This window comes from Caballeronia humi (assembly GCF_001544475.1).
Taxonomy (GTDB): Bacteria; Pseudomonadota; Gammaproteobacteria; order Burkholderiales; family Burkholderiaceae; genus Caballeronia; species Caballeronia humi.
On record NZ_FCNW02000029.1, the window covers coordinates 1 to 57,671 of the forward strand.

At 64.2% G+C, this 57,671-nt stretch carries 47 protein-coding genes (1 of these 47 running past the window's edge); 27 read left to right on the top strand and 20 right to left on the bottom strand.

The features are described 5' to 3' along the window. The first annotated feature begins 359 nt into the window (after window positions 1-359). Entirely contained in the window at window positions 360-1,112 is a 753-nt protein-coding gene (locus AWB65_RS22480; protein WP_025527925.1) for an IclR family transcriptional regulator, read from the top strand. A gap of 123 nt (window positions 1,113-1,235) precedes the next feature. On the opposite strand, the gene AWB65_RS22485 is transcribed toward AWB65_RS22480, so the two are convergent. Further along, window positions 1,236-2,057 (bottom strand): IclR family transcriptional regulator, encoded by an 822-nt coding sequence (locus AWB65_RS22485; protein WP_087669236.1) that lies wholly within the window; start codon window positions 2,055-2,057, stop codon window positions 1,236-1,238. A gap of 319 nt (window positions 2,058-2,376) precedes the next feature. Here AWB65_RS22485 and AWB65_RS22490 point away from each other — a divergent pair, with 319 nt between their 5' ends. Beyond that, complete coding sequence (locus tag AWB65_RS22490) at window positions 2,377-4,008, top strand: GMC family oxidoreductase (protein ID WP_087669237.1); 1,632 nt, start codon at window positions 2,377-2,379, stop codon at window positions 4,006-4,008. 45 nt (window positions 4,009-4,053) lie between these two features. Beyond that, on the top strand, window positions 4,054-5,376 hold the full coding sequence (locus AWB65_RS22495) for an MFS transporter (protein ID WP_087669238.1): 1,323 nt from the start codon (window positions 4,054-4,056) through the stop codon (window positions 5,374-5,376). Between the two features lie 30 nt (window positions 5,377-5,406). Here AWB65_RS22495 and AWB65_RS22500 read toward each other — a convergent pair whose 3' ends face one another. The 3 genes from AWB65_RS22500 to sauS are packed head-to-tail and all read right to left on the bottom strand — an operon-like array spanning window position 5,407 to window position 9,833. Continuing rightward, complete coding sequence (locus AWB65_RS22500; RefSeq protein WP_087669239.1) at window positions 5,407-6,789, bottom strand: MFS transporter; 1,383 nt, start codon at window positions 6,787-6,789, stop codon at window positions 5,407-5,409. A 60-nt stretch (window positions 6,790-6,849) separates the two neighbouring features. Then, window positions 6,850-8,403 (bottom strand): AMP-binding protein, encoded by a 1,554-nt coding sequence (locus AWB65_RS22505; protein ID WP_087669240.1) that lies wholly within the window; start codon window positions 8,401-8,403, stop codon window positions 6,850-6,852. Continuing rightward, on the bottom strand, window positions 8,400-9,833 hold the full coding sequence (gene sauS / locus AWB65_RS22510) for an acylating sulfoacetaldehyde dehydrogenase (protein ID WP_087669241.1): 1,434 nt from the start codon (window positions 9,831-9,833) through the stop codon (window positions 8,400-8,402). Before sauS ends, AWB65_RS22505 begins: the two co-directional genes overlap by 4 nt. A 212-nt stretch (window positions 9,834-10,045) precedes the next feature. On the opposite strand from sauS, the gene AWB65_RS22515 reads away from it, so the two are divergent. After that, window positions 10,046-10,810, top strand: coding sequence for an IclR family transcriptional regulator (locus AWB65_RS22515; protein ID WP_087669242.1), 765 nt, complete (start codon window positions 10,046-10,048; stop codon window positions 10,808-10,810). A 68-nt stretch (window positions 10,811-10,878) separates the two neighbouring features. Here AWB65_RS22515 and AWB65_RS22520 read toward each other — a convergent pair whose 3' ends face one another. The 4 genes from AWB65_RS22520 to pdxR form a co-directional block, all read right to left on the bottom strand. Then, entirely contained in the window at window positions 10,879-12,312 is a 1,434-nt protein-coding gene (locus AWB65_RS22520; protein ID WP_087669243.1) for an amino acid permease, read from the bottom strand. A gap of 164 nt (window positions 12,313-12,476) precedes the next feature. Continuing rightward, a complete protein-coding gene (locus AWB65_RS22525) occupies window positions 12,477-13,895 on the bottom strand; it encodes an NAD(P)/FAD-dependent oxidoreductase (protein ID WP_087669244.1) in 1,419 nt (472 codons plus the stop codon). A 17-nt stretch (window positions 13,896-13,912) separates the two neighbouring features. Continuing rightward, complete coding sequence (locus tag AWB65_RS22530) at window positions 13,913-14,317, bottom strand: nuclear transport factor 2 family protein (protein ID WP_087669245.1); 405 nt, start codon at window positions 14,315-14,317, stop codon at window positions 13,913-13,915. A 153-nt stretch (window positions 14,318-14,470) separates the two neighbouring features. Then, window positions 14,471-15,985, bottom strand: a complete 1,515-nt coding sequence (pdxR, locus tag AWB65_RS22535) for a MocR-like pyridoxine biosynthesis transcription factor PdxR (protein ID WP_087669246.1) — start codon at window positions 15,983-15,985, stop codon at window positions 14,471-14,473. A gap of 280 nt (window positions 15,986-16,265) precedes the next feature. Between pdxR and tauA the strand changes: the two genes are divergently transcribed. The 7 genes from tauA (at window position 16,266) to AWB65_RS22570 (ending at window position 21,931) form a co-directional block, all read left to right on the top strand. After that, a complete protein-coding gene (gene tauA, locus AWB65_RS22540) occupies window positions 16,266-17,267 on the top strand; it encodes a taurine ABC transporter substrate-binding protein (protein ID WP_087669294.1) in 1,002 nt (333 codons plus the stop codon). A 28-nt stretch (window positions 17,268-17,295) separates the two neighbouring features. Then, complete coding sequence (locus AWB65_RS22545; protein WP_087669247.1) at window positions 17,296-18,111, top strand: taurine ABC transporter ATP-binding protein; 816 nt, start codon at window positions 17,296-17,298, stop codon at window positions 18,109-18,111. Continuing rightward, complete coding sequence (locus tag AWB65_RS22550) at window positions 18,104-19,021, top strand: ABC transporter permease subunit (protein WP_087669248.1); 918 nt, start codon at window positions 18,104-18,106, stop codon at window positions 19,019-19,021. Before AWB65_RS22545 ends, AWB65_RS22550 begins: the two co-directional genes overlap by 8 nt. A gap of 85 nt (window positions 19,022-19,106) precedes the next feature. After that, window positions 19,107-19,454 (top strand): hypothetical protein, encoded by a 348-nt coding sequence (locus tag AWB65_RS22555; RefSeq protein WP_087669249.1) that lies wholly within the window; start codon window positions 19,107-19,109, stop codon window positions 19,452-19,454. Between the two features lie 56 nt (window positions 19,455-19,510). After that, complete coding sequence (locus AWB65_RS22560) at window positions 19,511-19,915, top strand: hypothetical protein (protein WP_087669250.1); 405 nt, start codon at window positions 19,511-19,513, stop codon at window positions 19,913-19,915. A gap of 66 nt (window positions 19,916-19,981) precedes the next feature. Then, the gene (locus tag AWB65_RS22565; RefSeq protein WP_087669251.1) at window positions 19,982-20,596 is read left to right on the top strand and encodes a TetR/AcrR family transcriptional regulator; all 615 of its coding nucleotides are present in this window, start codon (window positions 19,982-19,984) and stop codon (window positions 20,594-20,596) included. Window positions 20,597-20,704: 108 nt separating this feature from the next. Beyond that, a complete protein-coding gene (locus AWB65_RS22570) occupies window positions 20,705-21,931 on the top strand; it encodes a YbfB/YjiJ family MFS transporter (protein ID WP_087669252.1) in 1,227 nt (408 codons plus the stop codon). Between the two features lie 8 nt (window positions 21,932-21,939). Here the strand turns inward: AWB65_RS22570 and AWB65_RS22575 are convergent, their stop codons facing one another. Beyond that, on the bottom strand, window positions 21,940-22,359 hold the full coding sequence (locus tag AWB65_RS22575) for a cupin domain-containing protein (RefSeq protein WP_087669253.1): 420 nt from the start codon (window positions 22,357-22,359) through the stop codon (window positions 21,940-21,942). 32 nt (window positions 22,360-22,391) lie between these two features. Next, window positions 22,392-23,057, bottom strand: a complete 666-nt coding sequence (locus tag AWB65_RS22580; RefSeq protein ID WP_087669254.1) for an FMN-dependent NADH-azoreductase — start codon at window positions 23,055-23,057, stop codon at window positions 22,392-22,394. A gap of 178 nt (window positions 23,058-23,235) precedes the next feature. On the opposite strand from AWB65_RS22580, the gene AWB65_RS22585 reads away from it, so the two are divergent. The 5 genes from AWB65_RS22585 (at window position 23,236) to AWB65_RS35735 (ending at window position 28,396) form a co-directional block, all read left to right on the top strand. Then, window positions 23,236-23,673: a MarR family winged helix-turn-helix transcriptional regulator gene (locus AWB65_RS22585; RefSeq protein WP_087669255.1), complete on the top strand. Its 438-nt coding sequence runs from the start codon at window positions 23,236-23,238 to the stop codon at window positions 23,671-23,673. A gap of 57 nt (window positions 23,674-23,730) precedes the next feature. Continuing rightward, a complete protein-coding gene (locus tag AWB65_RS22590) occupies window positions 23,731-25,218 on the top strand; it encodes an efflux transporter outer membrane subunit (protein WP_087669295.1) in 1,488 nt (495 codons plus the stop codon). Window positions 25,219-25,244: 26 nt separating this feature from the next. Then, window positions 25,245-26,477: an HlyD family secretion protein gene (locus tag AWB65_RS22595; RefSeq protein WP_087669256.1), complete on the top strand. Its 1,233-nt coding sequence runs from the start codon at window positions 25,245-25,247 to the stop codon at window positions 26,475-26,477. Window positions 26,478-26,531: 54 nt separating this feature from the next. After that, window positions 26,532-28,085, top strand: a complete 1,554-nt coding sequence (locus tag AWB65_RS22600; protein WP_087669257.1) for a DHA2 family efflux MFS transporter permease subunit — start codon at window positions 26,532-26,534, stop codon at window positions 28,083-28,085. A gap of 92 nt (window positions 28,086-28,177) precedes the next feature. Then, window positions 28,178-28,396 carry a hypothetical protein gene (locus AWB65_RS35735; RefSeq protein ID WP_125474172.1) on the top strand — a complete coding sequence of 73 codons (219 nt, stop codon included), beginning with the start codon at window positions 28,178-28,180 and terminating at the stop codon, window positions 28,394-28,396. Window positions 28,397-28,601: 205 nt separating this feature from the next. Here AWB65_RS35735 and AWB65_RS22605 read toward each other — a convergent pair whose 3' ends face one another. The 3 genes from AWB65_RS22605 to AWB65_RS22615 form a co-directional block, all read right to left on the bottom strand. Next, complete coding sequence (locus AWB65_RS22605) at window positions 28,602-30,011, bottom strand: tyrosinase family protein (RefSeq protein WP_159907744.1); 1,410 nt, start codon at window positions 30,009-30,011, stop codon at window positions 28,602-28,604. Window positions 30,012-30,947: 936 nt separating this feature from the next. Continuing rightward, window positions 30,948-33,206 carry a two-partner secretion domain-containing protein gene (locus AWB65_RS22610; protein ID WP_087669258.1) on the bottom strand — a complete coding sequence of 753 codons (2,259 nt, stop codon included), beginning with the start codon at window positions 33,204-33,206 and terminating at the stop codon, window positions 30,948-30,950. Window positions 33,207-33,581: 375 nt separating this feature from the next. After that, window positions 33,582-35,798, bottom strand: coding sequence for a two-partner secretion domain-containing protein (locus AWB65_RS22615; RefSeq protein WP_327358733.1), 2,217 nt, complete (start codon window positions 35,796-35,798; stop codon window positions 33,582-33,584). Window positions 35,799-36,312: 514 nt separating this feature from the next. Here AWB65_RS22615 and AWB65_RS22620 point away from each other — a divergent pair. Further along, window positions 36,313-37,722 (top strand): aminotransferase-like domain-containing protein, encoded by a 1,410-nt coding sequence (locus AWB65_RS22620; RefSeq protein ID WP_087669260.1) that lies wholly within the window; start codon window positions 36,313-36,315, stop codon window positions 37,720-37,722. Window positions 37,723-37,731: 9 nt separating this feature from the next. Here AWB65_RS22620 and AWB65_RS22625 read toward each other — a convergent pair whose 3' ends face one another. Beyond that, entirely contained in the window at window positions 37,732-37,920 is a 189-nt protein-coding gene (locus tag AWB65_RS22625; RefSeq protein ID WP_025527841.1) for a DUF2970 domain-containing protein, read from the bottom strand. A 181-nt stretch (window positions 37,921-38,101) separates the two neighbouring features. Here AWB65_RS22625 and AWB65_RS22630 point away from each other — a divergent pair, with 181 nt between their 5' ends. Together AWB65_RS22630 and AWB65_RS22635 are read left to right on the top strand one after the other, a co-directional pair. Further along, window positions 38,102-39,880: a nitrite/sulfite reductase gene (locus tag AWB65_RS22630; RefSeq protein WP_087669261.1), complete on the top strand. Its 1,779-nt coding sequence runs from the start codon at window positions 38,102-38,104 to the stop codon at window positions 39,878-39,880. Beyond that, a complete protein-coding gene (locus AWB65_RS22635; protein ID WP_087669262.1) occupies window positions 39,877-40,257 on the top strand; it encodes a DUF934 domain-containing protein in 381 nt (126 codons plus the stop codon). The genes AWB65_RS22630 and AWB65_RS22635 overlap by 4 nt, the downstream gene beginning before the upstream one ends. Before the next feature lie 311 nt (window positions 40,258-40,568). Here AWB65_RS22635 and AWB65_RS22640 read toward each other — a convergent pair whose 3' ends face one another. The 4 genes from AWB65_RS22640 to AWB65_RS22655 all read right to left on the bottom strand — a co-directional run bounded on the left by AWB65_RS22640 (window position 40,569) and on the right by AWB65_RS22655 (window position 46,199). Next, window positions 40,569-41,363 (bottom strand): alpha/beta hydrolase, encoded by a 795-nt coding sequence (locus AWB65_RS22640; protein ID WP_087669297.1) that lies wholly within the window; start codon window positions 41,361-41,363, stop codon window positions 40,569-40,571. A gap of 47 nt (window positions 41,364-41,410) precedes the next feature. Next, window positions 41,411-42,799, bottom strand: a complete 1,389-nt coding sequence (locus tag AWB65_RS22645) for an FAD-binding oxidoreductase (protein ID WP_087669263.1) — start codon at window positions 42,797-42,799, stop codon at window positions 41,411-41,413. 80 nt (window positions 42,800-42,879) lie between these two features. Next, window positions 42,880-45,783 (bottom strand): M14 family zinc carboxypeptidase, encoded by a 2,904-nt coding sequence (locus AWB65_RS22650; protein WP_087669264.1) that lies wholly within the window; start codon window positions 45,781-45,783, stop codon window positions 42,880-42,882. Then, window positions 45,780-46,199 (bottom strand): hypothetical protein, encoded by a 420-nt coding sequence (locus AWB65_RS22655; protein ID WP_087669265.1) that lies wholly within the window; start codon window positions 46,197-46,199, stop codon window positions 45,780-45,782. Before AWB65_RS22655 ends, AWB65_RS22650 begins: the two co-directional genes overlap by 4 nt. 423 nt (window positions 46,200-46,622) lie before the next feature. On the opposite strand from AWB65_RS22655, the gene AWB65_RS22660 reads away from it, so the two are divergent. Next, entirely contained in the window at window positions 46,623-48,803 is a 2,181-nt protein-coding gene (locus AWB65_RS22660; protein WP_235007720.1) for a zinc metalloprotease, read from the top strand. Next, entirely contained in the window at window positions 48,793-49,167 is a 375-nt protein-coding gene (locus AWB65_RS22665) for a hypothetical protein (RefSeq protein ID WP_087669266.1), read from the top strand. The genes AWB65_RS22660 and AWB65_RS22665 overlap by 11 nt, the downstream gene beginning before the upstream one ends. 7 nt (window positions 49,168-49,174) lie before the next feature. On the opposite strand, the gene AWB65_RS22670 is transcribed toward AWB65_RS22665, so the two are convergent. Further along, window positions 49,175-50,092 carry a LysR family transcriptional regulator gene (locus tag AWB65_RS22670; protein WP_087669267.1) on the bottom strand — a complete coding sequence of 306 codons (918 nt, stop codon included), beginning with the start codon at window positions 50,090-50,092 and terminating at the stop codon, window positions 49,175-49,177. Between the two features lie 155 nt (window positions 50,093-50,247). Here AWB65_RS22670 and gbd point away from each other — a divergent pair, with 155 nt between their 5' ends. The 5 genes from gbd to AWB65_RS22695 all read left to right on the top strand — a co-directional run bounded on the left by gbd (window position 50,248) and on the right by AWB65_RS22695 (window position 56,269). Further along, window positions 50,248-51,387, top strand: coding sequence for a 4-hydroxybutyrate dehydrogenase (gene gbd / locus AWB65_RS22675; RefSeq protein ID WP_087669268.1), 1,140 nt, complete (start codon window positions 50,248-50,250; stop codon window positions 51,385-51,387). Between the two features lie 63 nt (window positions 51,388-51,450). Continuing rightward, on the top strand, window positions 51,451-52,770 hold the full coding sequence (locus AWB65_RS22680) for an MFS transporter (protein WP_087669269.1): 1,320 nt from the start codon (window positions 51,451-51,453) through the stop codon (window positions 52,768-52,770). A 3-nt stretch (window positions 52,771-52,773) separates the two neighbouring features. Next, on the top strand, window positions 52,774-53,934 hold the full coding sequence (locus AWB65_RS22685) for an alpha-hydroxy acid oxidase (RefSeq protein ID WP_087669270.1): 1,161 nt from the start codon (window positions 52,774-52,776) through the stop codon (window positions 53,932-53,934). Next, window positions 53,931-54,719, top strand: a complete 789-nt coding sequence (locus tag AWB65_RS22690) for an SDR family oxidoreductase (RefSeq protein WP_087669271.1) — start codon at window positions 53,931-53,933, stop codon at window positions 54,717-54,719. The genes AWB65_RS22685 and AWB65_RS22690 overlap by 4 nt, the downstream gene beginning before the upstream one ends. A 104-nt stretch (window positions 54,720-54,823) precedes the next feature. Continuing rightward, window positions 54,824-56,269, top strand: coding sequence for an NAD-dependent succinate-semialdehyde dehydrogenase (locus tag AWB65_RS22695; RefSeq protein ID WP_087669272.1), 1,446 nt, complete (start codon window positions 54,824-54,826; stop codon window positions 56,267-56,269). 65 nt (window positions 56,270-56,334) lie between these two features. Here the strand turns inward: AWB65_RS22695 and AWB65_RS22700 are convergent, their stop codons facing one another. After that, window positions 56,335-57,378 (bottom strand): phytoene/squalene synthase family protein, encoded by a 1,044-nt coding sequence (locus AWB65_RS22700; RefSeq protein ID WP_087669299.1) that lies wholly within the window; start codon window positions 57,376-57,378, stop codon window positions 56,335-56,337. A 186-nt stretch (window positions 57,379-57,564) separates the two neighbouring features. Between AWB65_RS22700 and AWB65_RS22705 the strand changes: the two genes are divergently transcribed. Continuing rightward, window positions 57,565-57,671 carry the start of an HdeD family acid-resistance protein gene (locus AWB65_RS22705; protein WP_087669273.1) on the top strand. The gene runs 1,288 nt beyond the window's last position, so 107 of the gene's 1,395 nt are visible here — the first part of the coding sequence; the start codon lies at window positions 57,565-57,567; its stop codon lies beyond the right edge, outside the window.

Sequence of the window (57,671 nt, forward strand, 5' to 3'; positions counted from 1 at the left end):
GCGTTGAAGCGCGCGATCGATCTGCAGATGAACCACGGCAAGACGACGATCATCGAGATCATGTGCACACGCGAACTCGGCGATCCGTTCCGCCGCGATGCACTCGCCAAGCCCGTACGCATGCTCGACAAGTACAAGGACTACGTCTAATCGCTGAATCGGGCCGGAGGCCAACAGTTTCCGGCGTGTTTCGTTCCATATTCGCATGATGTAACCAAAGGCCCGCCATGAACCTCGAATCCGGCTTTCCGTTTTCCGCCGATCCCGTGGACGTCGCGGACACGTCCGAAATCGCGTCGAAACCTAGCCACAGCCCCTTTGAGTACAATGCTACCGATCCATTTTCCGGAACGGCAGACATGAAAAAAGCGGACACCCCGACCCTGCGTGCGTTCGCGCTGCTCGAACATCTCGTCGCCGCCGATGGTCCCGTGTCGCTCGCGGACATCGCCCACGAGATCGATGCGCCCAAGGCGTCGCTGCACCGCATGCTCGCATCGCTCGAAGCGGGCGGTCTCGTGATCCGCGAGCCCGGCCAGAAGAACGCATACGTGATCGGGCCGCGTCTCGCGCAGCTCGGCCTCGGCGTGATGATGCATTCCGGCGCGCGGCGTCTGCGACACGCGATCCTGACGCGCCTCGTCTCCGATCTCGGCGAGACCTGCAACCTCACGATGCTGCACGAGACGGAAGTGCTTTATCTCGATCGCGTCGAGGCGCCGTGGCCGCTGCGGCTGGACCTCAAGCCCGGCTCGCATGTGCCCGCGTATTGCAGCGCGAGCGGCAAGCTGCTGCTCGCGATGCTGCCCGCCAGCGAGCGCGCGGTGCTCGTGCGTGCGCTGCAGTTGAAGCGCTTCACACCCAATACGCTCACCGATCCCGAACTGCTCGAAGCCGAACTCGATCGCGCTGCGCACAAGGGCATCGCGGTGGACAACGAGGAATTCGTCGTCGGCATCGTGTGCGTGGCGGCGCCCGTCGTCGATGCGCAAAATCAGTGCGTTGCCGCGATCGCCGTGCATGCGCCCGTGTCGCGCGCGCCGCTCTCGCGGGCTTTGGAATTCGTGCCGCGCTTGCAGGAAGCGGCCCGCGAGCTGGCTTCCACGTTCTGATCGTTCAGCCCACGCCGCTAGCTGGTTACGATGGCGCTCATGGTGTGGTTTGTTCAACGGCGTTTGATGCGCTCCATCGAAGCACAAGCGCATCAAACGATGTAAACACGACCTGACCGTGACCTAGCCTGCCCCGTCCGCCTTATGCAGGAGCGGTGCGAACCGCAGCGACGCCTCCTTCAGCTTCGGCACGGCCTTCAGTAGATCTTCGAGACTCGAGCGCGCCGTCGGCGCATGCACGGCGAGCGACGCCAGTACGTGCTTGCCCTCCTCGTCGCGCACCGGCACGGCGACCGCCACCATGCCCCGCACGAACTCCTCGTTATCGATGCCCACGCCGCGCGCGGACAGCCGGTCGAGCTCCGCTTCGAGCAGGCTCGCATCTGTGAGCGTCCGATAGGTCATCCGCGTGAGCGGCAGGCGCGCGAGCACCGCGCTGCGCTCGGCGCGCGTCATCTGCGAGAGAAACAGCTTGCCGCTTGCGGTGCAGTGCAGCGGCACGCGCATGCCCGGCTGCATGTGCAGTCGCAGCGGCTCGTTCGTCTCGACCCGTTCGATGTAGAGCACGGTATCGCCATCGAGCGCGGTCAGGTTGCAGGTCTCGCCGAGCGTCTCCACCAGCCCGCGCAGCAGCGACCGGCACGCACGCGTGAAGCTGCTGCTGCCGAGCGTCGCGAGCGCGAGTTGCGCCGCGCGCGGACCCAGCGTGATGCCGCGATCCGTGCCACGCGAATCCGGCAGGTGCATGACGTAGCCTTGCACTTCGAGCGATTCGATGAGGCGCGTGAGCGTCGCCTTCGGAATATGCAGCCGCGCCGAGAGTTGCGACAACGTGAAAGGCTGCCCGGCGACCGCGAGCTGATCGAGGATCGACAGCGCTCGCAGGACGCGGCTGTCTTCATTCGACTGGTGGTTTTTGCCGGGGGAAAGCGAGGTCTCGTTCATCGGGCGCGGGGCTCCTTGCCGTGACCGGCCACGTCGACCGGGTTTGATTAAACCAGAACAAAATATATCATTTTTTAATTGGCTGGCGACGCCGAAAATCGTGGCGCCCGGCCTCGTGCCACATGAGCGCAGCCAAGGCTCACCTTAAATTCTGAAACGAATTCATCAAATTCCGTTCCACTTTTCGCGGCCGAAGCGTTTTCCACTTGGCATCGCGAGCCGATTCCACGACATTGAAAGCTAACAAAACGGAACAACCCGTTCCAAAGGGTTGAAGAAAAGACCAGCGATAACGCCAGGTCGAAAGGAGACAGGAATCATGTCGTTCGAAGTGGACTACATCGTGGTCGGCGCGGGCTCTGCTGGCTGCGTTCTCGCCAACCGCCTGAGCGAAGACCCGGACGTCCGGGTGCTGCTGCTCGAAGCGGGCGGCCCGGACAACAATCCGTGGATTCACATCCCGGTCGGCTACTTCAAGACGATGCACGATCCCGAGTACGACTGGTGCTATCGCACGGAGCCGGATGCGGGCATCGCCGGGCGGCAACTCGACTGGCCGCGCGGCAAGGTGCTGGGCGGATCGAGTTCGCTCAACGGCCTGCTCTACGTGCGCGGACAGCGCGAGGACTACGACCACTGGGCCGCACTCGGCAACCGCGGCTGGAGTTATGCCGACGTGCTGCCCTACTTCAAAAAATCCGAGGATCAGGAACGCGGCGCGAGCGAATATCACGGCGTGGGCGGCCCGCTGAAGGTATCGGATCTGCGGCTGCGTCGGCCGATCGCGGAGCATTTCATCGCGGCGGCGCAGGATATCGGCATTCCGTTCAACGATGACTACAACGGCGCCACGCAGGAAGGCGTCGCCTATTTTCAGCAGACGGCCTACAAGGGCTTTCGCTGGAGCACTGCAAAAGGCTTTCTCAAGCCCGCGAAGGACCGCGCGAATCTCGTCGTCGAAACGCGCGCGCAGACGACGCGTGTGCTGTTCGAAGGCGCGCAGGCGGTCGGTGTCGAATACATGCGCGACGGCGAAGTGCGCACAGCCCGCGCGCGCGCCGAAGTGATCCTCGCGGCCGGTGCGATCGGTTCGCCGCAGATTCTGCAGAACTCGGGCGTCGGTCCCGCCGACGTGCTGCGCCGCGCCGGCGTGCGCGTGCGTCACGAACTCGCGGGCGTCGGACAAAATCTGAAGGACCACCTGCAGGTGCGGCTCGTCTTCAAGACGCGCGAGCGCACGCTCAACGACGAGGTGAACAACCCGCTGCGCAAGGCGTGGATCGGCCTGCAATACGCGCTGTGGCGCACCGGCCCGCTTACGCTCGCGGCGAGCCAGGTCGCGATCTTCACGCGCTCGCGGCCTGACGTCGAGCGGCCCGACATCCAGTTCCACATGCAGCCGCTCAGCGCCGACAAACCCGGCGAAGGCGCGCACCGCTTCTCGGCGTTCACGGCATCCGTGTGTCAGTTGCGGCCGCACAGCAGCGGCAGCGTCGAGATCCGCTCGACGCATCCGCTCCAGTATCCGGCGATCCATCCCAACTATCTGTCCGACGAACGCGATCACGCGGTCGTCGTCGGCGGAATCAAGGTGGCGCGGCGCATTGCCGAGGCGCCGTCGCTCGCGCCTCATATCGTTTCGGAGTTCGTGCCGGGCGCGCAGTACCAGACCGACGCCGAACTGCTCGACGCCGCGCGCCGCCACAGCCAGTCGATCTATCACCCGGCGTGCACCTGCCGCATGGGCCGCGACGCGCTCGCCGTCGTCGACGATCGTCTGCGCGTGCACGGGCTGGGAAGGCTACGCGTCGTCGATGCGTCCGTGATGCCGGAACTTGTGTCGGGCAATACGAACGCGCCCGTGATCATGATCGCGGAGAAGGCGGCGGACATGATCCGCGCCGACCGGAAGCAGCCGGTCGCGCAATCTGTGCTCGAAGAAGTGCTTTGACACCGACGTGGAAAACCACGCGGCAACCCTATAAGGAGACGCAACATGGAGCAGACGAAGCGCAACGAAGCGAAGCAGATCAGGCGGGTCGTGACGGCGAGCCTGATCGGCGCGACGATCGAGTGGTACGACTTTTTCCTGTACGGCGTGGTGGCCGGCATCGTGTTCAACAAGCTGTATTTCCCGAGCGACGATCCGCTCGTCTCGACGATGCTCGCCTACGGCACCTTCGCCGTGGGCTTCCTGAGCCGGCCGCTCGGCGGCGTGATCTTCGGCCACTTCGGCGACAAGCTCGGCCGCAAGAGCATGCTCGTGATGACGCTGATGATCATGGGCGTCGCGACCGTGCTGATCGGGCTCGTGCCGACCTACGACCAGATCGGGCTATGGGCGCCGGCGCTGCTGCTTCTTTTGCGCGTCGCGCAGGGGATCGGGCTCGGAGGCGAATGGGGCGGCGCCGTGCTGATGTCGTTCGAGTACGCGCCGAAGGACAAGCGCGGCTTCTACGCGAGCATCCCGCAGATCGGGCTCGCGCTCGGGCTGTGCGTCGCCTCGGGCGTCGTGGCGGCACTGTCGTCGTTCCTGACCAACGAGCAGTTTCTCTCGTGGGGCTGGCGGCTGGCGTTCGTGCTGTCGATCGTGCTGGTTGCGATCGGCATGTACATTCGCCTGAACGTGATGGAAACGCCCGAGTTCGCGAAGGTCAAGCAAAAGGGCGAGCAGATCAAGCTGCCGATCGGCGAAGTGCTCAGCAAGTATCCGGGCAACGTGCTCGCCGGCATGGGCGCGCGTTTCATCGACGGCGTGTTCTTCAACGTGTTCGGCGTGTTTTCGATCGTCTATCTGACGCAGACGCTCAAGGTCGGTCGCACCGATGCCTTGCTCGGCGTAATGGCGGCGGCCGTCGTGATGATGTTCACGATCCCGTTCTTCGGGCATCTCTCGGATCGCGTCGGCCGCACGCGCATCTACTTCTGGGGATCGCTCGTCACCGGCCTCTCCGCGTTCGGCGGCTTCTGGCTGATGAAGCACGGCAGCGACCACACGCTTCTGATCTGGCTCGCGATCGTCATTCCGTTCGGCGTGTTCTATGCATCGGTGTACGGTCCGGAAGCGGCGCTCTTCGCCGAACTGTTCGACGCCAAGGTCCGCTATTCGGGCATCTCGTTCGTCTATCAGTTCTCGGGCATCTTCGCGAGCGGCATCACGCCGATCGTCGCGACCTTCCTGCTGCGCAAGGGCGATGGCGAACCGTGGCTCATCTGCATCTACGTGCTCTTCTCGGCGCTCGTGAGCGCATTGTCGGCAGCGTGGATCGGCAACCGGGGACGCGCGGCGGTGCGGCGTGTCGAATGGGAAACGCGGTAAGCGCACGGCAAACCGCGCGTCCCAGACCGATTACTTCTTCCAGCGCAACGGCCGCCGCAGATGATGCCGCTCCATCCGCACACCCTGCCCCGCGTGCACGAACGCGGGCTCGCCGCCGAGCGAGAGGCCCTCGCGTTCCTCGCGCTCTTCGTCCGCCTCGACGGTCTTCGACGTATCGATGAAGAGCGCGGCGACGAGGCCCACCGCGAGCAGGCAGGCGGAGATCGTGAACGGCACGTTGTAGCTGCCGGTCTCCTGGATCATGTAGCCAAACACCACCGGCGAGATCATGCCCGCCACGCCGAAGCCCGTGTTCATCATGCCGCCCGCGGTGCCCGCGTACTTGCCCGCGATATCGAGCGGCAGGGTCCAGAGCACGGGATTCGTGATCTCCAGGAAGAAGAACGACGCCGACAGGAACAGCACGGCAGTGACCGGATCGGCGGCGGACACCACCGGCACGAGGAACGCGAGCGAGCCGCCCATGCCGACGACGAGCACCGAGCAACGCGCGAACCGCAGCCGTCCGGTCGCCTTGTAGAGCTTGTCGGAGATCACGCCGCCGAGCGTATCGCCGATCACGCCCGCGAGGAGCGGCAACGCGGTGAAGAGCGCGAGTTGCTTCAGGTCGAAGCCGCGCGATTCCTTGAGGTAAGACGGCATCCACGTCAGGTAGACCCACAGCAGCCAGCCATAGCAAAAATCGACGACGGTCACGAGCCACATGCGGCGCACCAGCTTGCGCCACGGCGTGGCGGCGTGCTTCGCGCGGTCGCAGTCGCCCTTGCGATAGCCGATCTCCGCCGTCTCCTCGGGCGTGATGCGGCGATGCTGCTCCGGCGAATTCGTGAAGAAGCACATGTAGAGCACGGTCCACGCGAGGCTCGCGACGCCGAGCATCAAAAACGCGTCGCGCCATCCGCCGAACGCGACGACGGCGAGCACGAGCGGCGGCGTCACCGCGCCGCCCAAGCGCGCGAAGCTGTGCGTGATGCCTTGCGCGAAACCACGCTCGGCGACGGGCATCCAGTACGTGAAGGCACGCGTCGCGGTCGGGAACGCGCCGCCCTCGCCGATGCCGAGCAGAAAGCGCAGCCCGACCAGCATCGCGACGCTGCCGGCGAAACCAGTGGCGAGCGTGGCGACGCCCCAGATCAGCGAGAGGATGGTGAGCACGCGCTTCGGGCCGTACTTGTCCGCGAGCCAGCCGCCGACGATCTGCATCACCGCATACGGATACGCGAACGCCGAGAACACGAGGCCGAGCTGGCCGGAGGTCAGGCCCATCTCCTGCCGGATGATCGGCCCGGCGACCGCGATGTTCACGCGATCGATGTACGAGATGAAATACATCAGGCACATCACCGCGAGGATGATATGGCGCGTTTTAACGCGCCTGGTGTGCTTTTCCATGCTGTCTCCTGTCTCTTTATATATGACGGTCGTGGTCCTGCGCCAAGTTGGCGGATGCGTCTACGTCTGCAACAGCTTCAGCCGCTGGACCTTGCCCGACGGGCCGCGCGGCAGTTCGGTCACGAGGCGAAATTCTTTCGGTGTCTTGTAGCGGCCGAGTTCGCGCAGGCAGTGATCGCGCAGCGTGGCGGCATCGAGCGGATTCGCCCCGCCGGCCTCGCGCGCGACGACGAACGCGACGATCTCCTGTCCGTAGGCCGCATCCGGCACGCCGACCGCCGCCGCCTCCAGCACGCCGGGGTGCCGCAGCAACGCCTCGTCGATCTCGCGCGGCGCGATGTTCTCGCCGCCCTTGATGATCAGTTCCTTCGCGCGGCCGTTGATGTAGTAGTAGCCGTCGGCATCGCGGAAGCCGAGGTCGCCGGTGCGGAGCCACCCGTCGGCGGTGAAGGCCGCGCGCGTCTCCTCGGGCCGCTTGTAGTAGCCGCGCGTCACCTGCTCGCCGCGCAGCACGATCTCGCCGCATTCGTCGGGCGCGCAGTCGCGGCCTTCCACATCGATCACGCGGGCCTCGCCGCCCGACGGCAACCCGATGCTGCCGATGCGGCGCCGCGTCGCGTCGTAGGGATTGCTGAAGGCGGGCGCGGCGGTTTCCGTCATGCCCATCGTCTCGATCACGCCGACGTGAAAGCGCGCCTCGAACGCGCGGTGATGCTCGGCCGGCAGCGCCGCCGACGCGCTGCGGCAAAACCTGAGCGCAGCGAGATCGAAGGCGTCTTGCGGGTCGCGTTCGTCGCGATCGAGCAAATACGCGACGATCGTCGGCACGACGTTGATCCAGGTGCAGCGATGGCGCGCGACGTCGCGCCAGAATGTGCGCGCGGAAAAACGCTCCGCCATCACGACCGAGCCGCCATGAAAAAGCGGCGCGATGAGCGTCACGACGAGGCCGTTGATGTGATAAAGCGGCAGCGACGCGAGCACGCGATCGTCGCCACCCAGCCGATGCTCGGCGGTGATGTTGCGCGCGTTCGCGAGCAGGTTCCGATGCGTGAGCAGCACGCCCTTCGGCGCGCCGGTCGTGCCGGACGTATACATGAGCAGCGCGACGTCGCTTGGTTCGATCGGGGGCTGCTCGGTTTCTACGCTCTCGCCGGCGAAGGCGGGTTGCGCGACTTTGTTCGTTTGCGTTTCGATCACGAGGAGTTCGCGTTCGAACCCTTGCGTGCGCAACTCGGCGAGAGCCGCATCGATCGATTCCCCCGATTCGCGCGACACGAAGATCGCGCGCGTATCCGAGTGCTCGACGATATAGCGCACCTGCGACGGCTGGCACAGCAGGTTCACCGGATTCGCCACGTAGCCGCCGTACATCGCGGCGAGCAGGAGCGTTGCGGTCTGGAGGCCGTTGCCCATGTAGACAGAGATCACGTCGCCGGGGTTGAGCCCCGCATCGGCGAAACTCGTCGCGAGCGTGTCGCATGCGTCGCGCAACTGGCCGAACGTGAGAACCTCGGTGCTGCCGTCTTCCGCCGGGCCGAGCAGAAAGGGCTTGTCGGGGAACTGCCGTGCGCGCTCATCGATCAGCGCGCGGAGGGTTGTCGGCGTGTTCATCGGCCGTACCTCGCGAAAAAGTCGCCGAGCAGGTCGTCGAGTTCGGGCACGCGCTCTTCGACCGGAAACGCGACACGCGTCGTATTCATGTACTGGCGAAAGCCGAGATTCGACGAGAAGTTGTTGCGTCCCCAGGTGCCGCAGCCCATCGAGAGCGAGAACGGCAGACCGTTGTCGAAGTTGCCGCCGGTAGCCAGGCAATGCGCCTGGTTCGCGATCACCCGCGCGACCGGCAAGGTCGTGCCGAGTTGCACGGCCTGCCCCGGATCGCCCGAATGGAGGCCGACCGAATGCCCCGCGCCCATATACGCGTAGATTTGCTGGACGACGCGCGCGGCATCGTCGAAATCGTGCGCGCGGTAGACCGCGAGCACCGGCGCGAGCTTCTCGCCAGAGAACGGATGCTCCGCGCCAAAGCCGCTCTCCTCCACCATCAGGAAGGCCGGCTGACCCGCGGCGATGTCATCGAGCCCGGCGAGCCGCGCGATCTGCGCTGCCGACTTCGCGGTGCACTCGGCGGCGAGCTTGCCGTCGTGCCACATCGCGGCTTGCAGGCGCGCCTTCTGCGCGGCGTCAAGCAGCACGCCGCCGTTCGACGCAAGCGCTTCGAGCATGCGCGCGTAGACAGTCTCCTCGATCACGACGCTGTTTTCCGACGAGCAGCTTGTCGCGTTGTCGAAGGTTTTGGAGCGCGTGATCTTGCGCGCGGCGTCGTCAAGATCAGCCGATGCCGCGACGATCGACGCGACGTTTCCCGCGCCGACGCCGAACGCCGGCGTGCCGCTCGCGTAGGCCATGCGGACGTTCGCCTGCGAGCCGGTCGCGACGACGAGGTCGCACTGGCGCAGCAATTCGGCGGTCGCGGCCTTGCTGATCGGCGGCGGGAGTACTTGCACGAGATCGGCGGCGAGCCCCGCCTTCGCGAGCTGCTCGTGAATGAAGCCGACGAGCAGCGCGCACGACGTGTACCCCTTCGGCGACGGCGCCACGATCACCGCGTTGCCGCACTTCAGCGCGTTGACGATCTTGTTCGCGGGCGTGGCGGCGGGGTTGGTCGAAGGCGTGATCGCCGCGACGACACCAACCGCCCGCGCGATCTCGACAATGCCGGCGGCGTCGTCGCGCGCGATGACGCCGCAGGTCTTCTGTCCGTGCAGGTCGCGCAGCAAGCCGAGCGTCTTGCGATAGTTCTTGCGAAACTTGTCGTCGGCGTTGCCGAGGCTGGTGTCGGCGACGGCGAGTTCCGCCAGACGACGATTGCGCGACGGTTCCATGATGGCCCAGGCGGCGGCGTTCGCGGCGGCATCGAGGGCGTCCTGCCCGGCGAACTGGAAGTCGCGCTGCGCGTGCCGGGCGCGCGCCACGAGTTCGCCGACGACCCGTCCGACGTCGCGCTGCATGGTTTCCGCGGTGGTGGCTTTTACGTTCATACGGTTCGCTCCGTCGCTTGAGAGTTGAAAGTGACTTCAATCTAGCGAGCGGCGCGCGGCGCGCGGTCCCGTTTTCCTGACAATCCCTCACTGCTCGCGCGGGAGTCACGGAATCAGCGAAATTCGGGACTTTCACCGGTCCCGAAAAACGCTAAAGTCGATGCAAACAAAGTCGCAGGAACAAGCGGCGCACACGATGTTCAGGAGACGGAATGTCGGCATCCAATCAATCGAACGCCGCTGCGGTGCGGGCGTTTCGCGTACTCGAGACGCTCGCGGAAGCGGGGCGTCCGCTGTCCATGACAGAACTCGTCGATGCGCTCGGCCTGCCGAAGCAGACGGTGCATCGCATCCTCGTGCAACTGATGGACGCGTACCTCGTGATGCGCGGCGCGGGCGACCGGCTTTATGAATGCTCGCCGCGCGTGCGCTCGCTCGCCGTGAACGTGCTGATGCACGCGGGACCGGCGGCGGCGCGGCATGCGCTGCTGGAGCAGCTCGTCGCGAAGGTCGGCGAGACGTGCAATTTGACGATGCTCGCCGGCAACGACGTGGTGTACGTGGATCGCGTGGAGACGGAGTGGCCGCTGCGCATGCATCTGCAGGCGGGGTCGCACGTGCCGCTGCATTGTTCGGCGAGCGGCAAGCTGCTGCTCAGTTTCCTGCCAAAGGAACGGCGTGAACGCATAATCGATACGCTGCCGCTACGGCCGTATTCGGAACGCACGATCACGGATCGCGAGGTGCTGCGCCGCGAGCTTGCAGCGACACGCCGGCGGCTGCTCGCGATCAACGATCAGGAGCACTTGCAGGGACTGATCGCGATCGCGGTGCCGGTGATGCTCGACCGCAACCGCGCGTGCGCGGCGATCGCGGTACAGGCGCCAGTCGGGCGGGTGTCGATGGACGATCTGCTCGCGTTCGTGCCGGAACTGAGGCAGGTGGCGGCAGAGACGGCGCGGACGTTTCAGATGTGAGCAGGGCCGCTTTTCTTCGAAAGCGGCCCCAGATGGATGCACGGTCTGCGCCGTTACAGCGCGCCCCTTCACCGCCTGACCGGCCGCGCCTCTACTCGCCCCACTCCGAACTCCCCATCTCCTTTCCTCCACCGATTCCTCTGCCAGAACACCACGAGCAGCACCGCCACGCTCGCCACGCCGAACCACAGCGGCTTTCTCTGATCCGGAATGAACGCCATCGCCACGATGATGCTGATCATCCCTGCGATCGCGACCCACGTGAGATACGGAAAGCACCACATCTTCACGCGCAGCTTGCCCGGCGCATCGCGTTCGAGGCGCGCGCGCAGTTTGAGTTGCGACAGCGCGATCAGCAGGTACACGAAAATCGCCACCGTCCCGTACGAGTTGACGAGAAACGCGAACACCGTATCCGGCGAGATATACGACATCACCACCGACACATACCCGAACAGTGTCCCCATCAAAATCGCGCGCACCGGCACGCCGCGCTTGTTCACCTTCGCGAGCGCACGCGGCGCATCGCCACGACGCGTGAGCGCGAACATCATCCGCGACGCCGCGTACAGCCCGGAATTCAACGCCGACAGCACCGCCGTCAGGATGATCGCGTTCATCAGATGTGCGGCGCCCGGAATGCGCATTGCCTCGAGCGCGCTGACGTAGGGCGTCGCCATGCCCGGCGAATTCCACGGCACGATCGCGACGACGAGCAGGATCGAGCCCGCATAGAACACGAGTACGCGCGTGATCACTGAGTTCGTCGCCTTCGCGACTGCGCGCTCCGGCTCGTGCGCCTCGGCGGCCGCGATCGTCACGATCTCCGCGCCGAAATAGAAGCCCGTCGCCGCGACCGCGCCGGAGAGCACCGGCCCGATGCCGTTCGGCATGAAGCCGCCGTTCGCGCTGATCGACGCAAGAGGCAGCGCGGCCTGCCCCGCGCCCGGCCACATGCCGAGCACGAAGAGCGTGCCGACGAACAGGAACACGATGATCGCCGCGACCTTCACCGACGCGAACCAGAACTCGAACTCGCCGTAACTGCCGACGGAGACGAGATTGGTCAGCGTGAGCGTGACAAGCAGCACGAGGCCGATGACCCACGCGGGCACGTCCGGCAGCCAGAACTGGACGAGATGCGCGCCCGCCACGGTCTCCACCGCGACGACGATCACCCAGAAGTACCAGTACATCCAGCCGGTGAGAAACCCGGCCAGCTCGCCCGACTTGCGCCGCTCGCCGAATGCGAGACGCGCGTATTCATAGAACGATCCGACGGCGGGCATCGCCGACGCCATCTCACCCAGCATCCGCATGACGAGAACCACGAGCCCGCCCGTCAGCAGGAACGAGATGATCGCAGCCGGTCCCGCCTGCCTGATCACCACGCCGCTGCCGACGAAGAGCCCTGCCCCGATCACGCCTCCCAGCGCGATCATCGTCATGTGCCGCTGTTTGAGTCCGCACTTCAGTTCGCTTCCGTTGACTGGTTCTTGCATGTGTCGCCTCCATATCCTGATCGGGGCGGCGTCCCGCGTGCGTCGTGAAAAGCCTCGCGACGGGCGCCGCCCATGAGCGCGTGAGTGGCCGGGCGCCGGTGATCGCTCACCGCGTCCGCACCCCGCTTCGTTTTTATAGGGAAGAAGATTCCGGCTGCGCGTGCCTATTTCTTTTCGTCGCGCCTGTAATACAGGTGATAGAGCATCCGCTGCCCGATACGCCTGAACGGCGCGAACATGTGCCCCGGCAGCGGCGACGTGAAGATCGGCAGCGTCTGGTGCGCGCCTCTTCCTGCGATGCGCTCCGCGAGCCGCCGCCCCGCCTGTGACGAATACGATACGCCGTTGCCGCCATAGCCGAGCGCGTAGTACACCGTCTCCTTCGGATCGGGCTGAAAGACGCGCGGCATCATGTCGTGACTGACGTCGACCCAGCCCCACCACGAGTAATCGATCTGGATGCCCTTGAGCGCCGGGAACTTCCGGTGCAGCCCGTTCACGAGCAATTCGAAGTGGCGCTCGTTCGGGGCATCGGCGCCGGTGATCGCGCTGCGGCTGCCGATCTGCACGCGGTTGTCCGGCAGCAGGCGATAGTAGAAACGCAGCGTGCGCGTATCGGTGAGCACCTGTGTCGTGCGGAAATTGCAGGCTTCGAGTTCCGCGGGCGTGAGCGGGCGCGTCACCATCGAATTCGAGAGGATCGGCATGATGCGGCTCTTCAGCGACTCGTGCAGGCCGGGCGCGGTATAGGCGCCCGTCGCGATACCGACGGCCTTCGCGCGCACGATGCCGCCCGGCGTGCGCAGATGATGCACGCCCTTGACCGTCTGCCAGCCGATGACCGGGCTGCCGGGATGAACCTTCGCTCCGCGCTCCCGCGCCATGCGCTGATAGCCGTAGGCGAGCTTGAGCGGATGCACGCCGATTCCTTCCGGTTCGTGCAGCGCGCCCGCCGATTCGGAATCGTTGACGAATTCGCGGCGAAACGTCTCCGCACTGAGCAGTTCGGACGGGTAGCCGAATACGTCTTTCCACAACTTCGACTCGGCGGCGAGCCCCTGCATGATGCGCGGCCGGTGCGCGACGAGAAAATGCCCGCCCGTCTGCGGATCGCAATCGATCTGCGCGACGAGCGACTTGAAGGTGTCAAAGCCTTCGTAGATCTCGTGATGCATTTTGAGCGCGACGTCCTTGCCCCAGCGTTCGATCCACTGCGAGCGCGACAGGCGCCCCGACGCGTTCTGTCCCTGTCCGCCGTTGCGGCTCGTGCAGCCCCAGCTCACCTTGTTCGCTTCGAGCACGACGGCCTTGATGCCGTGCTCGCGCGCGAGAAAGAGCGCGGTGGCCAGCCCCGTGAACCCGCCGCCGATGATCGCGACATCGACGTCCATGTCCTGCGTGACGGGGCCGTCGTCCGGCGGCGGTGTGCCGGCCGTCGCGGCCCAGTAGGTCGGCGCGTACTGCTTGCCTTGGCCGGGGCCCGGCGAGACGAGCGGATCGTAGGTCGGGTCGTAGCGGGTATCGACGCCTGCCTCGCGGGCGAACGGCCCCGACGCGTCCAGATGAATCGCACCGTTTTTCATGGCGAATCTCCCAGGGTTCAGGCGGCTTGCTTCGGACGTTCCTTGCGAAACGCGCGCTTGACCGCGATCAGGCCGTCGCGGAATTCGAACAGGTCGCAGCCTTCGGCCTCGATGCGCCAGCCTTCCGCGTGCGTGCCCGTGAACACCCATTCGGAGACGCCGCGTCCGCCCGCGACGTAGTGCCGGCCGTGGCCCCAGTGCGCATCGGGGAAAGTACGGAAGACGGCTTCGAACGCCGCCTTCACCGCCGCGCGGCCCGTAAAGCGCGCGCCGTGGATCTCGCTGCCGCCGGCGGCATCGAAGATGCAGTCTTCGGTCATGAAGCGCATCAGCGCGTCGGCGTCGTGGCGGTTGAATGCGTCGGAAAAGGCGGCGAGCGTGTCGGCGGTAACGGCGGGCGCCTTCGTGAGCGTTTCGGTCATGCTGTCTCCTGTCAGATGAATCGTGGGCCGCATTCGGTTGCGCATGCGGCCATCTTCATCGACACGTTATCCAGCACTCCCTTCCCTTGGTAGCTCCAGATGCCGGCATTCGCTTGGGCCAGCTTCTCCGACACGGCGCAAAGCCTTGCCGGATCAGGCTTGCGGGCGTTGCGCCCTGACGAGTTCGGCGAGTATCCGCACGCCTTCATCGATCTTTTCCAGCTTGATCGACGAGAAGCCCATGCGAAAGCAGTTGCGCGATTCGCGGCCGGTCATGAAGAACACGTCGCCGAGTTCGATCAGGATGCCGCGCGCTTCCGCTTCCGTCGCGAGACGCCGCGCATCGAGCCACGGCGGCCCTTCCACCCAGCACGACGCGCCGCCCGTGATCGGGACGTGGCGCGCTTCGGGCAAATGCGTATCGAGCGCGGTCATCAGCGCCTGCGCGCGCTCCTTGTACGCGTAAGCGAGACGCCGCAGCAGCGCGTCGTGATGGCCGAGCGACAGAAACGTCGCGAACGCGCGCTGGATATAAGCCGCCGGGTGCCGCACCATCAACCGGCGCAGCGCGCGCAACTCGCGAATCAGCTCGCGCGGCGCCACCACGTAGCCGAGCCGGAGCCCCGGCGCGAAGCTCTTCGAGAGACTGCCGACGTAGATTACGCGATCGGCGGTATCGAGGCTTTTGAGCGCCGGATGCGGCGCGCCGGAAAAGTTGTTCTCGCTCTCGTAATCGTCCTCGATCACGACGAAATCGTGCTCCTGCGCCATGTTCAGCAGCGCGTGGCGGCGTTCGAGCGGCATCGTCGCGGTGGTCGGGCACTGATGGCTCGGCGTCACGTAGACGTAGTCGCATTGCGCGAGCAGCGCGCGGTCTTCCAGCGGCCGCACGCCGCCGCCGTCGACGGGCAGCGGCAACAGCGGCGCATCGCAGTTCTCGAAGATGTTGCGCGCGTCCGGATAGCCGGGATTTTCGAAGCCGATCGTCGTGCGCTCGTTCGCGAGCAAATCGCCGATCAGATACAGCGCCTGCTGCGCGCCAATCGTGATCACGATCTCGTCGGGCATCGCGAACACGCCGCGCCGCGGCAGCACGCGCGTGCGGATCTGCTGGACGAGCGTGTCGTCGTCGCGTTCGATCAGGTCCGGCGCCCAGTTGCGGATTTCCATCACCGAAAGCGCCTTCATGCAGCACTCGCGCCAGTCGCTCGTCGGAAAGAGCGCCTGATCGAACTGGCCGTAGATGAATGGAAACTCGTGTTTCTGCCAGTTCGCGGGCTTCACGATGTTGCGCTGCGCGGACGGCGCGCGACGCATGCGCGCGCCCCAGTCGGGCCGCGCGAGCGCTCCGGCCTCCGACACCTCCGACGGCATGAAGCCATGCTGCCCTTCGAGCATCGCCGGGTTGACGAAATGCCCGCTGCGCTCGCGCGAAATCAGATAGCCCTCTTCCACGAGCTGCTGATACGCGAGCACCACCGTATTGCGGGCCACGCTCAACTGGTCGGCCAGTTCGCGGCTCGACGGCAAGGCGGCATCGGCGGGAATCTGGCCGTCGAGGATCGCGGCGACCAGCATCTGGCGGATCTGCGCCTGCAGGCTGATGGTCGACTCATTCGGGCGCTGGAACCGCTGTGTCCACATTGCCGAAGACATCCGGCTTGCCATGCTTCCTCCTTGGTTGACTCAAAACATCGCGCGGCACATTGTGCAACGCGCAACGACGCGTGCGTGAGACCAGCCGAATGTGGACTCAACGATCGGGCGCGTCTGGTACTAACTGGCCCAATTTTTAGATGACGATACTCGAATCGACACTGCATCGGCGATCGGGGCAAGCCCGGCCGGTCTCCGAGAAGCCCGCGTGTCCGCCACGTGAAGCCCGTCCTGGAGACCCGACATGCAAGACCTTAAGCGACCAAAATTGCCTTTGCGGCTCGTCCGCGCGATGCAACGCATCATCGTTTCGTGCGCCGCCGCGCTCGTGCTCAACCCCGCGCACGCCGCCGACAAGGAAGTGACGATCGCGTACCAGCAGATCGTCGATCCGTGGATCGTCGCGATCGCCAACGGGTCGATCGAGAAGGCGACGGGCTACAAGATCAACTGGCGCCAGTTCGAATCCGGCGCGAAGGTAGCCACCGCGATGGCCTCGGGCGACGTGAAGGTCGGCGTGATCGGGTCGAGCCCGCTCGCCGCCGCCGTGAGCCAGGGGCTCGACCTGCAACTCGTCTGGATCCTCGACAACATCAACCAGGCCGAGGCGATGGTCGTGCGCAACGGCGCCAACGTGTCGAAGGCCGCCGACCTGAAGGGCAAGACGATCGGCGTGCCGTTCGTGTCCACGACCCACTATCACACGATGTTCGCGCTGCAGCACTGGGGCGTCGATCCGTCGCAGGTGAAGATTCTCAACATGCAGCCGAACCAGATCGTGGCGGCGTGGGAGCGCGGCGACATCGACGCCGCCTACGTGTGGAATCCCGCGCTCGCCGAACTGAAGAAGAGCGGCAAGGTGCTCGTCACGTCGGGCGATCTGTCGAAGCTGGGCAAGCCGACGTTCGACGGCATCGCGGTCGATCGTCAATGGGGCGAGGACAACAAGGAGTTCATGGCGAAGTTCGTGAAGGCGATCGCCGATGCCGACGAGCAGTATCGACGCAATCCAGCGCAATGGAGCGCGAGTTCGCCGCAGGCCGCGGCGATCGCGAAGATGATCGGCGGCACGCCCGCCGACGTGCCCGATTCGCTCTCGCTCTACGCGTACCCGACGCTCGCCGACCAGGCTTCGCCGCAGTGGCTCGGCGGCGGCGCGACGAGCCGCGCGGCGCTCGCGCTGAAGGACACGTCGGGCTTCCTCAAGGAGCAGAAGCGTATTGGCACGATCGCACCCGACTACGCGAAGTTCGTGACGCCCGCTTACGCGGACGCCGCCCTCAAACTCAAGTAAGCGTCGGCCGGCCAAATCAGGAGGATGCATGGAAAGCATGAAAGTGAAGGACGTGAGCGTCGTGTTCCCCGGCCGCCGGGCGGGCGAGCGAGTCCACGCGCTCGACAACATCAACCTGACGATCGATTCGGGCGACTTCGTCGTCGCGCTCGGCGCCTCGGGTTGCGGCAAGACCACGCTGCTCTCGTTGATGGCGGGTTTCATCGCGCCGAGTTCGGGCGAACTGCTGCTCGGCGGCGAGCCGGTGGCGGGACCGGGCGCGGATCGCGGCGTCGTGTTCCAGAAGCACGCGCTGCTGCCGTGGCTCAACGTGATCGACAACGCTGAGTTCGGCCTCAAGTTGCAGGGCGTCCCGAAGGCGAAGCGGCAGGAGATCGCGGCGCGCAATCTCGCGCTCGTCGGCCTGCAGGATTTTCACAGGCACATGATCTACCAGCTCTCGGGTGGCATGCAGCAGCGCGTGGGCATCGCTCGCGCGCTCACCTGCGACCCGGCGATGCTGCTGATGGACGAGCCGATGGCCGCGCTCGACGCTCTCACGCGCGAAACCATTCAGGAACTCCTGCTCGACGTGTGGACAAAGACCAACAAGATGTTTTTCTTCATCACGCATAGCGTCGAGGAGGCGCTTTTTCTGGCGAGCCGGCTGATCGTCATGTCGCCGCGTCCCGGGCGCATCACGCATACCTACGAACTCGATTTCAACCGGCGCTTTCTCGCGACACGCGATGCGCGTGCCGTCAAGTCGAGCCCCGATTTCATCGAGATGCGCGAGCGCGTGCTCGGCATCATCTACGGCGACGAGAAGTCGCAGGCCACACGCGAAGAGGTCTCGCATGTCTGATTCCAAAGCGATTCACGCGCCCTTTCACGCCCGCGAACCCGTGTCCTCCGATAGCGCCGCCCCGCCGCCGCGCACGCCGCGCCGCCGCTCGCGCATCCTCGCAAAGAAGCCCGTCAAGCCTGGCGATGCGTTCGGCGTGCCGGGTCACGGCAGCAGTCTGATGACAAGCTTCGTCACGATCGTCGCGATGATCGGAATCTGGTTCGCGGTGACGAACCTGCATCTGATCAAGCCGCTCTTCCTGCCTTCGCCGCAGGCGGTGTACGCGAAGTTCCTCGTCGTCGCCACCGATGGCTTCGCCAACTCGACCCTCGCACAGCACACCGGCGTAAGCCTGTTGCGCGTGTTCGGCGCGTTCGCGCTCGCCTGCCTCACGGCGATTCCGGTCGGCGTGATGATGGGCGTGTCGAGGATCGCGCGCGGCGCATTCGATCCGCCGATCGAGTTCTATCGACCGCTGCCGCCGCTCGCTTACTTGCCGCTCATCATTATCTGGTTTGGTATCGGTGAGTTCTCGAAAGTGCTGCTGATCTACCTCGCGATCTTCGCGCCGCTCGCAATCGCCGCGCGCGCCGGCGTGCGGTCCGTGTCGATCGAGCAGATTCACGCGGCGTATTCGATGGGCGCATCGCGCACGCAGGTGGTCTTTCACGTCATCATGAAGTCGGCGCTGCCGGAGATCTTCACGGGGATGCGGATCGGCATCGGCGTCGGCTGGACGACGCTCGTCGCGGCGGAGATGGTCGCGTCGTCGAGCGGGCTCGGCTTCATGGTGCTCAACGCGGCCGAATTCCTCGCGAGCGACGTCGTGATCATGGGCATCATCGTGATCGGCTTCTTTGCGCTCTGTTTCGATGCGCTGATGCGTTATGTCGAACGCGTGCTCGTGCCTTGGAAGGGCCACGTATGACGCGACCACGAAGGTCCGATGCCGCTCGCGGTCCCGCTGTGCCACAATCGGACCCTTCCTGAATCACGACACAGCGGGGGCACCCATGAGTGCGAAAACGACTTATCTGGTCAGCATCTTCATCGGTGCCCCAACAGAGCAGCACAGAAAAATCAAGGACATCGCCGCGCACGTTTCCGGCGGCGATTACGAATTCCTGCATCTGCATCAAATGGGCGCGTTCCTTGTGCTCAACACCGACAAGGGCGCGAAGGACCTGTCGAAAGCGTTTGCGCCTGCCACGGCATCGGACGACCGGTTATTCATCTGCGAAATCGGCCAGGACTGGCAGGCGCTCGGCTTGAACAAGGCGAGCTTCTGGCTGCAGAACCATCTGGCGACGAAGACACAGACGCCCGCCGCGAGAAAAGGCAATCCATTCGGTGACGATTGATGCCGCAGGAACCTATAGTTAAGTCTGTCCTCACCAGGATCGACGGGGCGACTACGATGTCGAGCGACTGGAAGCTTCGCGTCAGACTGTTTGTCCAGCGGTTCTGGCAGCCGACCAGCGCCTGCATGACGTGCATGCCGGGCAGTTGGGGCAACATCCTGAGCCTCGCCCACTGGACGACCGCCGTTCAGACGGGCCTTCTCACCGGCATCCTCGCCGTTCTTCTGACGTTCACGCCGGCGGCACGGCTCTACTCCAATCGATACGGCAATGCGCTCCTCGTCGGCCTCCTGACGATGCTCGGCGACGCCTTTTCGCACGTAAATCACTACGGCTTTCCGTTCGCCGAGGCCATTGTGACGGGCATGATTTCCGCACTCATCACGCTGGTCGCCTCCTGGCTCTTCGAAGACCGCGCCCGACGGCTCCGCGCCGCGTGGACACGCATGTCCGGCCATTGACTTGCATTCTGTATCGATTGATATAGAATGCGTTCTGTATCGACCGATACAGAACTGGAGCAGGGTATGGCCCGACCCCGAAATTTCGACGAAGACCAAGTACTCGAAGCAGCCGGCGACGCGTTCTGGGCGAACGGCTACGAAGGCACGTCCACGCGCGATCTCGTGACGTGCACCGGGCTTTCACAGCCGAGCCTGTACAACGCGTTCGGCGACAAGCGCGGGCTCTTTCGACGCGCGCTCGAGCACTATCTCGACCGCACGCTGCGCGAGCGCATCGCGCGGCTGGAGTCGAGGCTCCCGCCCGGTCAGGCGATCGCGGCGTTTTTCGGCGAGATCATCGACCGGTCTGTCGCGGACAAGCATCAGCGCGGCTGCATGCTGGTGAACGCCGCGCTCGAATCCACACCGCAAGACGACGAGTTCCGCCAGGCGATCGCGGCCGAACTCTACGTCCTGCGCGCTTTCTTCGAGCGATGCGCCGCAGCCGGCCAGCAAAACGGCGACATCGAACCGATTCAACCGCCCGGCGCCGCTGCCACGCATCTGCTGGCCCTTCTGCTCGGCGTGCGCGTGCTCGCGCGCGTCGATCCGAAGCGCGAGCTGTTGAGCGGCGCCGTCGCCCCGGCGCTCGCGATGCTCGGCCTGCCCGCGCTGCCGCCCGAGGGCAGCATCCACTGAGATTCGCCGGTTAAGCCGGCAGCAAGCCCGCCGTCCAGATCACGGCGTGGCTCGACTCGTCCATTCGACTCGTGCGCGACAGGCGCGCAGGTTCAAAAGGAGCACAGCATGTCCGACGACGCATCCGCCCTCCCTATCAACCCCGCATCGCTCGACGTTCGCTCGCTCTACGCGATGTTCGCGGGCCTGTGCGCGAGCCTCGTCGCGATCGGGCTCGCGCGCTTCGCCTACACGCCGCTGATTCCGCCGCTGATTCAGGCGCACTGGTTCACGTCGTCGCAAGCGGTGACGCTCGGCGCCGCGAACTTCGCCGGCTATCTCGCGGGCGCGCTGCTCGGCCGGCCGATCGCGTCGGCGTTGTCGAACCGCGTCGCGCTGCGGCTCCTCATGCTGATGGCGACCGCCGCGTTCTTCGCGTGCGCGTTTCCGCTTTCGGTGTCGTGGTTCTTCGCGTGGCGATTCGCGTCCGGGCTTTCGGGCGGCGCGATCATGGTCCTCGTCGCCACCACCGTCCTGCCGCACATTCCGCCCGCGCGCCGTGGATTCGCGAGCGGCATGATCTTCCTCGGCCTGGGGCTTGGCATTGCGGCATCGGGGACCATCATCCCGAAGCTGCTCCAGTTCGGGTTGCAGGACACATGGATCGGTCTCGGCGTGCTGTCGCTCGTGCTTTCGGTGGCGAGCTGGTTCGGCTGGCCAGCCGCCACGCCGTCGGCGCCCTTGGCAAAGGCAGCGCCGCACGCGGTTCGCCCCAACGGCGTTGCGCTGCGCGTGCTCTACGCACAATACGCGGCCAACGCGCTCGGCCTCGTGCCGGCGATGATCCTGCTTGTCGACTATGTCGCGCGCGGTTTGGGACGCGGCGCCGGAGTCGGCGCGGGCTACTGGGTGCTGTACGGGATCGCCGCGATCTTCGGGCCGGTCATCCTTGGCAATGTCGCGGACCGCATCGGTTTCGGCGCGGCGTATCGGTTCGGACTCGCGTTGCAGGCGGTCGCCGTCGCGATGCTCGCGCTGTCCGGCAATCCGGTAACGCTCGGAATCGCGACGGTGATACTCGGCATCTTCACGCCGGGAATCGTGCCGCTCGTGCTCGGGCGCATCCATGAACTCGTGCCGCACGATCACGTCGAGCAGCGCGCGGCGTGGAGCCGGGCGACGACGGCCTTCGCGCTCTTTCAGGCAGTCGGCGGATATGGCTATTCGTTTCTCTTCGCGCACACGAACAACGATTATTCGCTGATCTTCTGGTTCGGCGCGACGGCGCTATCGCTGGCGTTCGTCGTCGATATCCTGAGCGGACGCAATGCCGCTAACAAGCCGGCGACGAACTGAGGGCTTATTTACTTCTTGTCGAAGGTGACGAGCTTCTTGTCCTTCGCATCGGCGACGAAGATCGCGAGAAGCTTCGCCGGCTCGGTATCGCTCGCGTTTTCGCTCACCGTGTGGTGCGCGCCGGGCTTCTCGATCCAGTGTTCGCCCGCGTGGAAAACGCGTGTTTCGCCGTCGTTGACCTGGCTGCGGATCGCGCCTGAGAGCACGTAGGCAACCACGAACGCCTGACCGTGCCGATGCGGGTCCGACTTGCCGCCGGGCGCGTAATCGACGACCAAAGCCGTCATCGTCTTGCCCGGCACATTGGGCATCGCCTCGACGAATGCGGGCGTGATGGTTTCGCGTCCGGCAGCGTCGCCGTGGGCGTAAGCCGGGGCAACCGAAGCGATGGCGAGCGCAGCGGCTGCGAGGATGTGCGTGAGTTTCATGATCGAATTCCCAAGATGGTGTTAGCAAGGCGTCAAGACGCCGCGAGTTCTTCCTGCATCGTCAACGACACCTCTGCCCAGCGCGCCGCCACCGCCGACAACTCACCACGCGCGCGTTCGAGCGCTTCCGTGCGGGCTTGCTGGTCGGAGAACTGGAGCGGCTGCGCATCGACGAAGGTTGGGTTCGCCACGCCGAGAAAGCCGAACGCGGCCTTGAGCGACGGCGTGAGCGCATCCATCGACGAGAACGGCGTGCCGGGGCGCAGGTCCGCGCCGCGGCTCGTGATGAACAGCACTTTCTGGCGTCCGAGCTGCCCATCGATACGGCCGTCCGCCGTGTTCACGTAGGTGAGTCCGGTGCGCGTGATGCTGTCGACGAACGCCTTGAACGCGGAGGGCATCGACCAGTTGTACATCGGCATCGCGAGGACAAGCGCGTCGGCGTCGAGCAGGCGTTGGCACAGTGCATCCGATGCGGCCAACGTGTCCTTCATGGCTTGCGTGCGCTCGCTCGCCTGCGTGTAGGTGGCGATGGCGAACGCCTCGGTCACGTGCGGCGGCGTATTCACGGCGACGTCGAGATAATCGAGATCGACGTCCACGCCTTCCTCGCGCAATTGTTCGATGAAGAAGCGGCTCAACGCCCGCGAATTGGACCGTTCGCGCTTGGCGCTCGCATCCACATGCATGATTTTCATGACTTCTCTCCTACGTGTGTTGATCGATGAAGAGAAGATTAAAACGTCGACTGGCTGTTTGAAATAGCCGTTTTTGTCCAATTCAAGGTGACCAGTCCCGTTCAACAAGAGCCACACAATCAAATCTTGACAATATCTGATTTTGCAGATACTGTTCGCTTCATCAACGGAGCGAGACATGGATCACTACACCTCAGAGAGCTTCAGGCTGACGCAGAGCATCGGATTTGCTATCGGCAAGGCGCGCAACCTTCTCGTTGCGGAAATCGATGCTGCGCTGAAAGACCTCGGCATCACCACGCAGCAGATGGGCATTCTTTTGTCGATGCGGCACGGTGAGGCGACGACGCCGTTCGAGTTGTCGAAACTGCTCGGTATCGATACGGGTCTGATGACGCGCATGCTCGACAAGCTGGAAGACAAGGGTTTGCTTGAACGCTCCCGCAGCCTGGAAGACCGTCGGGTGGTCAATCTGAAGCTGACGGAACAGGGCGAGGCAGTCGCGGCGCATGTGCCGGAGATCGTTCCGATGGTGCTCAACGCGCGCGTCAGGAACTTCACGAAGAGCGAGTTCAAGGAACTGAACCGGCTGCTGCGCAAGTTTCTCGAAGACTGAGCGGACCCCAACCCAATCGCTCTCATTTTTTTGTTCAATTATCTGACAGGTCAGAAAATGAAATATCAACCAAATTCAGGCGGAACGGGTTCGCGGCTCGCCAGGGCAAGCGTCACGCTGATCTTCGCGGCGGTTTTGTCGGCGTGCGCGAACTACGCCGGAATTCACAGCGACAAGGACATGGCGCAGCCGCAGTCGTACGCCACGCAACAAAGCCTGCCTGCCGAAGCCGGTCATTGGCCCGCTGCCGACTGGGCCGAGCAGTTCGGCGACGCGCAACTGAAAGCGCTCCTCGACGAAGCGCTCAAGAGCAGCCCGACGCTCGAACAGGCGCGCTCGCGGGTCGCGGCGGCGGCAGCCTACAGCGAGACCGCGAAGGCGAACACGCTGCCGCAGGTCGGCGCGTCGTATTCGTACTCGCGCCAGCAGTATTCGTCGAATGCGCTCGTGCCGCCGCCTTACGCCGGATCGTGGCAGTCGGAGAACAAGGCGCTCGTCTCGGCTTCCTACGATCTCGACCTGTGGGGCAAGAACCGCGAGGCGCTCAAGGCCGCGCTGTCGCAGTTGCAGGCGAGCCAGGCCGATGCCGAAGTCGTCAGGCTCACGCTCGACGAAACCATCGCCCGTGCCTATAACCAGCTCGCGCGGCTCTACGCGCTGCGCGACATCGCGCAGCAGGAGATCGCCCAGCGCGAGACGATCGACCGCATCACGGCGGGCCGCATCGCGACCGGGCTCGACACGGAAGTCGAGCGCAAGACCGCGCAGGCGAATCTCGCGACGAGCCGCGCGTCGCTCGCGGCGCTCGACGGCAGCATCGTCACAACGCGCTATCAGCTCGCGGCACTGCTCGGCGCGGGACCGGACCGGGGGCTCGCGATCGCGCGGCCGGCGCTCGGCATCGGCGACGAAGTGCGTCTGCCTGACAACCTCCCCGCCGATCTCGTGAGCCGCCGCCCGGACATCGTGGCCGCGCGCTGGCGCGTCGATTCGATGACGCACGAAGTGAAGGAAGCGAAGGCCGAGTTCTATCCGGACATCAACCTGAGCGCGGCGATTGGACTCGATGCATTCGGCTTCGGGCGGCTTCTGACGGCGGCGAGCCGCACGATGTCGGCGGGCCCGGCGATTCATCTGCCGATCTTCGACGGCGGCGCCCTGCGCGCGCAGTTGAAGGGCCGCTACGCCGAGTTCGACTACGCGGTCGCCACCTATGACCAGACGCTCGTGACCGCGCTCTCCGAAGTCGCGACCAAGCTCGCGCAAATCCGCTCGACCGACGCGCAACTCGCCGATGCACAGACCGCGCAGTCAGCCGCGCGCCGCGCCGAGGAACTCGCGCTCGTGCAATACAAAGCGGGCCTCACGAACCAGTTGACCGTCCTCAACGCCGAGACGAACGCGCTCGCGGCGGACCAGTCGGTCGCGAATCTGAAGATGAATCGCCGCGACCAGCAGATCGCGCTCGCGGCGGCACTCGGCGGCGGCTACACCGATTCCGCCGATAGCGATACCCAAGCCCACCCCGTCGTCGCCGCGCGCTGACGCGGACACACTCCAGGAGCCATGAAATGAGCGACACGATCACCACCGCGCGGACGGCGGCGGACCAGCCGGCCGAGACGCCAGCGCAAACTAAAAAACCGGGCAAACGCAAACTGCTGCTCTCGCTGCTGACGGCGGCCATCGTCGTGGCGGGTGCGGGCTACGGCACCTACTACTACACGACGGGACGCTTCCATGAGGAAACCGACGACGCCTACGTCAGCGGCAATCTCGTGCAACTGACGCCGCAAGTGAGCGGCACGGTGATCGCGGTGAACGCCGACGATACGCAGATCGTCAAGGAAGGCGCGCCGCTTGTGACGCTCGACGCCGCTGACGCCAAAGTGGCGCTCTCCAACGCGGAAGCCACGCTCGGCCAGACGGTGCGGCAAGTGAGCAGCCTCTACGTCAACAACGAGTTTTACGCGGCGACCGTCGCGCAGCGCCAGTCCGACCTCGCGCGCGCCAACGACGACCTGAAGCGCCGCCAGGCGGTCGCGGGCACGGGCGCGGTATCGGGCGAAGACATCGCCCACGCGCGCGATGCCGTGAGTTCCGCGCAGGCCGCGCTCGATGCCGTGCGCCAGCAGTCCGAAGCCAATCACGCGCTGACCGACCGCACGTCGATCGAACAGCATCCGAACGTGCAGGCGGCGGCATCGAAGGTGCGCGACGCGTATCTGAGCTATGCGCGCAACACGCTTCCCGCGCCGGTGACCGGTTACGTGGCGCGCCGCTCGGTGCAAGTCGGCCAGCGCGTCGCGCCCGGCACGCCGCTGATGGCGATCGTGCCGCTCGACGGCGTCTGGGTCGATGCGAACTTCAAGGAAGTGCAGCTCGCGCACATGCGCATCGGCCAGCCGGTAACGCTCGTCGCCGACGTGTACGGCTCGAAGGTGAAGTACCACGGGCATGTCGAGGGCTTCTCGGCGGGCACGGGCGCGGCCTTCGCCGTGCTGCCTGCACAGAACGCGACGGGCAACTGGATCAAGGTCGTGCAGCGGCTGCCGGTGCGCATCCGGCTGGATCAGCGCGAACTGGACGCGCATCCGTTGCGCATCGGCTTGTCGATGGTGGCGGAAGTCGAAACGCGCGACACGTCCGGCACGCAGCTCGGCGCTGCAACCACGACGTCTTATCGCACGGACGTGTTCAGCAAATACGGCGACGAAGCGGATGCCGAGATCGCGAAGATCATCGGGCAGAACATGCCGGCGGCGCGCACGGTCGCGGCAACGGCGAAACGCAGCGCGGGTTGATTTTTTTTGCGCAAATATCTGACACGTCAGTCATAGACACTTCAGGTGATTCCGATGAATCCAGTTTCTTCTCCCGCACCGCTCACCGGCGGCAAGCTCGTGCTTGCCACTCTTGCGGTCGCGCTCGCCACTTTCATGAACGTGCTGGATTCGTCGATCGCGAACGTCGCGATTCCGACGATCGCCGGCAATCTCGGCGTCTCCATCGATGAAGGCACGTGGGTCATCACGCTCTTCGCCGCGGCGAACGCGATCGCGATTCCACTGACCGGCTGGCTCACGCAGCGCGTCGGGCAGATCAAGCTGTTCGTCTGGGCGATCCTGCTTTTCGTGTTGTCGTCGTGGCTGTGCGGCATCGCGCCGAACCTGCCCGTGCTGCTCGTCGCGCGGATTCTGCAGGGCGCCGTCGCGGGTCCGCTGATTCCGCTTTCGCAGGCGATCCTGCTCGGCTCGTATCCGAAGGAAAAGAGCTCGCACGCGCTGGCGCTGTGGGCGATGACGGCGACCGTCGGCCCGATCGCCGGTCCGGCGCTCGGCGGCTGGATCACCGATAGCTACTCGTGGTCGTGGATCTTCTACATCAATATCCCGGTCGGACTGTTTGCCGCGGGCGTCACGTGGGCGATCTATCGCGATCGCGAAACGCCGGTGAAGCGCATTCCAATCGACAAGGTCGGACTGATCTCGCTCATCGCGTGGGTCGGCTCGCTGCAGATCATGCTCGACAAGGGCAAGGACCTCGACTGGTTCAACTCGCCGGTGATCGTGGCGCTCGGCGTGTTCGCGCTCGTGAGTTTCGCGTTCTTCCTGATCTGGGAGTTGACCGAGAAGAACCCCGTGATCGACATTACGCTCTTCAAGGGGCGCAATTTTCTGGGCGGGACCGTGGCGATTTCCGTCGCGTATGCGGTGTTCTTCTCCAATCTCGTGCTGCTGCCCCAATGGATGCAGCAGTATCTGAACTACCGTTCGGTTGATGCCGGGCTCGTCACCGCGCCGCTCGGCATCTTCGCGGTGATCCTCGCACCCGTGATGGGCAAGATCATGCCGAAGTCCGATGCCCGCGTGCTCGCGACGCTCGCGTTCATCGGCTTCGCGGGCGTCTTCCTCATGCGCTCGCACTACACGACGGGCGTCGATACATGGACGCTCGTCATCCCCACGCTGCTGCAGGGCATTCCGATGGCGCTTTTCTTCGTGCCGCTCACCGCGATCATCCTGTCGGGCTTGCCGCCGGGGAAGATTCCGGCGGCGGCGGGCCTTTCGAACTTCGTGCGGGTGTTCGCGGGCGCCGTGGGCACCTCGCTCGCGAGCACCGGCTGGAACGACCGCACGATCCTCCATCATTCGCAACTCGTCGATCAGGCGAGCGTGCATAACCCGGCTTTCGTCGAATCTTTAAGTTCGCTGCAAGGAGCGCTGGGCGGGGGCACGCCGCAAGCGCTTGCGTTCTTCGAGCGCTCTCTCAATGCGCAGGCCGCCATGCTCGGGCTGAACGATATCTTCTGGCTCTCGGCGGTGATCTTCATCGCGATCATTCCGCTCATCTGGCTTACAAAACCGAGCAAGGGCGCGGGCGCCGGGGCGGCCGGCGCGGGCGGGCATTGAGTCGCGTGCGAATCGAAAAGCGAACGTGCAGCGGCGAAAGATCGTGAACGTTTGCTCGCCGATACTGAACGCATATAACCCGGAGACCGATCATGAGCGCCGTAAGAACAGTACATGTCCGATGTGGCTACGTTGCGGTTTGTCTCGTAATCGGCGCGGTCTGCGCGTTGGCGACGATGGACTATGGCAAGACCATCGATAAGCTGAACGTCGATACGCAATTGCCGCTGGAGCGTCTTGCCGTGGATAGCGAACATGACGCTACGCTCAACACCGTTCATGCGGATGCCACTGTGCGAGGCATGCCATGATCGATACACGCCGGCTCGTCTGGGAACACAATGCCGAAAGCTGGTCGGTGATAGTAGATGGAAAGCGCCTGGCGAATGATCGCTCGCTCAAATCCGCGATCGATGCCGCGTATTCAATGACACGCGCATAAGGAGGCTTACAGCACCTTGACGCGTGTAACAAACAACAAACGAGATCGGAGATTGCCCCCGATCTCGCGCCGTATCAATACGGAATATCGTTGCGTCCCGGCTTTTGCGGCTTCGACACGACGAACGGTGCGTCCGTGGACAACTCGACGCGCATCTCGCCGATCGCGATCACCTGGCCTTTCGGCGCCGTGGTGCCATCGACCCGCACGAGCGAGATCACGTGCTCGCGCGAAGCCTTGACACGCCCTTTGACGAGCGCGGCCGTTGCCGGATATTCGAGCGTGACCGAGCCGTGATGCGCGGCGCTCGCGATCTCGAAAGCCCCCAGCGTTCCGATGTAATACTTCGACCCGACTGCATCGATATCCGCGTTGTCCGGCAGATCCATATAGACGTTGTAGAAATAACCGCCCATTGCTCCCGCAGCCGAAATCGCGAGTTTGTCGAACACGACCTTTACCGACCTGTAGCGCTTGGTCGCTTTCTGGGCATTCGTGGTTGCCGCCGGGGCCACGGTGGAATCACTGGCGGTGGAGTTGGTGGTCGAGGTCGTCGCTACGACATCCGGAAAGTCCGAGGTGGTCGCCGAAATCACGTTGTCGATCGTCTGGACCGAGGCCGCTTCGGCCGTGACGAGCACACTGACCGACTGCGTCCCCAGCGCGACGTTCTTGACGCCACCGATCGAACGTGTATCGGCGCTGATATCGGTCGCCGGCACCGCGGTGTAACTCGTCACGACAGGCGGCCGTTTCAGGGCTCGCGAGGTGCTGGCCTGCACCCGGATGATGCGGCCAACCTGCACTTGCGGCGGCAGCACCAGCGGTCGGGTCGCGTTCGCATAATCGTAAGCGGTTCTGTAAGGCGCCGTCGTGCCCGACCTGCGCGGCGAGTACGTCTGTACCTTCGGCATCGTCATGCCGGGCGCGTACACAAACGGCTCGGGGCCAGTCGTCGTCCAGTAGGGCGAAGTCGATACCGGCATCGTCCGGCCGTCGGGCAGCGCCCAGGCATGCCACAGCCGGTCGACGTTGCAATGGTGAAGGTAGAAGATCGGATCGGTCGGCGACGTCATCTGCGACATCACGTTGCCAATAATGTTATGAATCGGATTGTGCGGACGCGTTTCGAAACGCTCCTCGAACGAATTGACCGTGCCGCGCTGGAAGTTCACCGTCGAGGCTTGAAATGGTGTCAGGTCGAGCGCGCTATAGACGTTCGTGTTCACGCGGGGAACATACAGCGGATTACCGCTCGCGGTATCGGTGAATTCAGCCGGCATGGTGGGATACGTATACCAATCCCAATACGGCAGCGTCAGATACGAATCACCCGAAATCAGCTTCAACTGGCGCTCGAAATACCACATATAGCCCCGATGCCAGGCAAGAAAATACGGCAGCTTATGGGGACAATAATTGACGTGCACGTTGACCCAATACAGCCAGGAGTTCGGGTCGGACGCATTGGTGTTGGCGCGCATCGTCGCAATCGCGTTCAAAAAGGATGCGTACTGAGACGTCAGCTTGAATTGCTGCCACTCCACACGTATCGGGTTCCCCGTTTGGCCAAAGCTCGGTAGCGCTGCGAGAGACAGTGCCGAGGCGGCTCCCCCCAGAAACGTTCGTCGGTCAAGTTTTAAATGGCTCATGAAATTTCTCCAGTAGTAGCCCTGGTCAATCGATGAATGCAGGTGAACACCCTGAAAACGCGGTGTTTTTTGATCGTGGCGATGTTATTGGCTATGGCGCAGGCGAAGTCGCCGCCTGGCTCGGTGGATAACGATTGCGCAAACGCGCAACACGAGAGTTGATCGGTTCGCGAGACTAAAGGTCGTCTCGGCCGCGAAGTTGATAAGGAAATCTACTTCAAGCGGCGCCAATATTAACGTGCGCTGTCGCACATGTTTTGTAGGATAATCTGACGAAATAATTCGGGCCACTGCGCTTTTGAAATAAACCCTGACAGGAGTTGATTCACTTACGTTATTTACCGCCGTCGCGGGTTAAGAAGGCGGATTGAAGCGGGGCTAAACGGCCATTACAGCGTGGATCGAAGGGTTAACGAAACACGGGTCCCCCAGCCTGCAATTTTCCATAGTGGATTGTCCGTGAGGACGGTACGCAACACTCTTTTCGAATTGCCTTACGATTACGATTTCGGACGCGCTGCGAGCGGAATTTGATTTCGATCAAATCGCCGTTTCGAGTCAGACCCCCGTTCAGGAACTTGCTTTAATTCGCGATAGAGGAAAATTTTCAGATTTGTTTAAAGCGAGTTTAGCGGCGCTTTAAATCGACACTCGTCGAGTGAAATTCGAGCGGAAACGGCAAGGCGCCGCGCAACGTCGAGGCGACCACGAATACGTGCAGTGCATCAAGATGGACGACGCGCGCCGATAGCGACGCGCGTGCAGCAATCAATGCTCGGTCTGCCACCTCAGAACCGGATGCGTTCCGCCGGCCGGTATCACCCAGACGCCGGTGTCTCCGAAGTTCCACGTCGGGCCGAAACTGGTGACGGAACTCATTTGCGCCGTCGTGAGACCGTTCGCCGCTGGAACCGCCGTACCTTCATACACGCCGTTCGTGCGGCCGGTTGTTTGCGTGTCCCAGTACACGTCGCTGCCGATCGTGCCCGTGTTGTAGCGCGTAATACCACCGACCGAAGGCGGCACGCCCGGCGCAATCGACGTCGACGCGAACGATTCGGTGATCGTCCCGTTGTTGAAGTCGACGAGCCCGCCCGTGCCGAGCCCGCCCGCCGAGCCCGACGCATACGACTGCCGGATCGTGCCCTCGTTCACGCCGACCAGACCGCCCGCGCCCGCTTGCGCGCCGCCGTTGACCGAACCCGTCGCGTAAGACTGGGTGATGAGGCCGTTGTTCGTCGCGACGAGGCCGCCCAGTTCGCCCGAACCGCTGACCGTGGCGCCGCTGCCCGAGCGTTCGATGGTGCCGTTGTTGATACCGACGAGACCGCCCGCGCCTGCACCGGAGAAAGCGTTGACCGGCGACACGTCACCCGACGTGTACGCATGCGTGATGAGGCCGTTGTTCATCCCGGCAAGAATGCCGACCGCCGCGACGAACGAGTTCGCCGTCGAGTCGATGAGCCCGACGTTGCGAACCACACCCGCGCTGCCGATCGTCGAAAAGAGGCCGACGTAGGCCAGATACGAAGGATCGGATTCGTTGTAGCCCGTTATTCTGATGCCCTTGATGACGTGGTCCATGCCATCGAACTGGCCCTGGAATGCCGTCTGCGTACGGCTGCCGAGCGACGTGAAATTCGTAGTGGACGTGCTTGCGTCGATGTCCTTGCCGAGCGCATACGTCCCTGCGAGATCGTTCGAAATGGCGGCGAGATCGTCGACCGTGTTGACGAGCTTATAGGCCGTCAACTGCGTCTTGAGACCGCTGTAGTCCGCGGGACTCCAGTCCGGATTGCTGCGTATCGTGCCGCCGCTATACGTGCCGTTCATGTCGTAGAACGCGGAGACGGTGCCCGTGCTCTGCGACCAGTCGATCGTGCCGCCGTTGGTCACGCTGCCGCCGTTGTTGACGCTGCCCGCGTCCGCGCGCAAGGTCAGATTGCCGGCACCGGTATTGCCGATCGTCGCGAGCGGGCCGATGCTCACTGAGTGGCTCGCGTTCAACGTGAGCGATGCGTCGCCGCTCCAGCGCAACGTCGTTTGCACTTCGATGTCGCCGCTCGTCGAGTTCACAGTGATCGACGTGCCGCGCGACAGGTTGCTCGCGAGCGCGGCGACGGATCGCGGACCCGCCACGTACGCGGGGGCGGTCACGTTCCACTGCGCGGCATCCACGACGCTCTGATCGAGATCGAATGTTTTCGCGCTTGTATCGACGGCGCCGCCGCTGCCGTTCGAATTCGATGCCGAGATATAACCGTGGCTCTGCACCGTGCCGCTATCGGCGACGAGCCACACATGGCCGTCGCGTGTCGCGGTGCCGGTGGCACGCAATTCGCCGTGCTCGCCCGCGAGCGCGAAGATATTGCCATCGGCCGCCTGCAGGTTGATCTGCGCGGCGCTGATCGTACCTTTGTTGACCACGTTGCCCTGGCTGCCCACTTGCACGAAGACCTGCTGGCCGCTCGTCGAATCCTTGAGCAACACTTCGCTGCCCGCCGCGAGTTCGACGGTTCCGAGCGGCGCCGATATCGTGCCCTCGTTCACGGCAGCCTTGCGCGAGATCAGGAACACGTCGCCCTGGCTCGAACCGATCTTGCCGAGATTGACGACCACGGCGCAACTATCGCCGGTCAGCGAGAGCGGGCCGCCGTTCATGAATGCGTCATTGGTGACGTCGAGCGTAGAGGCGACGAAGCGCCCGCCTGTCGTCACGACGCCACTCGTGCCGACCAGCACGCCCTGCGGATTGATGAGGTAGAAGCTGCCTGTGGCGTTCAGATTGCCGTCGATGACCGAACGATCGATGCCCGTCACGCGGCTGAGCGTCGCGCCCGTTCCGTTGTTGACCGTCACGCTGTTGCCGCTGCCGATTGAAAAGCTGCGCCAGTCGATGACGCCGCGCGTCGTGGTCTGCGTGATGTCGAGGGCAGTGCCGTTCGCGCGAATCGCGCCGGCGCCTGCAACGAAGCTGCCGCCATCGGGTAATGGACCCGCCTGGGCGTACTGTGTCGCGAACACCATCAATGCGATCGCGCGGAGGGGAAACCCTGGCGCAAAAGGTCGATGCCGTGGAAGGAAAAAGTCACGCACGGGAATTCCGGGAATCTGTGCGGTTCGAGCGTGCGTCATGCTTCACTCCAGGGAGACAGCGATTCTTCTTACGATCGGCCTTAAGTCCCTATTAGTTATAGCAGACCACGCAAAAGCGCACATCTCGTCTACCCCAGCTAAATCGGACATTGTTCACGGCCATTTTGACCACCCGTTTCGGACGATTTTTATATCCGTTTCAAGTGGGAATTTTTCTCTGAATTTTGCGGCCGCATATTGAATACAGAGCGAAACGCATTAAGCGCTTCGCTCTGTATTTATCATCGCGCGGTTCGAAAGATGAGCTTATTGCCCGTAGAGCCAGCGGAGTTCCGGCTCGCCGTAGCCCGGCGGCAAGGACCACACGCCGGTCGCGCTGAAGTCCCACGTCGGGCCGTACCTTGCGGGTGTGCCCATCTGCGCGATCGTCATGCCGCTCGAACGCGGCACGGTCGTTCCCGTGCCGACGCCGGCGAGTGCCCCGGACGTCTCGGTGTTCCAGTAGACGTCGCGTGCGATCGTGCCGGTGTTGTTGCCCGCGATACCACCCGAAGGCTGCGGCCTTGCGCCGGTCGATTCGAGGGTCGACGTGGTGAACGACTGGCTGATCGTGCCGCTGTTGTTGCCAACCAGGCCGCCATGATAGTTCGTGCCTTTGACGGCGCCGCTCGAATACGACTGCCCGATCGTGCCGCGATTCACTCCCACGAGTCCGCCGACCTGGCTGCGCGTCCCGCCGCTCGTATCGCCGAGCGAGTACGACTGCACGATGGCGCCGTCGTTCTCGCCGACGAGGCCGCCGGCATCCCCTTGACCCGTCACGACCACGCCGCTCCAGGAACGCTGGATCGTGCCTCGATTCACGCCGACGAGTCCGCCTGCCGATGCACCGGGCGCGGCTCCCATCGTGACGGTGCCTGTCGCGCCCATGTTGACGATGCGGCCGTCGTTCTCGCCGGCGATCAACCCCACGGGCGCACGCGACGACGACGCGGTGCTTTCGACAAGCGCAAAGTTGCGCACGACGCCCGTCTTGCCGATCACGCCGAAGAGCCCCGTGTAGCTTCCCGTCGCCGGGGTGTACACGTTCAGGCCCGAAAGCAGATGTCCCATGCCGTCGAACTGTCCGGAGAACGGATGCGCCGAGTTGCCAATCGAGGGCACGCTGTTCTGCGTGCCGCCGAGATCGAAGCTGTTGCCGAGCGCATAGTTGCCGCCGAGGTTGCCGTTGACGGCTCTCAGATCCGCGATGGAGTTGACGAGCTGGTAGCCCGTGACCTGCGTAACGAGTCCGCTGAAAGGCGCTGCGCTCCAAGATGCATTCGTCCTGATCGTGCCCGGCGTGTAGCTACCGTTCATGTCGTACAGCGACGATACGATCCCGGTGCTTTGCGACCAGTCGAACGCGCCAAGGTTGGTGACGCTGCCGTGGTTGTCGATCGCGTTGGTGTCGGCGCGCAGCAACAGATTGCCCGCGCCCGAGTTCGCGATCGTCGTGTTGCGCGCGAACGCCACCGAGCGGTAAGCATTCAGCGCAAGCGTCGATGCGCCTTGCCAGCGCAGGTCCGATAGCACGTTGATATCGCCGCCCGATGCGTTCACCGCGATCGATGTGCCGCCCGATAGATTGTTGGCGAGCGTGGCCGCTGTCGGCTGGTCGATCGTGAACTGGGGCGCGTTGAGATTCCACTGCGCGGTGCTGACCTTCGCGCCGCTCACCTTGATCGTATCGGCGGACATATCGACCGCGCCGCCGCTGCCGTCCGCGTTACGCGCCGCGATCGTCGCGCCGTGCGCATCGATCGCGCCGCCTTGCGCGACAAGATAAACATGGCCGTCGCGCGTCTCGGTGCCGGTCGCGCGCAGTTCGCCGTGCCTGCCGGCGAGCGCATAGATGTTGCCATCGGCGGCCTGCAGGCTGATCAGCGCCGCATGCACAGTGCCCACGTTCACGACCCGGCCGTTGCTGGGTGCCGCGACCGACACCTGCTGTCCGTATGCCGAGTCCGTGAGGTACACCTCGCTGCCCGCTGCAAATTCGGCGGTGCCGTTGGGAGCCTCGACGGTACCGACGTTCACGACCCGGTTGCGTGACACGAGGAACACATCGCCGCCGCTCGAACTGATCTTGCCGAGATTGACCACAGAGGCGTTCGAGTTCCCCGAGAGCGTCAGGTAATACGAACCTTCCATGAAGGAATCGTTGTCGGTGTCGAGCGTGGAAGCGACGAAGCGGCCGCCCGTAGTGATCACGCCGGTGCGTCCGACAAGCACGCCTTGCGGATTGATGAGGTACACGCTGCCGGTCGCGGTGAGCTTGCCGTCGATCGTCGACATCTCACTGCCGGTGACGCGATTGAGCGTTGCGCCGGAGCCGTTGTTGATCGACACGGTACGTCCAGCGCCGATCGAAAAGCCGTTCCAGTTGATGACGCCGCGATCTCCCGACTGCGTGATGTCGAGGTTCGCGCCGTTGCGCGTGATGGTGCCCGAGCCCGCTACGAATTTGCCGTTATCGGGCAAAGGCGGCGCGGCAGACACGCTTGCAGCATGGATGCCCACACTGAGTGCAACCAGGACCGGCAGCGACCGAAGCCTCGAAGGCACGACGCGACCAGCGGAACAACAGAGCGCAGTTGCGCTCGAGAGACGGTAGTCGGATTGCCGCATAAGCCACTCCAGTGTGCGGATACCCCGAGGTTTATTTCTTTAATAGTTATCGAATACCGTTGTCGCGCAGTGTATCAGAGGGAATTTCATTTTTAAGATGAATTTCGAATGTCGTTGAAGGATAGAAATAAGGGGCGGCTTGCGAGTCGAGACGAAGGAAACCAATGACGCGCGCTGCTTTCCGCGGAGAGCGGCAATCGATGGTTATACCGATTTACAACTGTGGCGTGAGAGAGGGCTAGCTAAATTTCTTTAAATCCTGATACAGCGTGACGCGCCTCTCTTGCCCTGCTAGGCCAGGCAAGGCAGTATCGTGGGCTATGTCCCTGCACCCCTACCCCACATGGCGGCAAGACGCCCGCCCCGCATGAAGCGCTTCGAGTCGCTGGCCGACACGATGGCAAAGGAAATACGCTCCGGCAGCCTGCCGACAGGCTCCAGACTCCCCTCGTTGCGACACGTCATGGCGCAACATGGAGTCAGTCAATCGACGGTATTTCGCGCCTACTATCTGCTGGAAGACTGGGGGTTGATTCAGGCACGCGAGCGCTCCGGCTACTTCGTCGCGCCGGGCGCTTTAACGCAGGATCGCGTGGCGAAAGGCTCGTCCACTGGTTCCGCTAAAGTCGAAATATCGGACCTGGTCTTCTCGGTCCTTGATGCAGCTAAGCAGCCTGGCATCGTGCCGTTCGGTTCGGCGTTTCCGTCGCCAAAGCTTTTTCCTTTGCAGCGCCTTGGGAAATCGCTCGCACAGGCCGTGCGGATGACCAACCCGTGGAGCACAGTCGTCGATCTGCCGCCGGGCAATGAGCAATTGCGACGTCAGATTGCCTTGCGTTATGTCGGCATCGGTATTGCGCAATCGATCGACGAGATCGTCATCACTAATGGCGCGCTGGAAGCGCTCAATCTTTGCCTGACGGCCGTCACGCGACCTGGCGACGTGGTCGCTGTCGAATCGCCGGGCTTTTACGCCGCTCTCCAGGCAATTGAGCGGCTCGATCTGCGCGCGGTACAAATTCCCGTCGATCCCCAAACGGGACTCGATCTCGAAGCACTCGCGAAAGCGCTCGAAGAGCATCCGATCCGCGCATGCTGGTTCATGACCAACTTTCAGAATCCCACGGGGGCGACGCTGACGGCGGAGAAGAAGCAGGCGCTCGTCGCACTGCTCGCGGAGTATGACGTCCCTTTGATTGAAGACGACGTCTATGGGGAACTGCATCACGACCCCGACTATCCGCCGCCTGCGCTGGCTTTCGACAAAAAGGGGCTCGTCATGCACTGCAGTTCGTTTTCGAAGACGCTGGCACCGGGCTATAGAGTCGGATGGGTATCGGCGGGCCGCTTCGCCGGGCGAGTGCAGAGGCTAAAGTTGATGACGACGCTTTCCGCGAGCATCCCCGCGCAAGCGGGCATAGCGGACTATCTGCAACACGGCGGCTATGACAAGCACTTGCGCAAGTTGCGCGGTGCCTTTCGCGTACAACTCGATGCAATGAATGCCGCACTCGCGCACTATCTTCCCGACGGCGCAACATGGTCGCAGCCCAAGGGCGGCTACTTTCTCTGGGTGAAACTGCCGCGCAAGATCGATGTCATGCAACTGCATTTTCTGGCGATCGAACACGGTATCAGCATTGCGCCGGGGCCCATGTTTACAGCCTCGCATCAGTTCGGCGATTGCATCCGGCTGAACTTCGGTCATCCATGGAGCGCGGAGACCGGGAAGGCCGTCGAAACGCTCGCATCGCTTATCGAGCGCGCGGAGCGTTGAGCGCAGGCCCTAATGCGCGATGGTCGTCGCGAGCCTTGCAAGCGTGAACAGCACCGCGCCAAAACCGCCTGCGAGGACAACCGCGACCAGCGGCAACAGCGACGGCTTCACCGCCGCGATATCGGCCTGATGCGACGCGCGCTTGCGAACGCCGAAGAAACTCCACCCTACGATCCGCATCATTTTCAACAGGTTCATGGCTTCCTCTCCTTAGCGTTCACATGGGCATGTTGAATCAAGCGATGATAGAGCGGAAGCAGCAGTCGGCATCGATTTTTGCGCAGCAGCCATCTGCTGCGCAAAAATCGACTGCATCTGCTGCTTTCCGCGATCGGGCGTCGCCTATATCGTCAGCGACTCTACTCGCCCGCGAAACCACATGTACCAGTACACCGAGTTTGATAAAGCCTTCGTGCGCAGCCGCGCTGCCCAGTTTCGCGATCAGCTCGTGCGTTGGCAAAACGGAAAACTGAGCGAAGACGACTTCCGTCCCTTGCGATTGCAAAACGGCTGGTACGTGCAACGGCATGCGCCGATGCTTCGCGTCGCGGTCCCCTATGGCGAGTTGTCGAGCCGTCAACTGCGTGTGCTTGCGAGGATCGCCCGCGAATACGACTCACCCGAGGCCGACGTGTTTCGCGCAGCCATGGACGCACAGGGGCTATTGGGCACCACGCGACTGCCCACTCACTACGCACACTTCACCACGCGCACGAACGTGCAATTCAACTGGATCCCTTTGTCGAAAGCGGCGGACGTGATGGATCTCCTCGCCAGCGTCGACATGCACGGCATTCAGACGAGCGGCAACTGCATCCGAAACATCTCGTGCGACGAACGAGCGGGCGTCGCGATCGACGAGGTCGAAGACCCCAGGCCGTTCGCCGAACTCATGCGTCAATGGACGACCCTTCATCCCGAGTTCGCGTTCCTGCCGCGCAAATTCAAGATCGCGATCACCGGCGCAAGCGAAGATCGCGCGGCGACCGGCTGGCACGATGTTGGTCTGAGCCTGCGATACAACGATCAGGGCGAATTGGGTTTCAAGGTGTCAGTTGGTGGAGGCATGGGCCGCACACCGATGATCGCTCCCGTGCTTCGCGAGTTCCTGCCCTGGTCGCAGATCATGAACTACATCGAGGCGGTGGTTCGCGTTTATAACCGCTATGGCCGGCGCGACAACAAGTACAAGGCGCGCATCAAGATACTCGTCAAGGCGGAAGGACAAGCGTATATCGACGATGTCGAGGAGGAGTTTCGCCAGATCGTGGAAGACGACGGCGGTCCGCATACGATCGCGCAAGAAGAACTCGATCGGGTACGCGCGTCGTTCGTTCCACCTGTATCGCATGACATTGGTTCGAGTCAAAATCCCGCTGCGATCGATGCATTGGCGCGCGAGTTTCCACGATTCGGCAAATGGCTGCAACGGAACGTGGCGCTTCACAAAAACCCGTCGATGCGCATCGTTACGCTTTCGTTCAAACGCCTCCATCAAGCGCCCGGCGATGCTTCCGCCGAGCAACTCGAAATCGTGGCCGATCTGGCCGAGCGTTACTCGGCTGGCGAGGCGCGCGTGACTCACACGCAGAACATCGTGCTGCCGTGGGTACGCACCGATAATCTATTCGCACTCTGGCAGGCGGCGTGCGATGCGGGCCTCGCAAGCGCGAACGTGCAATTGCTGACCGACATGATTTCATGCCCCGGGGGCGACTTCTGCGCCCTGGCCAACGCCCGCTCGATTCCGATTGCCGAAGCGATCACCGAGCGCTATCAGGACCTCGACGAACTGGACGACATCGGCGAAGTGAACCTGCATATCAGCGGCTGCATCAATTCGTGCGGGCATCATCATAGTGGCCACATCGGGATTCTCGGCGTCGACAAGGATGGACGCGAGTGGTATCAGGTCACGCTCGGTGGCTCCGACGGAACCGTGCGCAGCGGCGCACCGCAAGCGGGCAAGGTGATAGGCCCTTCGTTTGCTGCGTCTGAAGTCCCCGATGTCATCGAAGCGATTCTCGCTACGTATCGGGACATTCGAAACACGACCGATCGACGCGAGTCGTTCATCGATACCGTGCGGCGCGTGGGCATCGATCCGTTCAAGGCGGCTGCCAATGCGGTACGCATGAGTGTGGGAGCTTCGGCATGACGACGACCTCGCCCCGGCTCAAGATTCTCATGACAAGCGAAAACATCGCGACGTTCGACGCAAAGGTGATCAACCTTCCCAACGACGCAGACCCGCTCACCCTGCGCGACCGGTTGCATGGCATCACCCGCATCGACCTGCATTTCCCGCACTTCACCGATGGCCGCGCCTATAGTCAGGCGTATCTGCTGCGTCGCAGGCTGCGCTTCACCGGCGATCTCCGGGCAACCGGCGACGTCCTGATCGATCAGCTTCTTCAAATGGAACGCATGGGATTTTCGAGCGCGGTTTTGAAAGACGGTCTCGATATCGCCGATGCCGAACGTCAATTCGCGCGCTTTCCCGGGTTCTATCAAACGGGCTTGAGCATCGCCTGACGCCCTCGACACAGGGCGACATCCCAACACTCCATCCGCCGGGCATGGCACCGTCCGATGAACCGCGCATGGATGCCGTGCCTGCGCCAGGACAGCACACCGACGCTATCCTGCGCGAGTTGGGCTACAGCGATGCCACGATCGGCGAGATGCACAAACTAGGCGCCGTGTCATTCGAAGTTCAGTTTTCAGGTCGCTTAAGGTTGGGAAGAGGTGCCCTCAGCTCTTGTACACGACCTTCATCGCCTTCGCGGAATCGGCGAACGGCGCAGGCGCCAAAACGAGTTGCCTCTGCCCGCTATGGGTTCTTCCTAGGACTTCACAAGCAGGAACGCGATCGTGTCGCGCCACCAGCCTTCGCCGACACGGCCGGCCCAATCGTTATGCCCTGCGGCCTTCACGACCGTCAGCTTCTTTGGCTCTGGCAGCGCGTCGTAAAGCGCCGTGCCGAAACGCGGCGGAACGATGCTGTCGCGCTCGGCCATAACGACGAGCACCGGCTTGCCGTAGGAAGCAAGGTGAGCCGCGCTGTCGTAATGATCCTGAAGCAGCCACTTCACCGGCAGCCACGGATAGTGGAAAGCCGCGACATTCTCCAGCCGGTCCCACGGCGTGATGAGCAGCATGCCCGCTGTCTTGTCGCGTTGACGCGCGCCGGCAGCCGCCGCGACGCCACTTCCAAGCGATTCACCGATGAGCAAAACCGGCGCGCCGTGAAGACGATGAGCGAGCGCTATCGTCTCTTCTGCATCGGCGACCAGAGACTTCTCGCCCAAAGACCCGTTACGCGGACCGTAGCCCGGATACTCCGAAAGAATCACGCGCAGCCCGAGTCGCGTCAGCACCGTCGCGTAAAACTGCCGGTGGCCGGCATGCCCCGCGTTGCCATGAAAGACAATCGCCGTCGCACGCGCAGGCTCGTCTGGCTCCGCCACGAGCCCGCGAAAATCCTGCGTCGAGGGCCACGCGCGAAGTCCGCCGGAGACCATTTCATCGACGGGAGACTTCTGCGGAAAATAAAGAAGATGATTCTGGAACACTGCAATACCCGCGAATATGATCAGACAGGCAATAGCGAGATGCAGCGCTGCCCCGGCGAAACTCATCGGCCTGAAACGGAACGACGCCAGCAGCAGATTCAACGCCGCATCCCCTAAAAAACCTTCCCCGGATTAAGAATCCCCAGCGGATCGAGCGCCTGCTTGATCGCCCGCATCGACTCGATGTCCGTCTCCGAGCGGCTCAGGTTCAGGTATGCCTTCTTCTTCACCCCGATCCCGTGTTCCGCCGATATCGATCCACCAAAATCACGCGTCACGTCGTAGACGACCCGGTCGATTTCATCGTGATCGTGCTTTCCCAGGCCCGGCACATCGACGACGATGTGGATGTTGCCATCGCCGAGATGCCCATAGACGAGGATCGCAGCCTCCGGCCACCGTTCTCGCAGCCGCGCCTCGCATTGCGCCGCCGCCTCGCCGACTTGCGCGATCGAAAAGCTCACGTCATAGGCGGCGTGGTTCGGGATGAACCGCTGATACTCGCCCGGCGCATCGCGGATCGCCCAGAAGGCTTGCGCATGCGCATCCGACGAAGCGATCGCCGCATCACTCACGACACCTTCCTCGAGCATCCTCCCGAGGAATTCCTCGAAGGCTTCGCTATGACGGACCGGGTCCGTGCCGACGCTTTCGAGCAGCACGTAGAACGGATGCGGTTCGCCAAGGGGCGCACGCAGGTTAGCGAGGTTGCCGAGCACGGCATCGTAATAACCGGCCCACATCACCTCGAACGCCGACACGCCCGGCGCGAGCCCTGCCTGCGCGCGCGTCAGCAGCGTGGTGACCGCATCGAAACCAGGCAGCCCGCACCACGCCGTCGCGGTCGCAGTCGGCTTGGGGCGCAAGCGCAGAACCACGCGCGTAATGACCGCGAGCGTGCCTTCGCTGCCGATCAGCAAGTGGCGCAGATCGTAGCCGCTATTGTTCTTGATCATCTTGTTGAGCCCGCCGACGATCGCGCCATTCGCCGATACCGCCTCCACGCCCAGCACCTGATCGCGCATCATGCCGTACTTGATGACGCGGTTTCCGCCCGCATTCGTCGCCAGATTTCCGCCGATGGTGCAACTGCCGCGCGCGCCGAGATCGAGTGGAAAGTAGAAACCCGCCGCGCTCGCCGCATCCTGCACCACCTGAAGCGGCGTGCCGGCTTCGACCGTCATCGTGCCCGACACGGCATCGATTTCGACGATCCGGTTCATGCGTTCGAGACTCAGCGCGACCTCGCCGCCACACAGGTTCGCGCCGCCGACGAGCCCCGTGAGCCCGCCCTGCGTCACGACCGGTTGCGTATGGCGCGCGCAGATCGCGAGCGCTGCTGCAACCTCGTTCGTATCGCGCGGGCGGAGGATAGCGAGCGGTACCGCGCCCGGCAATCCGCTCCAGTCCTCGACCCTACGATCGCCGAATTCTTCGGGCAGCATCACCACTTGCGCGCCGAGCGCTTCCCGCAATGCGATCACTCCTTCGCTCACTGCCATGTCTTGTCTCCGTTTTGTGTGGCGTCAAACGCGCTGGTTAGAGCCTATCACCAGAACGCGTCACGGCCACACATCACGGATCAGCCGCCGCCTTTCTTCTGCTTCTTCAAACACTCGGCGAGCCGTTGCGCATCGATGCCAAAGCGCTTCATCAACTCCCTCACGCCGCGATCTTCGAGCAGGCACTGAATGACGCCGCTACAGCATGTGTCGCCGTCGCCGCCGGAACCCGAACGCGGCGGCGGATCGTCGCCGCCCGCCCATACGCCGACCGTACGAACCTGCTCGCGCATGAACGGCACGCCCGCGAAACTCCGGCCGCGCGCGACGTAACGGAACACGTAGACACCCGCAACGGACGCGTCCGTCTGCGCGATGAACGCGCCCGGCCCGGCATCGGCAAGTTGCACGAGGCTCATCGCACCCGTCGGGTCCGTTGCTTCGACGATCACGGAAGCGGGCCGGTCGAGCGGCAAATCGAGCTGCCGCAAAGTCACGCGATGATCGATGACGGTTGCGGGCACAGGCCGCCGCGCGCTCGCCTCAGCGGTCATCGTGAGCGACGAGCGCGCCTGCACCGTGACGCTGAACGGCACGCCATGCGACACCACGCGGCTGCGATCGACGTCGAGGTCGCGCTGCACATCACTGATACCCGGACCTGCGCCGCCACCCAGTTCGAGCCGTGCGTACCAGCGCCCGGCGTGCGCCGAATGCGTCGGCCAGATCGCTGGCAACGACAGCCGGTACGCATCGAGCCCGGTGCCCGGCACGAACGACGAATCGACGAGCGACGCCACCGACGCCGGATCGATCAGATCGCCCATAGGCGTCTCGACGCGAAAGTTCAGCAGGCGCCGCAGCGGCGAAAGCAGGACGACGTCGGTCGATGTATCGGCCTCGGTGAGATCGAACGGAATGCGCACGACGTCGCGCCCGTTCACGTACCCTTCAGGATCAACGACGATCTGGCTGTTCACCACGCCGCTCAATATCTGCAGGTAATACTTCGCGACGCGAAACTGCTCGGATGCGCCAAGCGGCCCTGTCAACATCAGGTAGCCACCGGTATTGTTCACGAGCTTCGACAGCGCAACCGGGTTCAGTTGCCCGACCGTCCCGAGTCCGATCGCGAACACGCGGTCATCGATTTTCGAGGCGATATCGGCGATGAACTTCGCCGTGTTCTCCTCGCCGTCGGTGAACACGACGACCGCCTTCTTCGCATAGCCCGCCGCGCCCACGAGGCTGTCGTGCGCGAGTTCCACGCCGTCGCCGATCGACGTGCTGCCGAGCGGGTTCGTGAGATGGCTCGAAATCGCGCTCTTCGCCTGCACGCGTCCGGTGCCGAAGCCCACCGGACCCGCCTGCGTCACGGCGAGCCGCAGCGCCGCGTCCTGGTCGAACGCGACCACGCCGATGCCGTCCGTGTCGCCGAGCAGTTCGACGAAGGTCGGCGCCGCGTCGTGCAGCACGTCGATGCGCTTCTTGCCCGGAATGCCCGACGGATCGTCCATGCTGCCCGAGCGATCGAGCACGAGCATCGACGCGACATTCGGCTTGGGAATCGCATTCGCCGTGATCGGGATGACCCACTGCGCGCCCGTCTGCGGGCACGAGACGGTGACGCTGCCGGCCGCGCTCGTGCCCGCCGCGCCGGCCTTATAGCTGACCCAAAGGCGCACTTCGCGCGTAGTGGCATCGGGCGCGGCAGGCAGCGAGAGCAATCCGCCGAACGGCAGGCCGAGCGTGCCCGGTCCCGATGTGAGCGCCGGACCGGCGGTGACCTGCAGCGTCAGCGGCTGGCAACTTTGCGCGGAGAACACGACGGCGCGAGCGGTCTCGGTTCCCGCTGGAATATCGACGAACGAGAGCCGCGTGTTGAGCGGACCGACCGCGATGACGCCGCCCGCGCACGGCGCCGCGGCGCAAAAGTCGATGAGCGCCGCCGAGATGTCGTCGATGATCAACTCCATCTCGCTCCACGCTGGATGAAAGCGCGTGCCCCACTCGATCACGAAGCCGTAGGTCTTGGCCTTCGCGGGATTCAGCCAGTGGCGCGCGTAGACGTAGTCGTCGCTGGCACCGGATGTCGGATAGAGGCCGTACGACGGCTCGGCGGTGTAGCTGCGCCCGCGCACCGCGGTGATCGCCGCCTTCATGCGGTTGGCGAGCGCGGCGGCCACGGCCTCGTCGTCGCTCGGGATGTATTCGGCGTAGACGTCGTTCCTTACGCCGCGCTTGCCGTCCCACGCGGCGTTGCGGAAGTTCATTGCGGGATCGTTCGACTGGTTCTGGTCGTCGCCCCAGTTATAGAGAATCAGCTCCGAATAACTGTGGACGTCGATGAACCAGCGCGTGCGCGGCACCGCGTCGACGAGCCATTGCACGTTGCGCGTCTCCGGCTCGGAGAAGGCGCCCGTGCCATGAAAAGTCTCGTCAGCAGGATCGGACGAGGCGCCCGGCGATGACGGCGCCATCTTGCTCGCAAAGTCCCATAGAAAATCATAGTTACGGTTGATATCGACGCCGATCCGGTTCGGATCGCCGCCGCTCGATGCCGTGTTGCGATTCTTGCGCCAGCCGTTGAGGATGGCGGCATCGTGCTGCTGGCTGTAAAGGCGGCCATCGGGATTCACGAGCGGATAGACGACGAATTCAAGCGTGTTCACCATGCCTTGAACCGTCGCCGCGCTGAAGGTCTTGCCGCCGTACTGCAGGCCCGCGTTGTTCGTGTAGGCCGAGAGCAGGTCCGTCGCGAAGTTGATGAGGATCTCGCAACTGCCCCACTCTCTCGCATGAACGCCGCCGATCATCATGACGGCGTCGCGCGTGCCGAATCCGCCGTTCGAGATGCGCAGCGCATGGCTCGTGCGTCCTTCGATCGACGGATTCGGCAACGCGACGAGGCTCGTCAGCGCGGGATACGCTCCAGCAAGATTCGCAATGGCCGATTCGACTTCGACGATGTTGAGATAGCTCATGATGGCTTCCTCAACAGCACGCCGCGGCCTGTCGGCAGCACGGCCGGGTCTTCGAAGCGATTGCCGCTGCCGACTTGAGGCGGGCCTTCGTCGGCCATGTCCGAAGCGTCCGCGAGGATCTCCAGCCGCACCGCATCGTTGCGCTGCGCCGCCTTCGCGACGCTGTCCTTCATCAGCACGTGCGCGGTCGCGATGCCTTCCTTGTTCACGCGCGGACCGGCGCAGGCGAACTCCATCGGCGTGGAATCGATGAAGCGTTTAAGTTCATCCGCGTTGGCCGAGATGAGGCGCACCTGAACCATCGGATCGTCAGGCTGAGGGATCTGCGTGTCTTCGTTCGCGCCGGCCTTCTTGCGAGCCGCCTTGCGGGCTGCGGTGGCGCCGGTTTTCTTCCCCGGGTTCGATTTGCTGACCATGCCGACCTCCGATCGTCGTGAAACGCAGGCGCGGCGGATGTCGTTCGGATGAGCGGCGGCCGTCGATAACGGCGTTGCGGGCCTGCGGCGCGGACGGCGGCTCATAGCGGCAACGTCCATGCTGAAAGAAAGCTTAGGTGATCCTTTAGCCACCCGAAAGGTTCGCATCTAGGCGATAGCAGACGTTTTGCGCGTGGCTGTGAGCGGCAGATGACTGTTGGGAAGCCCACAGTCCGGCGCAGAAGAACTTGCCGCCACGCGAATGCCCACTATCTTTAGCTTACATCGCAATTCGATTTTGCTTACGCGACGCGACTCGCCGCAAACGCATTCGATAAACGCGATACGAGTGTGCGCATGCTGTCCGGCATCCAAGCCGCAACGACACTCTGCGCCAAACCGCAACCCAAGCGGAGTACCACGATGGCCGCCCTGTTTCCCCCGCTTCCCGACTACATCCCGCCCTCCGAAGAAGCCGACGCCGCCGGCGATCTGCGCATCACGATCCCGCCCGGCATATCGACGGGCATCACGCCCGGCGGCGGGCTGCAGCCACCGTTACTGCAATTCCGCACGATCCGCTGCGGCTGCTGGCTCCTGAACTACAGCCCGGCGGGCGCGCCGCTCGTCGTGTACGACGGCACGTTGCGCGTCGAATGCCACAGCGCCGGGCGTACCGCGAGCGGCGATCTCTATCAGCGGCCGGTGCGCATTTTGACCGTGCCGCCGCTCTTTCCCGTGCCGCCGCTCGTCCCCGTGCCGATCCCGCCCGGGCCTCCGGGACTACGCGATGCGGCATCGCCGCAGGACCTGGCCAGCGTGCGGCCGTTCCTCTTCGGTGGACCGAACCCGGCCAACGGCATCCCGATCCTGCGACGCTCGCGCTATCGCTACTACGTGCGCGTCACGACGATGCCCGAGTTCTTCTATCGCGGCACGGGCTTCACGCTCGGCTTCGAGTTGTGGCGCTTCACCGCGCCCAATAGCTGGGCGCTCGAATCGACACTCAGCGCGCGAATGATCCGCATGGCCGCGCCGAGCGGCTACCCGTCGCCGTCGGACTACGCGGAAGGCGATGTGAAGAACGCATTCGGCGTCGTGACCGGGCGCCTCACGATGGGCTGGCTCACGCCGTACTACCGCCGCTGCACAGTGGAAATCGATACCGTAAGCGGCTCCGAGCAGCCGACCACCGACGGCGCGAGCCGCACCTGGCAGACCGTGATGGACGAGCTTGGCTGGCAAGTCGACGTGAAGCTGAGCGACACGAACGTCGCCGAGCCGAGCGGCGACTCCTGGTCCGATGCGGAGATGCACGCGGCGATGCTCGCGCGCCGCGACGCCACCAGCCTCGACAGCGAATGGCGTTATCACGTGCTCGCGGTGAAGAACATCGACTCGACGCCGCGCGGCATCATGTACGACGCAGCCGGTACCGATTCGAACAACGTGCCGCGCGAGGGCATCGGCATTGCGTCGCACTGGACGATCGACCCGAGCTGGGGCACGGTCGGCGGCCAGCGATTCGGCACGGCCGCCGCGCCCTACTTCCGCACGGCGGTCCACGAGATCGGGCACGCGATGGGGCTCGTGCACAACTTCGCGGACCTCGGCTTCATGTGCACGAGCGACGTGATCGCGGCAGCCGGCACGCCGTCCAGTCCGTTTCCGGCCAACATCCAGTGGTCGTATCACACAGACAACCTGAAGCAGTTGCGGCACTATCCCGATCCCTTCGTGCGTCCCGGCGCGGTCGCATTCGGCGGCGCATCGACCACCGCGCCCACGATCACGCCGACCGATCTCGAAGTCGAGGTCGAGGGCCTCGCGCTCGTCGTCACGCCGCTGCTCGGCGAGGTGCCGATCGGCGCGCCCGTGCGCGTGGGCATCGAACTCGTGAACCGGGGCGCGCAGCCAATGCGCGTGCCCGCCGATCTCACGCTCAAGGGCGAATTCGTGAGCGGCGAAGTCGTCGATCCGACGGGCAGCATGCGCTCGTTCCGCACGGTGGTGCATTGCATCGAGGACCACGCGTTCAGGGTGCTGCAGCCGGGAGAGTCGATGGAGGAATCGATGACGCTGATGCGCGGCGCAGAAGGCGCACTCTTCGCCGTGCCGGGCGTGCATGCGATCCGCGTCGAGGTACATTGGGACACCGAGGAGATGATCGCGCACGTCGAGGGCCGCGCGACCGTCATGGTGACGGGCGCCGCCGACGCGAACCACGCCGCAGCAGCGCACGCCGTGCTCGCCACGCCCGATGCGCATCTCGTGCTCGCGCTCGGCGGCGATCATCTGACGGACGGCATCGCGGCGATCCAGACCGCGCTCGCGTGCCCGGTGCTGCGGCCGCATTTCGCCGCGGTCGAGGCGAAGCGCGTCGGGCGGCGCTTCGGCCGTCGCAAGCCGGATGTGAAGGCGGCGGCCGCCCTGATCGACGACGATAGCGTGATGAGCGGCGCCGAACTCGGCAAGCTCGCGGCGATCATGCACAGCGACGCGAAGGGCGGTGGGGCCGCAAAGGGTTTCGCCAAGACGCTCAAGTCGAAAGCGAAAGGCATGAGCCTGTCGGGCGCGGCGAAGAAGGAAGTCGATGCGCTCTGAGCGCCTGGCGCCGTGTCCGACAGCGTTTGCACTGATCGCGGCGCTGATTTTCATGGGAGCGGCAATGGCAATCGGCGATGCGGGACTCGTGGGCATGTGGCAGATGGCGCGCAAGGACGATTGCGCGGTCCATCACGCCGCGCGCCTGCGCATCGAACCGAACGGACTTTACTTCGGCGAAGCGGAGCCGCCCGGCGCTTTCACGTGGTGGGACGGCGGCACGTGGCGCGTGCCGTCGCCAGGCCGTCTCGCATTGTCGATAGCAAACGATGCGGTCGTCGATTACGGTTACGCGCTCGATGGAGACAACCTCGTCATCACCGATGCGTCAGGCTGCAACGTTGTCTATCGGCGCCTGCCTTGAGCGCGCCTCAGCCGACGATCGCCTGCATCAGCATGCGCGCGCCGGGCGATAGCGGCGCATCGCGGCGCGTCACGAGTTCATACGGCTCGCTGCGGGACGACAGTTGCAGCGGCAACGTGCACGCAACCCCGTGCTCGGTGCAAAACCGCGCGACATCGATCGATACCAGCGCCACCAGCGCCGCGTTCTTCTGCAGGAGCGAGAGCGTCGCGAACGCGGAAGTCGTCTCCAGCAAGTGCGCGGGAAAGCGCAGTTGCGCGTCGTGGAATTCGCGTTCGAGCAGCACCCGCATCGGCATGTTCGCGCGGTAGACGACCCAACGGTATTCAGCGAGATCCTTGAGCGAGAGCCGCCGGCGCTTCGCCAGCGGATGCCCCGTATTCGCGATGACCGCGAGCGTTTCCTCCTGCACGAAGGCGCTGTCGTAGAGATACGGCGTCTGGCTCACGCTCGTGCGGCAGATGGCGAGATCGAGCCGTCCCGCATCGATCAGGCCGAGCAGCGTGGCGCTCGTATCCTCAACGATCTCCACCGACATCTCCGGCTGCTGCGCCGTCACGGCCGTGATCGCATCCGTGAGCAGCGGCACCGCGCCCATGATCACGCCAACCGACACGCGTCCACCAAACCCCCGCATGATGCCGACGATCTCCTCGCGCAGATGGGCAAGGTCGGTCTGAATCAGGCGCGCATAGCGGATCACGCAATGTCCCGCCGCATTAGGTTCGAGCCCGCGATTCGTGCGCACAAAAAGTGGCGTGCCGAAGGTGGTTTCGATCTCGTGCAGCGCCTTGCTTGCGCCGGGTTGCGTGAGTGCAAGCTGCTTCGCGGCGCCGAGGAGCGTGCCGTGCTCGCCGAGCGCGATCAGGAGGCGCAACTGCTTGACGTGCAGGCGGGAAATGATCGAGTTGAGCGTGGGCGTCATCTGAATCTGAGTTGAGAGAAAGTTATATCGGTATCAAATGTTGTCAGTATCGCAGGGACGTGAAGTTCCCTACACTTGAACACAAGCATCTCACAACAGGCCGTCGCAATAACGAGCCGATAGCATAGCCCTCCTATAACTTTCCGTCATCGATCATGTCCCTCATCAACTACATTACGCAAATCCAGTTCGAGTGCGGCGCCCTCCGGCTGCTGGCCGGCGAATGCGAGCGGATCGGCATCCGCCGGCCGCTCGTCGTGACCGATGCGGGCATCCGCGCGGCCGGCATCCTCGACAAAGTCATCGCAACGCTCGCAAGTCCTGCGCCCGTGCCCGTCTTCGACCGCACGCCGCCGAATCCGAACGAGAGCGTCGTGCGCGATGCCGTCGCAATGTACCGGTCGCACGAATGCGACGGCGTGATCGCGGTAGGCGGTGGCTCGTCGATCGACCTCGCGAAGGGCGTCGCCGTGTGCGCCACGCACGACGGCCCGCTGCAAAGCTTCGCCGTGATCGAAGGAGGCGCGGCGCGCATCACATCGGCGACGGCACCCGTCATCGCGATTCCGACCACCGCCGGCACCGGCAGCGAAGTGGGCCGTGGCGCGATCCTGATCCTCGACGACGGCCGAAAAGTTGGCGTGATCTCGCCGTTCGTCGTCCCGCGCGTCGCGATCTGCGACCCGGATCTCACGCTCGGCCTGCCGCCGCTCATGACGGCCGCGACCGGCATGGATGCGATCGCGCATTGCCTCGAAACCTTCATGGCGCCCGCTTTCAACCCGCCCGCCGACGGCATCGCGCTCGACGGTCTCTGGCGCGCGTGGCGGCACATCGAACGGGCAACGCGCGACGGCGCCGACCGCACCGCGCGGCTGAACATGATGAGCGCGTCGATGCAGGGCGCGCTCGCGTTCCAGAAGGGCCTCGGCTGCGTGCACAGCCTGAGCCATTCGCTCGGCGGCATCGATCCGCGCCTGCATCACGGCACGCTCAACGCAATCTTCCTGCCGGCCGTGATCGCGTTCAACCGCGCATCGCCTTCGATGCAGGACGAAGGCAAGCTCGATCGTATCGCGCAGGCAATGGACCTCGCGTCCGCCGATGAAGTCGGCCCCGCGATCCGCGCGATGACGGCCGCGCTCGGCCTGCCGCGCGGCCTCGGCGAACTCGGCGTGACGCGTCAGCTGTTTCCGCGCATCGTCGCGGGCGCGCTGAAGGATCACAGCCACAAGACGAACCCGCGTGAAGCCTCGCCCGACGACTATCTGGCGATGCTCGAAGCGTCGATGTAATTCGCAACACCGTACGCGCACGCAACACATATCGCGCGACGAAAAAACATATCGGAGACAGCAATGAACAGAAGCCCACGTTTGCGGCGCACTCAACGCGTCGCGATCTTCCTGCTGACGCTGGCAGGCTGCATCAACTACCTCGACCGCAGCGCGCTGTCGGTCGCCAACAGCATGATTCGCGGCGAAATGAGCCTCTCGGCCTCCGAGATGGGCATGCTGCTCTCCGCGTTCTCGATGGCCTACGCGTTCTCGCAACTGCCTGTCGGCGTGATGCTCGATCGTTTCGGCGCGCGGCTGATGCTCGGTGTCGGCATGTGCGCGTGGTCGGTCGCGCAGTTGTGCGGCGGCTTCGTCACGACGTTGCAGCAGTTCTTCATTGCGCGCGTGTTCCTCGGCATCGGCGAGTCGCCGCAGTTTCCGGCAGGCGCAAAAGTGATCGGCGAATGGTTCAACATGAAGGACCGCGGCGCGCCGACCGGCATCTTCGTGGCATCGAGCACGATCGGCCCCGCACTCGCGCCGCCGATCCTGACCGGCCTCATGCTCGCGCTCGGCTGGCGCAACATGTTCATCCTGACGGGCGTGCTCGGCTTTCTCGTCGCGCTCGGCTGGTACGCGACCTATCGCAACCGCAACGAAGTGAAGCTCACGCGAGAGGAAGAGGCGTACCTCGATCAAGGCGTCGAAACGCAGAACGTGAAGCGCAGTCTGAGCGGTGCCGAATGGCGCGCGCTCTTTGGCCAGCGCACGACGTGGGGCATGCTGTTCGGCTTCATGGGCGTGATCTACATGGTGTGGCTCTATCTGACGTGGCTGCCCGCGTATCTCGAACACGAACGCGGCCTTTCGATCGCGAACACCGGCTGGGTCGTGTCGATTCCGTACTTCTTCGGCACGATCGGCATGGTGTCGAGCGGCTTCATCGCGGATCGCTTGCTGCGCCACGGCTTCTCGCCGATCGGCAGCCGCAAGTGGCCGATCTGCACCGGCCTCATCGGCGCGGCGCTCTTCACCGTTCCCGCCGCGCTGACCGGGAGCACCGTGATGGCGGTCGTCTACATCTCGCTCGCGATGCTCTTCATCAACCTCGCATCAGGCGGCGCGTGGTCGCTCGTGAGCGTGGCGGCGCCTCGCCACGTCGTAGCATCACTTGGCAGCATCCAGAACTTCGGCGGCTTTCTTGCGGGATCGGCGGCGCCGCTCATCACCGGCATCGTCGTGGACCGCACACATTCGTTCGTCAACGCGCTGATCGTGAGCGCCGCCGTGGCGTGCGTCTCCGCGATGTCGTATCTGTTCATCGTAAAGTCGCCGATCGCCGCCAGCGACGACACCCCGAGCGATCCGCTCTTCGACGCCGCCACCACCAAGGCACCGTAAGCCATGACACCGATCACCTGTGTCGAAGACCTGCGCGTGCTCGCGAAACGGCGCGTGCCGAAAGCCTTCTACGATTACGTCGATAGCGGCTCGTACACCGAGAGCACGTATCGCGCGAACACCGCCGATCTCGCCGCGCTGAAGTTGCGCCAGCGCGTCGCGATCGATGTCGATGGACGCTCGACCGCGAGCACGATGCTCGGCGCGCCCGTGACGATGCCGGTCGCCATCGCGCCGACCGGCCTCACCGGCATGCAGTGGGCGAACGGCGAGATCCTCGGGGCGCGCGCGGCGGAGCGCTTCGGCGTGCCGTTCACGCTCTCGACGGTCAGCATCTGTTCGATCGAGGACGTCGCGCGTTATACAACGAAGCCGTTCTGGTTCCAGCTCTACGTGATGCGCGACCGCGGCTTCAACGCGTCCTTGATCGAGCGTGCGAAGGCGGCGGGCTGCTCGGCGCTCGTCGTCACGCTCGACTTGCAGATCAACGGCCAGCGCCACAAGGACCTGAAGAACGGCATGTCCGTGCCGCCGCGCATGACGCTCGCGAACCTGCTCGATATCGCGACGAAACCCGCCTGGGCATGGCGCGCGCTGCATGGCGCGAAAACCTTCGGCAATCTCGCGGGCCACATCAAGGGCGCCGACGACGTCATCACGATCAGCAAGTGGGTTGCCTCGCAGTTCGACCCGTCGCTCGACTGGGACGACATCGCCGAGATAAGGCGGCAATGGGGCGGCAAGCTGATCCTGAAAGGCATCCTCGATGCCGACGACGCGCGCATCGCGGCATCGATCGGGGCGGACGCGATCGTCGTGAGCAATCACGGCGGGCGTCAGCTCGACGGCGCGGCTTCATCGATCGAAGCGCTGCCACCGATAGTCGATGCAGTCGGCGACGCGCTCGAAGTCTGGTTCGACGGCGGCATCCGCAGCGGCCAGGACGTGATGAAGGCGCTTGCGCTCGGCGCGAAAGGCACGCTCGTGGGCCGCGCGTTCATGTACGCGCTCGGTGCGATGGGCGAAGCGGGCGTGACAAGGATGCTGGAAATCCTGCGCGCCGAACTCGACGTCAGCATGGGACTCTCGGGCGTGCGCAGCATCGGCGAAATCGGTCCGCACAATCTTTACGGAACTACACCTATCAGGAGTTTGCAGGCATGAACCTCGGAATCGAAGGACGCTGGGCGCTCGTCTGCGCCGCGAGCAAGGGCCTCGGCAAGGGCTGCGCACGCGCGCTCGTCGCCGATGGCGTGAACGTCGTCATCACTGCGCGCGGCCAGGAAGCGCTCGAAGTCACGGCCGCCGAACTGCGCGCGGTCAATCCATCAGTGACCGTGAAAAGCGTCGCGGGCGACATCACGACCGAAGCAGGCCGTGCGGCGGCGCTCGCGGCCTGCCCGCAGGTCGATATCCTCGTGAACAACGCGGGCGGTCCGCCGCCGGGCGATTTCCGCGACTGGGACCGCAACGCGTGGCTCGCCGCGCTCGACGCCAACATGCTCACGCCGATCGAGCTAATCAAGGCCACCGTCGACGCGATGGCCGAGCGCGGTTTCGGACGCATCGTCAACATCACGTCGGGGGCGGTGAAGTCCCCGATCGACGTGCTCGGCCTCTCGAACGGCGCGCGCAGCGGGCTCACCGGATTCGTCGCGGGACTCGCGCGCAAGCCGGACCTCGCGGGGCGCAACGTGACGATCAACAACATGCTGCCGGGCCTCTTCGACACCGACCGCCTGCACGCCTCGACGCAAAGCACGGCAAACGCGGGTGGCCGCGACTACCAGAGCGTGCTCGACGCCAAACGCGGCGGCATTCCGGCGGGCCGCTTCGGCAGCGCCGACGAATTCGGCGCGTTGTGCGCCTTCGTCTGCAGCGCGCATGCGGGCTATCTGACCGGCCAGAACCTGCTGCTCGACGGCGGCGCCTACCCCGGCACGTTCTGATGATTTACGCTCGATCGGATAAGATCGTCGTCTGGCTTCCGCATTCCGATGGCCGCATTCAGGCGCATGCGGCCGACCGACCAACACCCGTATAAGGAAACAACATGGCTACTTCAGGTTACACAGACACCCGGCTCCTGATTAACGGCGAATGGTCCGACGCCAAGAGCGGCAAGACGCTCGACGTCATCAATCCGGCGACCGGCCAGCCCATTGGCCGAGTTGCGCACGCGGGCATCCCCGACCTGGACCGCGCGCTCGAAGCCGCGCAAAAGGGCTTCGAAGCGTGGCGCAAGATTCCCGCGAACGAGCGCGCCACGACGATGCGCAAGGCCGCCTCGCTCGTGCGCGAACGCGCCGCAGACATCGCCCGCCTGATGACGCAGGAACAGGGCAAGCCGTTCGCCGAAGCGCGCGTCGAAGTGCTCGCCGCCGCCGACATCATCGAATGGTTCGCCGACGAAGGACGCCGCGTGTACGGGCGGATCGTGCCGTCGCGCAACCTGTCGGCGCAGCAGCTCGTGATCAAGGAGCCGATCGGCCCGGTCGCCGCTTTCACGCCGTGGAATTTTCCGGTGAACCAGATCGTGCGCAAGCTGAGCGCGGCGCTTGCCAGCGGCTGCTCGTTCCTCGTGAAGGCGCCGGAGGAAACCCCGGCGTCGCCGGCGGCGCTGTTGCAGGCGTTTGTCGAAGCGGGTGTTCCGGCGGGCACGGTCGGTCTCGTGTTCGGCGATCCGGCCGAGATTTCCGGCTACCTCATCCCGCATCCGGTGATCCGCAAGGTGACGTTCACCGGCTCGACGCCGGTCGGCAAGCAACTCGCCGCGCTCGCAGGCGCGCACATGAAACGCGCGACGATGGAACTGGGCGGCCATGCGCCGGTGATCGTCGCCGAAGATGCCGACGTGGCGCTCGCCGTGAAGGCATCGGGCGGCGCGAAGTTCCGCAACGCGGGGCAGGTCTGCATCTCGCCGACGCGCTTTCTCGTGCACAACAGCATCCGCGAAGAGTTCGTGCAGGCGCTCGTCAAGCATGCCGAGAGCCTGAAGGTCGGTGACGGTCTGGCTGAAGGCACGACGCTCGGGCCGCTCGCCAACTCGCGGCGTCTCGCCGCGATGGGCAAGGTGCTCGACAACGCGCGCTCGACCGGCGCGACGGTGGCGACGGGCGGCGAGCGCGTCGGATCGGAGGGCAACTTCTTTGCGCCGACCGTGCTGACGAACGTGTCGCTCGAAGCCGATGTGTTCAACAACGAGCCGTTCGGCCCGGTCGCGGCCGTGCGCGGTTTCGACACGCTGGAAGAAGCGATCGGCGAGGCGAATCGTCTGCCGTATGGTCTTGCGGGATACGCGTTCACGAAGTCGTTCCGCAACGTGCACCTGCTTTCGCAGCAGATGGAAGTCGGCATGCTGTGGATCAACCAACCCGCGACGCCGTCGCCGGAAATGCCTTTCGGCGGCGTGAAGGATTCGGGCTACGGCTCGGAAGGCGGTCCGGAAGCGATGGAAGCGTATCTCGTGACGAAGGCGGTTTCGGTGATGGCGGCTTAACGTAACTTCCCGCTTTACCTTTGACGCCGGGGCCCGCTGCAAAGCGGGCCCCGGCGTTTTTGCTTTCAAAGGCGCGCTTCGATTCTGGCGAGCATCCGCTCGAACCAGCGCTTCACCAGCGCATCCGATGCCACCATCGGCATCGAAAGGGCCATGATGCGATACACGTCCCCGCGTTTTACCTTCGAGACGCGCTGCGGATCTAGCCAGTGTTCGTTGTCGATGAGAAGCGCGAGCGTCTCCATGCCGATCATGATCGGCCAGAGGCACGCGAGCCGCAGCCGCGCCGAAAACGCGGGAATTGCGAGCGTGTAGGCGATCGCGTCGCGGAAGTGATCAAGCGTCATGCGCGTCGCGTCGAGGAGCACGCCGCGCGCGCGCATCGACGCATCGGGTGCGAGCAGATCGTGTACGGTGAGACCGTATCGCCCAAGCAGCGCGTCCGGCAGATAGCACCGCCCGATCCTCAAGTCCTTGCCGCAATCGCGCAGGATATTGACCATCTGCAGCGCCTTGCCGAAGCGGATGCCGCGCGCGGCCATCGTCGCGGGCTCGGCCGCAAGCGTGCCCGGCATGTGCGCGTAGGTCATCTTCGTCCAGAACTCGCCGACGCAGCCCGCGACCAGATATGTGTAGCGATCCATTTCGTCGAACTCGCGCAGCGCGACGACCTGTCCCGAGGTTTCGTCGGGGAACGTGCGCAGGTCGAACTCCATGCCTTGCGTGAGCGTCGTCACGATCTCACGTACCGCTTGCCGGTCCGCATCGTCGAAACTCGACAGCACCGCGAGCGCCGCCGGCAGCGATTCGAGCAGCACCTTCTCGTCGGGCTGCGTCTGCTGGCGAGCGACGTCGTTCATCGCGGTGTCGAGCGCGGTATCGTCCGGGGCGCCGTTCACGCGCGCGCGCAGCGACAGCAGCAGTTCGAGGCGCCGGCCGGGCGCGACGAGCGAGGTATCGGCGATCGTATCGGCGGCGCGGGCGAGCAGATACGCGAGACCGATCGGGTCGCGCATGCCTGCGGGCAGGATGCGCATCGTCAGGTAGAAGGAGCGCGAAACGCTCTTCAACAGCGGGCCAAGCAGATACGGCCGGGCTTGATCGGTCATGGCTTGTGTGAGGTGGACATCGGCGCCGCGCATTGTATCCCGCTCGTCAAGGCGGCAGGCCCGCAAGGAGCGTTAGGCGTTAAACTCCCAGCGATCAGTCAGTGAGCCGGGCGCATTTGTTCAGGCAAAAGCAAGGCCGCGCCGGGCTTGGCGACGCACACAGTGCCGAATTGATCCGGAGGCGCGATGGTTCGCTTGATGATGATTCTCCTCGGCGTGGATTATCTGCGAACCCGCTGGCGCGGGCTTATGGCGGTGGGGTTCCTGAGCATCGGGCTCGGCGCCGTGATCTT

Bases quoted from the DNA above. Each gene is read 5' to 3' on its own strand.
- AWB65_RS22480 (WP_025527925.1), top strand. From the start codon at position 360: ATGAAAAAAGCGGACACCCCGACCCTGCGTGCGTTCGCGCTGCTCGAA.
- AWB65_RS22485 (WP_087669236.1), bottom strand. From the start codon at position 2,057: ATGAACGAGACCTCGCTTTCCCCCGGCAAAAACCACCAGTCGAATGAA.
- AWB65_RS22490 (WP_087669237.1), top strand. From the start codon at position 2,377: ATGTCGTTCGAAGTGGACTACATCGTGGTCGGCGCGGGCTCTGCTGGC.
- AWB65_RS22495 (WP_087669238.1), top strand. From the start codon at position 4,054: ATGGAGCAGACGAAGCGCAACGAAGCGAAGCAGATCAGGCGGGTCGTG.
- AWB65_RS22500 (WP_087669239.1), bottom strand. From the start codon at position 6,789: ATGGAAAAGCACACCAGGCGCGTTAAAACGCGCCATATCATCCTCGCG.
- AWB65_RS22505 (WP_087669240.1), bottom strand. From the start codon at position 8,403: ATGAACACGCCGACAACCCTCCGCGCGCTGATCGATGAGCGCGCACGG.
- sauS (WP_087669241.1), bottom strand. From the start codon at position 9,833: ATGAACGTAAAAGCCACCACCGCGGAAACCATGCAGCGCGACGTCGGA.
- AWB65_RS22515 (WP_087669242.1), top strand. From the start codon at position 10,046: ATGTCGGCATCCAATCAATCGAACGCCGCTGCGGTGCGGGCGTTTCGC.
- AWB65_RS22520 (WP_087669243.1), bottom strand. From the start codon at position 12,312: ATGCAAGAACCAGTCAACGGAAGCGAACTGAAGTGCGGACTCAAACAG.
- AWB65_RS22525 (WP_087669244.1), bottom strand. From the start codon at position 13,895: ATGAAAAACGGTGCGATTCATCTGGACGCGTCGGGGCCGTTCGCCCGC.
- AWB65_RS22530 (WP_087669245.1), bottom strand. From the start codon at position 14,317: ATGACCGAAACGCTCACGAAGGCGCCCGCCGTTACCGCCGACACGCTC.
- pdxR (WP_087669246.1), bottom strand. From the start codon at position 15,985: ATGGCAAGCCGGATGTCTTCGGCAATGTGGACACAGCGGTTCCAGCGC.
- tauA (WP_087669294.1), top strand. From the start codon at position 16,266: ATGCAACGCATCATCGTTTCGTGCGCCGCCGCGCTCGTGCTCAACCCC.
- AWB65_RS22545 (WP_087669247.1), top strand. From the start codon at position 17,296: ATGGAAAGCATGAAAGTGAAGGACGTGAGCGTCGTGTTCCCCGGCCGC.
- AWB65_RS22550 (WP_087669248.1), top strand. From the start codon at position 18,104: ATGTCTGATTCCAAAGCGATTCACGCGCCCTTTCACGCCCGCGAACCC.
- AWB65_RS22555 (WP_087669249.1), top strand. From the start codon at position 19,107: ATGAGTGCGAAAACGACTTATCTGGTCAGCATCTTCATCGGTGCCCCA.
- AWB65_RS22560 (WP_087669250.1), top strand. From the start codon at position 19,511: ATGTCGAGCGACTGGAAGCTTCGCGTCAGACTGTTTGTCCAGCGGTTC.
- AWB65_RS22565 (WP_087669251.1), top strand. From the start codon at position 19,982: ATGGCCCGACCCCGAAATTTCGACGAAGACCAAGTACTCGAAGCAGCC.
- AWB65_RS22570 (WP_087669252.1), top strand. From the start codon at position 20,705: ATGTCCGACGACGCATCCGCCCTCCCTATCAACCCCGCATCGCTCGAC.
- AWB65_RS22575 (WP_087669253.1), bottom strand. From the start codon at position 22,359: ATGAAACTCACGCACATCCTCGCAGCCGCTGCGCTCGCCATCGCTTCG.
- AWB65_RS22580 (WP_087669254.1), bottom strand. From the start codon at position 23,057: ATGAAAATCATGCATGTGGATGCGAGCGCCAAGCGCGAACGGTCCAAT.
- AWB65_RS22585 (WP_087669255.1), top strand. From the start codon at position 23,236: ATGGATCACTACACCTCAGAGAGCTTCAGGCTGACGCAGAGCATCGGA.
- AWB65_RS22590 (WP_087669295.1), top strand. From the start codon at position 23,731: ATGAAATATCAACCAAATTCAGGCGGAACGGGTTCGCGGCTCGCCAGG.
- AWB65_RS22595 (WP_087669256.1), top strand. From the start codon at position 25,245: ATGAGCGACACGATCACCACCGCGCGGACGGCGGCGGACCAGCCGGCC.
- AWB65_RS22600 (WP_087669257.1), top strand. From the start codon at position 26,532: ATGAATCCAGTTTCTTCTCCCGCACCGCTCACCGGCGGCAAGCTCGTG.
- AWB65_RS35735 (WP_125474172.1), top strand. From the start codon at position 28,178: ATGAGCGCCGTAAGAACAGTACATGTCCGATGTGGCTACGTTGCGGTT.
- AWB65_RS22605 (WP_159907744.1), bottom strand. From the start codon at position 30,011: ATGCGCGCCAACACCAATGCGTCCGACCCGAACTCCTGGCTGTATTGG.
- AWB65_RS22610 (WP_087669258.1), bottom strand. From the start codon at position 33,206: ATGGTGTTCGCGACACAGTACGCCCAGGCGGGTCCATTACCCGATGGC.
- AWB65_RS22620 (WP_087669260.1), top strand. From the start codon at position 36,313: ATGAAGCGCTTCGAGTCGCTGGCCGACACGATGGCAAAGGAAATACGC.
- AWB65_RS22625 (WP_025527841.1), bottom strand. From the start codon at position 37,920: ATGAACCTGTTGAAAATGATGCGGATCGTAGGGTGGAGTTTCTTCGGC.
- AWB65_RS22630 (WP_087669261.1), top strand. From the start codon at position 38,102: ATGTACCAGTACACCGAGTTTGATAAAGCCTTCGTGCGCAGCCGCGCT.
- AWB65_RS22635 (WP_087669262.1), top strand. From the start codon at position 39,877: ATGACGACGACCTCGCCCCGGCTCAAGATTCTCATGACAAGCGAAAAC.
- AWB65_RS22640 (WP_087669297.1), bottom strand. From the start codon at position 41,363: ATGAGTTTCGCCGGGGCAGCGCTGCATCTCGCTATTGCCTGTCTGATC.
- AWB65_RS22645 (WP_087669263.1), bottom strand. From the start codon at position 42,799: ATGGCAGTGAGCGAAGGAGTGATCGCATTGCGGGAAGCGCTCGGCGCG.
- AWB65_RS22650 (WP_087669264.1), bottom strand. From the start codon at position 45,783: ATGAGCTATCTCAACATCGTCGAAGTCGAATCGGCCATTGCGAATCTT.
- AWB65_RS22655 (WP_087669265.1), bottom strand. From the start codon at position 46,199: ATGGTCAGCAAATCGAACCCGGGGAAGAAAACCGGCGCCACCGCAGCC.
- AWB65_RS22660 (WP_235007720.1), top strand. From the start codon at position 46,623: ATGGCCGCCCTGTTTCCCCCGCTTCCCGACTACATCCCGCCCTCCGAA.
- AWB65_RS22665 (WP_087669266.1), top strand. From the start codon at position 48,793: ATGCGCTCTGAGCGCCTGGCGCCGTGTCCGACAGCGTTTGCACTGATC.
- AWB65_RS22670 (WP_087669267.1), bottom strand. From the start codon at position 50,092: ATGACGCCCACGCTCAACTCGATCATTTCCCGCCTGCACGTCAAGCAG.
- gbd (WP_087669268.1), top strand. From the start codon at position 50,248: ATGTCCCTCATCAACTACATTACGCAAATCCAGTTCGAGTGCGGCGCC.
- AWB65_RS22680 (WP_087669269.1), top strand. From the start codon at position 51,451: ATGAACAGAAGCCCACGTTTGCGGCGCACTCAACGCGTCGCGATCTTC.
- AWB65_RS22685 (WP_087669270.1), top strand. From the start codon at position 52,774: ATGACACCGATCACCTGTGTCGAAGACCTGCGCGTGCTCGCGAAACGG.
- AWB65_RS22690 (WP_087669271.1), top strand. From the start codon at position 53,931: ATGAACCTCGGAATCGAAGGACGCTGGGCGCTCGTCTGCGCCGCGAGC.
- AWB65_RS22695 (WP_087669272.1), top strand. From the start codon at position 54,824: ATGGCTACTTCAGGTTACACAGACACCCGGCTCCTGATTAACGGCGAA.
- AWB65_RS22700 (WP_087669299.1), bottom strand. From the start codon at position 57,378: ATGACCGATCAAGCCCGGCCGTATCTGCTTGGCCCGCTGTTGAAGAGC.